At 72.4% G+C, this 57671-nt stretch carries 49 protein-coding genes and 3 pseudogenes; 32 read left to right on the top strand and 20 right to left on the bottom strand.

Annotation, left to right across the window (positions count from 1 at the left end):
- The first annotated feature begins 504 nt into the window (after positions 1–504).
- The 6 genes from V2S66_RS28965 (at position 505) to V2S66_RS28940 (ending at position 5988) form a co-directional block, all read left to right on the top strand.
- Positions 505–903 carry a hypothetical protein gene (locus tag V2S66_RS28965; protein ID WP_330799689.1) on the top strand — a complete coding sequence of 133 codons (399 nt, stop codon included), beginning with the start codon at positions 505–507 and terminating at the stop codon, positions 901–903.
- Between the two features lie 1273 nt (positions 904–2176).
- Complete coding sequence (locus V2S66_RS28960; RefSeq protein ID WP_330799688.1) at positions 2177–2632, top strand: hypothetical protein; 456 nt, start codon at positions 2177–2179, stop codon at positions 2630–2632.
- Entirely contained in the window at positions 2633–3568 is a 936-nt protein-coding gene (locus tag V2S66_RS28955) for a tyrosine-type recombinase/integrase (protein WP_330799687.1), read from the top strand.
- Between the two features lie 440 nt (positions 3569–4008).
- Positions 4009–4134 carry a hypothetical protein gene (locus V2S66_RS28950; RefSeq protein WP_330799686.1) on the top strand — a complete coding sequence of 42 codons (126 nt, stop codon included), beginning with the start codon at positions 4009–4011 and terminating at the stop codon, positions 4132–4134.
- Between the two features lie 544 nt (positions 4135–4678).
- Positions 4679–5257, top strand: coding sequence for a SigE family RNA polymerase sigma factor (locus V2S66_RS28945; protein ID WP_330799685.1), 579 nt, complete (start codon positions 4679–4681; stop codon positions 5255–5257).
- Positions 5254–5988 carry a hypothetical protein gene (locus V2S66_RS28940; protein WP_330799684.1) on the top strand — a complete coding sequence of 245 codons (735 nt, stop codon included), beginning with the start codon at positions 5254–5256 and terminating at the stop codon, positions 5986–5988. Before V2S66_RS28945 ends, V2S66_RS28940 begins: the two co-directional genes overlap by 4 nt.
- A gap of 71 nt (positions 5989–6059) precedes the next feature.
- On the opposite strand, the gene V2S66_RS28935 is transcribed toward V2S66_RS28940, so the two are convergent.
- Complete coding sequence (locus tag V2S66_RS28935) at positions 6060–6824, bottom strand: transposase family protein (protein WP_330799683.1); 765 nt, start codon at positions 6822–6824, stop codon at positions 6060–6062.
- A gap of 238 nt (positions 6825–7062) precedes the next feature.
- Between V2S66_RS28935 and V2S66_RS28930 the strand changes: the two genes are divergently transcribed.
- The 4 genes from V2S66_RS28930 to V2S66_RS28915 all read left to right on the top strand — a co-directional run bounded on the left by V2S66_RS28930 (position 7063) and on the right by V2S66_RS28915 (position 12087).
- Positions 7063–8511: a DUF4331 domain-containing protein gene (locus V2S66_RS28930; RefSeq protein WP_330799682.1), complete on the top strand. Its 1449-nt coding sequence runs from the start codon at positions 7063–7065 to the stop codon at positions 8509–8511.
- Positions 8512–8762: 251 nt separating this feature from the next.
- Positions 8763–9923 (top strand): tetratricopeptide repeat protein, encoded by a 1161-nt coding sequence (locus V2S66_RS28925; protein ID WP_330799681.1) that lies wholly within the window; start codon positions 8763–8765, stop codon positions 9921–9923.
- Entirely contained in the window at positions 9920–11710 is a 1791-nt protein-coding gene (locus V2S66_RS28920) for a hypothetical protein (RefSeq protein WP_330799680.1), read from the top strand. The genes V2S66_RS28925 and V2S66_RS28920 overlap by 4 nt, the downstream gene beginning before the upstream one ends.
- Positions 11711–11769: 59 nt before the next feature.
- Entirely contained in the window at positions 11770–12087 is a 318-nt protein-coding gene (locus V2S66_RS28915; protein ID WP_330799679.1) for a hypothetical protein, read from the top strand.
- 52 nt (positions 12088–12139) lie between these two features.
- Here V2S66_RS28915 and V2S66_RS28910 read toward each other — a convergent pair.
- A pseudogene (locus V2S66_RS28910) lies at positions 12140–12307 on the bottom strand (IS3 family transposase); the annotation flags it as partial.
- Positions 12308–12341: 34 nt separating this feature from the next.
- Here V2S66_RS28910 and V2S66_RS28905 point away from each other — a divergent pair.
- The 5 genes and pseudogenes from V2S66_RS28905 (at position 12342) to V2S66_RS28885 (ending at position 16640) form a co-directional block, all read left to right on the top strand.
- Positions 12342–12875, top strand: coding sequence for a hypothetical protein (locus tag V2S66_RS28905; protein WP_330799678.1), 534 nt, complete (start codon positions 12342–12344; stop codon positions 12873–12875).
- Positions 12876–13305: 430 nt separating this feature from the next.
- Positions 13306–13837: pseudogene (locus V2S66_RS28900) on the top strand (IS5 family transposase); the annotation flags it as partial.
- A 505-nt stretch (positions 13838–14342) separates the two neighbouring features.
- Entirely contained in the window at positions 14343–14468 is a 126-nt protein-coding gene (locus V2S66_RS28895; protein WP_330799677.1) for a hypothetical protein, read from the top strand.
- A gap of 521 nt (positions 14469–14989) precedes the next feature.
- Positions 14990–15268 carry a helix-turn-helix domain-containing protein gene (locus tag V2S66_RS28890; protein ID WP_330799676.1) on the top strand — a complete coding sequence of 93 codons (279 nt, stop codon included), beginning with the start codon at positions 14990–14992 and terminating at the stop codon, positions 15266–15268.
- A 256-nt stretch (positions 15269–15524) separates the two neighbouring features.
- Entirely contained in the window at positions 15525–16640 is a 1116-nt protein-coding gene (locus tag V2S66_RS28885) for a tyrosine-type recombinase/integrase (RefSeq protein ID WP_330799675.1), read from the top strand.
- Between the two features lie 148 nt (positions 16641–16788).
- On the opposite strand, the gene V2S66_RS28880 is transcribed toward V2S66_RS28885, so the two are convergent.
- Both V2S66_RS28880 and V2S66_RS28875 read right to left on the bottom strand, forming a co-directional pair.
- The gene (locus V2S66_RS28880; RefSeq protein ID WP_330799674.1) at positions 16789–17169 is read right to left on the bottom strand and encodes a hypothetical protein; all 381 of its coding nucleotides are present in this window, start codon (positions 17167–17169) and stop codon (positions 16789–16791) included.
- A 203-nt stretch (positions 17170–17372) separates the two neighbouring features.
- Positions 17373–18473 carry an alpha/beta hydrolase family protein gene (locus V2S66_RS28875; protein WP_330799673.1) on the bottom strand — a complete coding sequence of 367 codons (1101 nt, stop codon included), beginning with the start codon at positions 18471–18473 and terminating at the stop codon, positions 17373–17375.
- Between the two features lie 741 nt (positions 18474–19214).
- Here V2S66_RS28875 and V2S66_RS28870 point away from each other — a divergent pair.
- The 7 genes from V2S66_RS28870 to V2S66_RS28840 all read left to right on the top strand — a co-directional run bounded on the left by V2S66_RS28870 (position 19215) and on the right by V2S66_RS28840 (position 28601).
- Positions 19215–21584 carry a HAMP domain-containing protein gene (locus V2S66_RS28870; RefSeq protein ID WP_330799672.1) on the top strand — a complete coding sequence of 790 codons (2370 nt, stop codon included), beginning with the start codon at positions 19215–19217 and terminating at the stop codon, positions 21582–21584.
- 15 nt (positions 21585–21599) lie between these two features.
- A complete protein-coding gene (pgsB, locus tag V2S66_RS28865; RefSeq protein WP_330799671.1) occupies positions 21600–23045 on the top strand; it encodes a poly-gamma-glutamate synthase PgsB in 1446 nt (481 codons plus the stop codon).
- The gene (locus V2S66_RS28860; RefSeq protein ID WP_330799670.1) at positions 23042–23524 is read left to right on the top strand and encodes a poly-gamma-glutamate biosynthesis protein PgsC/CapC; all 483 of its coding nucleotides are present in this window, start codon (positions 23042–23044) and stop codon (positions 23522–23524) included. Before pgsB ends, V2S66_RS28860 begins: the two co-directional genes overlap by 4 nt.
- Positions 23525–23564: 40 nt before the next feature.
- Positions 23565–24659 (top strand): NlpC/P60 family protein, encoded by a 1095-nt coding sequence (locus V2S66_RS28855; RefSeq protein WP_330799669.1) that lies wholly within the window; start codon positions 23565–23567, stop codon positions 24657–24659.
- A gap of 288 nt (positions 24660–24947) precedes the next feature.
- Complete coding sequence (locus V2S66_RS28850) at positions 24948–26726, top strand: ArnT family glycosyltransferase (protein ID WP_330799668.1); 1779 nt, start codon at positions 24948–24950, stop codon at positions 26724–26726.
- Between the two features lie 370 nt (positions 26727–27096).
- A complete protein-coding gene (locus V2S66_RS28845) occupies positions 27097–27819 on the top strand; it encodes a GAF and ANTAR domain-containing protein (protein ID WP_330799667.1) in 723 nt (240 codons plus the stop codon).
- A 5-nt stretch (positions 27820–27824) separates the two neighbouring features.
- Positions 27825–28601, top strand: coding sequence for a GAF and ANTAR domain-containing protein (locus V2S66_RS28840; protein WP_330799666.1), 777 nt, complete (start codon positions 27825–27827; stop codon positions 28599–28601).
- Between the two features lie 61 nt (positions 28602–28662).
- Here V2S66_RS28840 and V2S66_RS28835 read toward each other — a convergent pair whose 3' ends face one another.
- Positions 28663–29637 carry an acyl-CoA desaturase gene (locus V2S66_RS28835; protein WP_330799665.1) on the bottom strand — a complete coding sequence of 325 codons (975 nt, stop codon included), beginning with the start codon at positions 29635–29637 and terminating at the stop codon, positions 28663–28665.
- 223 nt (positions 29638–29860) lie between these two features.
- Complete coding sequence (gene eno / locus V2S66_RS28830) at positions 29861–31144, bottom strand: phosphopyruvate hydratase (RefSeq protein WP_330799664.1); 1284 nt, start codon at positions 31142–31144, stop codon at positions 29861–29863.
- A gap of 93 nt (positions 31145–31237) precedes the next feature.
- Between eno and V2S66_RS28825 the strand changes: the two genes are divergently transcribed.
- Both V2S66_RS28825 and eda read left to right on the top strand, forming a co-directional pair.
- A complete protein-coding gene (locus tag V2S66_RS28825) occupies positions 31238–32107 on the top strand; it encodes a winged helix-turn-helix transcriptional regulator (RefSeq protein ID WP_330799663.1) in 870 nt (289 codons plus the stop codon).
- Positions 32108–32214: 107 nt separating this feature from the next.
- Entirely contained in the window at positions 32215–32838 is a 624-nt protein-coding gene (eda, locus tag V2S66_RS28820; RefSeq protein WP_330799662.1) for a bifunctional 4-hydroxy-2-oxoglutarate aldolase/2-dehydro-3-deoxy-phosphogluconate aldolase, read from the top strand.
- A 102-nt stretch (positions 32839–32940) separates the two neighbouring features.
- Here eda and V2S66_RS28815 read toward each other — a convergent pair whose 3' ends face one another.
- The 3 genes from V2S66_RS28815 to V2S66_RS34655 all read right to left on the bottom strand — a co-directional run bounded on the left by V2S66_RS28815 (position 32941) and on the right by V2S66_RS34655 (position 36657).
- Entirely contained in the window at positions 32941–35184 is a 2244-nt protein-coding gene (locus V2S66_RS28815) for a glycosyl hydrolase 2 galactose-binding domain-containing protein (protein WP_330799661.1), read from the bottom strand.
- Between the two features lie 172 nt (positions 35185–35356).
- The gene (locus V2S66_RS28810) at positions 35357–36235 is read right to left on the bottom strand and encodes a PhzF family phenazine biosynthesis protein (RefSeq protein WP_330799660.1); all 879 of its coding nucleotides are present in this window, start codon (positions 36233–36235) and stop codon (positions 35357–35359) included.
- Positions 36236–36348: 113 nt separating this feature from the next.
- Positions 36349–36657, bottom strand: a complete 309-nt coding sequence (locus V2S66_RS34655) for a hypothetical protein (protein WP_413966509.1) — start codon at positions 36655–36657, stop codon at positions 36349–36351.
- Positions 36658–36709: 52 nt separating this feature from the next.
- On the opposite strand from V2S66_RS34655, the gene V2S66_RS28800 reads away from it, so the two are divergent.
- On the top strand, positions 36710–37021 hold the full coding sequence (locus V2S66_RS28800) for a 4a-hydroxytetrahydrobiopterin dehydratase (protein ID WP_330799659.1): 312 nt from the start codon (positions 36710–36712) through the stop codon (positions 37019–37021).
- A gap of 51 nt (positions 37022–37072) precedes the next feature.
- Here V2S66_RS28800 and V2S66_RS28795 read toward each other — a convergent pair whose 3' ends face one another.
- Positions 37073–38086 carry a Gfo/Idh/MocA family protein gene (locus tag V2S66_RS28795; protein ID WP_330799658.1) on the bottom strand — a complete coding sequence of 338 codons (1014 nt, stop codon included), beginning with the start codon at positions 38084–38086 and terminating at the stop codon, positions 37073–37075.
- Between the two features lie 74 nt (positions 38087–38160).
- On the opposite strand from V2S66_RS28795, the gene V2S66_RS28790 reads away from it, so the two are divergent.
- Genes V2S66_RS28790 through V2S66_RS28780 form a run of 3 tightly spaced genes read left to right on the top strand, consistent with a single transcriptional unit; the run spans position 38161 to position 40847 of the window.
- Complete coding sequence (locus V2S66_RS28790) at positions 38161–39501, top strand: multidrug effflux MFS transporter (RefSeq protein WP_330799657.1); 1341 nt, start codon at positions 38161–38163, stop codon at positions 39499–39501.
- 22 nt (positions 39502–39523) lie between these two features.
- A complete protein-coding gene (locus V2S66_RS28785; RefSeq protein WP_330799656.1) occupies positions 39524–39721 on the top strand; it encodes a hypothetical protein in 198 nt (65 codons plus the stop codon).
- Positions 39687–40847: a serine hydrolase domain-containing protein gene (locus V2S66_RS28780; RefSeq protein ID WP_330799655.1), complete on the top strand. Its 1161-nt coding sequence runs from the start codon at positions 39687–39689 to the stop codon at positions 40845–40847. Before V2S66_RS28785 ends, V2S66_RS28780 begins: the two co-directional genes overlap by 35 nt.
- A 38-nt stretch (positions 40848–40885) precedes the next feature.
- On the opposite strand, the gene V2S66_RS28775 is transcribed toward V2S66_RS28780, so the two are convergent.
- Positions 40886–42070, bottom strand: coding sequence for a YVTN family beta-propeller repeat protein (locus V2S66_RS28775; RefSeq protein WP_330799654.1), 1185 nt, complete (start codon positions 42068–42070; stop codon positions 40886–40888).
- On the bottom strand, positions 42070–42876 hold the full coding sequence (locus V2S66_RS28770; RefSeq protein WP_330799653.1) for a polysaccharide deacetylase family protein: 807 nt from the start codon (positions 42874–42876) through the stop codon (positions 42070–42072). The genes V2S66_RS28775 and V2S66_RS28770 overlap by 1 nt, the downstream gene beginning before the upstream one ends.
- Before the next feature lie 169 nt (positions 42877–43045).
- On the opposite strand from V2S66_RS28770, the pseudogene V2S66_RS28765 reads away from it, so the two are divergent.
- Positions 43046–44188: pseudogene (locus V2S66_RS28765) on the top strand (glycosyltransferase family 4 protein); the annotation flags it as partial.
- Between the two features lie 1016 nt (positions 44189–45204).
- Here V2S66_RS28765 and V2S66_RS28760 read toward each other — a convergent pair.
- Both V2S66_RS28760 and V2S66_RS28755 read right to left on the bottom strand, forming a co-directional pair.
- On the bottom strand, positions 45205–46749 hold the full coding sequence (locus V2S66_RS28760; protein ID WP_330799652.1) for an MFS transporter: 1545 nt from the start codon (positions 46747–46749) through the stop codon (positions 45205–45207).
- Positions 46750–46864: 115 nt separating this feature from the next.
- Positions 46865–48250, bottom strand: coding sequence for a sugar transferase (locus V2S66_RS28755; RefSeq protein WP_413966511.1), 1386 nt, complete (start codon positions 48248–48250; stop codon positions 46865–46867).
- Between the two features lie 655 nt (positions 48251–48905).
- Here V2S66_RS28755 and V2S66_RS28750 point away from each other — a divergent pair.
- A complete protein-coding gene (locus V2S66_RS28750) occupies positions 48906–49958 on the top strand; it encodes a small ribosomal subunit Rsm22 family protein (protein WP_413966508.1) in 1053 nt (350 codons plus the stop codon).
- Here V2S66_RS28750 and corA read toward each other — a convergent pair.
- From corA to V2S66_RS28730, 4 genes are all read right to left on the bottom strand, one after another.
- Positions 49943–51100, bottom strand: a complete 1158-nt coding sequence (gene corA, locus V2S66_RS28745) for a magnesium/cobalt transporter CorA (protein ID WP_330799651.1) — start codon at positions 51098–51100, stop codon at positions 49943–49945. The genes V2S66_RS28750 and corA overlap by 16 nt on opposite strands.
- Entirely contained in the window at positions 51097–52665 is a 1569-nt protein-coding gene (locus tag V2S66_RS28740; protein ID WP_330799650.1) for a phytoene desaturase family protein, read from the bottom strand. Before V2S66_RS28740 ends, corA begins: the two co-directional genes overlap by 4 nt.
- Before the next feature lie 9 nt (positions 52666–52674).
- Positions 52675–53496 (bottom strand): dimethylargininase, encoded by an 822-nt coding sequence (gene ddaH / locus V2S66_RS28735; RefSeq protein WP_413966507.1) that lies wholly within the window; start codon positions 53494–53496, stop codon positions 52675–52677.
- A gap of 198 nt (positions 53497–53694) precedes the next feature.
- Positions 53695–54351, bottom strand: coding sequence for a biliverdin-producing heme oxygenase (locus V2S66_RS28730; protein WP_330799649.1), 657 nt, complete (start codon positions 54349–54351; stop codon positions 53695–53697).
- Between the two features lie 173 nt (positions 54352–54524).
- On the opposite strand from V2S66_RS28730, the gene V2S66_RS28725 reads away from it, so the two are divergent.
- Positions 54525–55232, top strand: coding sequence for a bifunctional DNA primase/polymerase (locus tag V2S66_RS28725; protein WP_330799648.1), 708 nt, complete (start codon positions 54525–54527; stop codon positions 55230–55232).
- A gap of 55 nt (positions 55233–55287) precedes the next feature.
- Here the strand turns inward: V2S66_RS28725 and V2S66_RS28720 are convergent, their stop codons facing one another.
- Positions 55288–56268, bottom strand: coding sequence for an SCO2278 family lipoprotein (locus tag V2S66_RS28720; protein ID WP_330799647.1), 981 nt, complete (start codon positions 56266–56268; stop codon positions 55288–55290).
- 86 nt (positions 56269–56354) lie between these two features.
- Complete coding sequence (gene map, locus V2S66_RS28715) at positions 56355–57212, bottom strand: type I methionyl aminopeptidase (protein ID WP_330799646.1); 858 nt, start codon at positions 57210–57212, stop codon at positions 56355–56357.
- A gap of 82 nt (positions 57213–57294) precedes the next feature.
- On the opposite strand from map, the gene V2S66_RS28710 reads away from it, so the two are divergent.
- Positions 57295–57489 carry a hypothetical protein gene (locus V2S66_RS28710; protein ID WP_330799645.1) on the top strand — a complete coding sequence of 65 codons (195 nt, stop codon included), beginning with the start codon at positions 57295–57297 and terminating at the stop codon, positions 57487–57489.
- Positions 57490–57671: the final 182 nt, after the last annotated feature.

Raw genomic sequence — 57671 nt, 5'->3', positions numbered from 1 at the left:
CTGACCATCCCGGAGATCCGCCACTTGTTCGGTTCCCTCCTCAAGCGGCCGGCCTCATCCGTGAAATCGCTGCTGGCCTGGTCAATCTGGCGCAGATGCCACCAAGCGCACGCCAGAAGCTGCCACTACCGGCGGCGCCTCGCGACGAGCTCGCCCATCTAGATCACGAAGTCGAACTGGAGTACTAGGCGGGGAGAGCTGCGGGCGAGGAGAACAGTGAAGCCAGTGTCGCCGGGGTGCCGGGCGGGTGGCCTTGTGCCGGCCGGCGCGGGCCTGGAGGCGCGGCGTCTCCGGGCCTGGGGCCATGCGGCCCGAATCAGCGCTGCGAGCTCCGGCGCTTGCGCGGCTTCCCAGGGCAGGCCGGCTCGGGACGGCGGCAGTCCTGTCGGGATGAGCCCGGCAGGCCGGGGTACGCATACCAGCGCTGCGGGAGCGTAAGCGTCCGGCACCGATGCCGAGTGAGCGCGCTCCAAACCCCTCGGCGGAAGCGACCGGCGCCCCGGGGTGCTGCCCGCGTGGCTCGGCCGCACCAACCGCCAGTACACCCCGTACTGGTCGGTGCTGGTCTACCTCGCAGCCGCTGCCGTCATCATCCTGGCAGCCGCCGGAAAGGAGCAGAAACTCGTCCTGTTCTATGCCGTCTCGGTCTTCGTCAGCTTCCTCATCGGACTCATCGCCATGACCCACTTTGCCCGCACCGAACACCACCGTGCGCTGGCCGCCCTCAACGCCATCGCCGCAACCGCCGTCGCTTTCACCCTGGTCGTCAACCTCGCCCGCGGCTGGCCGCTGCTGTCCCTGGCCGCCACCTTCCTGATCGCCGCAGCCCTCCGCCTGCGCTGGACCCGCGCCGGACGCCCCAGCGGCCTCGAAGACATCGAAACCCACGCCGAAACCGACTGACACCCCCGGGCGCGCGCCGACCCTGACAGCCCATCCGGAGGCCCCGGTTGAACATCAGTGGAAACGGCCAGGAAGCAGTGGTAGAGGACAACCATGAGCGGCGGCGGTCCACAGCGGCTTGCTGCTAACGGCTGCCTGATTGATCCCCGAGGCCGGAGTCGGACAGCATTCGCTCAAATGGATCATTCGTCGCCGACTCGCCCGAGATGCGGGCGGTGAGTGGATGCTCCATGAGAAGAGGGGAGTTAGCAGCCTCAGACGTCACCGGGATCTCGACGGATCCCTTTGCTCAGGGGCGGCCAACGAATCCTGGGCTCACTCCGCCCGGATCCCAATGTTGCCGCAGCAACCAGTCCTCACGAAGCCACGGACCCTCAACGACGCAGAGCGGTCTGGATCAGCCATGTCCCGGGGAACTAAGGTCACTCGATCACAGACTCCTGCCAGGACCGAGGGCCTCCACGTGCCGGGCCGCGATATGGCGAGCTCTTGTCGTGACCCTACGAAATTTCGTCCGGCGCGAAGCCAGTTGTCCAGGAGTAACGACCCTCGTGGCCTTGTGTGTTTGCGGCGTTCATCGCAGGTCGCGGGGTTGCTCATGAGGACCGCAGCCGGCGGGTGAATACCGTCCCGGAGCTTCCTGGGCGAAGAGGAACGCCGGTCGTCACTCAACGACCGGTGCTTGACCTGCGGAATTGGCTGTGCCGAGTGCGCTCGCCGTTGGTTTGTATGGTTCTCTCGCCGAAAAGAGCAAAGGTGATAAGACCGTGTGCGTTTTCGCAGGAACAAACAAGGCTCTGACCGGCATTTCTGCTGGTAAGAGCCTTGTTTCCGGAGTGCCCCCGGCGGGATTCGAACCTGCGCACACGGCTCCGGAGCGTGGCTTTTGCATGAGTTTCCGCAGGTCAGAGCGTTCTCTGACGCTTTGTCATGCATTCCGCGCCACAAATACGCCACGTGCTCCGACGTTGAACCTGATCTTCCGTCAGGTAGCTCTCTTCCGATGGTCCCGGGTCATGTATACCCGGCCGCCGCCCTGGAAGTCTCGCCTTTGCAGTCGATGTGAGGCAACGCGGAGCGGCCCCCAGGCAAGGGCGATCACACGGTGTGACGTCCCTGGCCTCCCGTGGAGCGTCTACCTGGGCTGATGCATGCCTGAGGCCCCTGCGAAGGGAGTGCGGTTGGCGCTTTCGCGCCGGTGTGTGCTTCTGCGCGCCCGAGGGAGCGGGGGCGTGGGTGGGCAGTCCTTTCTTCTCGACGTGAGGGGAATGGCATGGTGCAGCAGCTGGTGCAGGGTGGGATATCGGCGACGGGTGGCGGTCTGGTGATCGGCCGGCAGCGGGGGCGGGAGTTCCGGCATGACGCCCCGGTGGAGCGGGGCCGGGGTGTGGCGTCGGTGGCGGGGGAGTTCGGTGCGGAGCTGGCGCGGGCGCTGCGGGCGAGCCTGTTGCCGGCCGGTCAGGGTGTGTACGGGTTGCGGGGGCCGTCGGACCTGACGTGGTATGCGTTCGCCACCGCTTACGCCCGGGATCGGTGGGTGGGGCGGGCGGCGACCACGCGGAACAGCACGAGTGAGGCGTTGACGCTGGTGACCCGGTCGATGCTGTGGGGCATTCCCGGTCGGCCGGGCGAGACAGTGCTGCACCGTGCGCTGCGCTCGTGGGCGTTCGTGGTGCCTGGGGCGGAGGCGCGGGAGATACCGGCGCAGGACCGGCTGGTGCTGGCGTGAGTGGCGAAGGCGTCCCGGCCGCTGATCGACCTGTATGACCCGGCCGTCGCCCGCGGTGTGCTCGAGGCGCTGTCGCTGAAGCGCGACGGAGGTCCCGCGGCGCCGGACACGGTGAGCCGCAAGCGCCGGATACTGGTGAACGCCCTGTATCACGCGATCGAGCAGTGGGAGCTGGGCAGCAACCCGCTGGACCGGACCCGGTGGCGGGTACCGAAGCAGGCCAGTGCGGTCGACCCGCGGGTGGTGGTCAATCCCCAGCAGGCCCGGGATCTGCTGGCCGCACTGTCCTACGTCGGCGGGTTCAAGCGGGCCCGGGGGCGCCGACTGGTCGGACTGTTCGCCGGCATGTACTACGCGGGGCTGCGACCGGAGGAAGCCGTCGCGGTGACCCTGGCGGACTGCACCTTGCCCGTCAGCGGCTGGGGTCGTCTGGTTCTGCACCGTACCCGTCCGCAGGCGGGCAAAAGGTGGACCGACAGCGGCGAGATGCACGACGACCGCGGCCTGAAGAGCCGCCCGCCCGGAGAGGTTCGCATCGTCCCCCTGCCACCCCACCTGGTCGCCATCTGGCGCGACAGCGTCCGGACGTTCGGCACCGCACCCGACGGGCGGCTGTTCTTCACCGAACGCGGGACCATCCTGGGCTACACCACCATCCACCGCGCCTGGAAAGACGCCCGCGCCCTCGCCCTGTCACCCGAACTCGCCGCCACCCCGCTCGGCGAACGCCCCTACGACCTGCGCCACTCCGCCCTGTCGACCTGGCTCGCAGCAGGCGCCGACCCCGCCGAAGTCGCCCAACGCGCCCGCAACAGCGTCGAATTCCTCCTCACCCGCTACGCCAAATGCCTCTACGACCGCCAGTCCCTCACCAACCAGCGCATCGAAGATCTTCTCGAGGCTTATGACTCGCGCCCGGATCGTGCCGCAGGGTAAACGAGGTGGATGAGTTCCCCCGCTGAGCTGTGTCTTCGACAAATTGGTCTGCTCAATGCGCAGTGGCTCGACGCTTAGAGCGGCTGCTTTGGAGCGCGGGAGTCGGCCTCGGCCCAGGAGGGGACCGGCCAGGTGTGGACGTCGCCGAGGAAGAGCTGCAGGGGGCCGAGGAGCCGTCGAGCCAAGTTGGGTGGTAGCTCTTCGATAGCCAGGGCAGCGGCTGCGAAGACTGCCGTCTTCTGCTCGTCGGAGAAGGCTTCGATCCTTTTGCGTGGGACCGCACGGCTCGGCCAAAGGCTCCTTCGGCGTGTCCGATCAGCGCGGACCTCAATGCGGCTCTCGACGTGCTGCGACCGGCGGTCGTTGCGAGATCCTGGGCCTCGTACCAGGCGCGGTCCTGGTGGCCGGGTGGCCACCACGCCTGGTCGTAGGAACGGCGCATGGCAAGGATGTCCTGCTACGCGGACGACTCGTTGCGGGCGATGAGCGCAGCTGCTGCGCGGTCCTGCGGACCCAGCGCCCACCAGGCCGGCACCCGGCACCAGTTCTTCTGGTGCCGGTTCTGACCCTTGCGGTTCTCGTCGCGGGCGGAAACGAGGGTGAGGGTCCACAGTCCGAAGGGAACCTCCGTGACGAACGGCAAATAGGACGAGCCGGTAGCTTGAGGTGCGGCTCGATGCCACGGCTGCATGCGGCGGCGCAGTAGAACACCCGGCTCTTCCTCGATCGGGACCGTGAGCCTTTTCCAACCTGCTGAGGTGGGCGGCCGGTTGGCCTGGCGGGCCTTCTCGCCACGTCAGCCTGAGAGTGGAAAACCCTCAGTGCATCTCAGCGCGCTTTGTGTTCCCGGCGGTTCCATGCGCAGGTGCGTCCCGTCCCGGGCATCGTGGCGGGGTCGGCCTGCGAGGGGCTGAAGGGGCCCGTAGCCCCTGTGGTGGTACCGGGTTGCGCACCACGCCAGCTCGGTTTGCGGGGCTGCTCCTGGGGAGGAAGTGCGGGGTGGCCCCCCTTCCTCCTCGCTTCACCTCCACCCCGGCGGCCCGCCCGGGCTTGCGCCTCATGCAACGGTCTGCGGGGGCCGTGGACTCTTACGGTGTGAGGAGGTAAGCCATGAGAGGCACAGCAGGAGCGGCAGCAGGCACCGACGGGAATTCGGAGGATTTCCAGGCGTTCGTCGTAGGGCGGTGGTCCCGACTCATGCGGACCTCGTATCTCCTGACCGGAGAGCAGTACGCAGCGGAGGACCTCGTACAAGCATGCCTGGAGCGGACCTTCGTGGCGTGGCGGAAGGTGTCGCTGGCCCAGGACCCGGACGCCTACGTGCGACGCATCATGGTCAACGCACACGCGCGCAGGCACCGCATGGGAATCAAGGAGTACCTGTCCCTCAGCGGTGACCCCGATCACGAGCACGACCTGCCCGTGCTCGGCGACAGCATGGCACAGGCCGTCGAGCGCGCCGACTTGCTCGCGGCGCTGGCCCAACTCCCCCTGCGGCAGCGGCAAGCCGTCGTCCTGCGCTACTGGGAGGACCTGAGCGAGACGCAGGCCGCCGCCGCGATGGGGTGCTCCGTCGGCACCGTGAAGAGCAACGCAGCCAGAGGAATCACCCGGCTCCGGTCCGCCATCGGACTGACCCGCGCCGGCACGGACACCAGTCTCCCCCTACACGAAGGGCTCAGGTCATGACGGACACAGGAACCGACATCTCCGAGCTGCTCGCCGACGCCGCCCAGGGCGTGCATATCAAGCACGCGCCCGTCGAGGCGATCGTTGCGGGCGGCACGCGACGCAGAACCAGGCGCCGGGCCGCTGGGGCGGCCGTCGTCGCACTGGCCGTCGCCTGCACGGCCGGGATCCTGACGTCCGTCTCCCCGCACGCGGACTCCCGGACAGCATCCGTCGCCGCAGCGCCGGACGCGACGATCCGACCCCTCACGCAGACCATCGCCACCGGGGTGGTCGACGGGAAGCCCTGGACCCTCAGCATCGACATCTGGCAGCGCGCCGCCAATGCCGACGCAGCTGCCCGCGAGTGGAGCGCGACGCAGCAGGCCGAATACTCGGACCCCCAGCGCGCCGGCGGCAAGGGCGGCCAGCAACTCCTGCACACAGGCTGGTTCTTCGCCAACCTGCACATCGGCGACGGGCATGTGGACGTGACCGACGACGCATTGACCGCAACCGGAGACCGTGGCGTCGAGACCAGCTGGGGCAAGTTCACCTCGACCGGCACCCGCTGGTACGTCGTCGGAATGGCCGGACCCGCAGTCCAGACCGTCACCTGCACCTGGGACGACGGCCACAAAGCCACACCCACCCTGCAGACGGTCGCCGGCACCGACAACCGGTTCTTCGCGATCGACGCCCCCACCCCGAAGCCAAACGACGGCGTCCCCAACTGCACGGCGACCGGCTGACACCTCCACCCCCGCGTTACCGCCGCAGGACGTCACTGCGGCCGGGCAGACGGCACGGCGGGAAGAGACTCTCAGGCTGACGTGGCGAGATGGAGGGCGAGGACCGCCTGCACGATGGTGGTGATGCGGGTGGTGCCGCAGCGGAGTTTGCGTAGGAGCCGCCACTGCGTGAGGGTGGCCATGGCCTGTTCTCCGACGGCGCGGATGCGGGCGTGGGCGATGTTGACGGCCTTCTGGCCTGCGGAGAGCTTGTCCCAGCGCCCGCGGTAGGGGACGCGGACGGTGCCGCCCGCTCCTTGGTAGCCCTTGTCGGCGAAGCAGCGGATACCGGCTGTGGTCAGGGCGTCGACGATGCCGTGGGTGCGGGCGGCTTTGACGTCGTGGACGGCTCCGGGCAAGGCCGGTGAGGCCCACAGGAGCCGGCCGAACGGGTCCGTAATGACCTGCACGTTCATGCCGTGCTTCTTGTGCTTGCCGCTGTAGTAGGGGCGGTCGGCGGCGATCCGGTCGATCGGCAGGAGTGTGCCGTCCAGGATCGTGAACGCCTTGCGCGAGGCCGTGGCGACCGCCTGCTCGAGGGTCGGGGCGGTGGCCGCCAGGACGTCGACGGCCTCGGTGACGTAGCGGTGCGCGGTGGCCACGCCGACGTTGAAGGCGGCCGCCAGTCGGGTGTAGGTGTCGCCGCAGCGCAGATGGGCCAGGGCGAGCAGAGCCTGACGGCCCGTCGGCAACCGCCGCCACCTCGTCCCCAACCGCAGCCTGCGGGCCGCGAGCTGCCGCGAGAGGTAGCGCAGGGCCGAACTGGAGAGGTCGATCGCAGACCGGTAGACAATCATGCTGAAGCTCCTGGTGGATGACGGTGATCTTGGTCGTGAACCCGTCTACCAGGAGCTTCACTACGTTGTACAGGCCCGCCAGGCCAACCGGCCGCCCACCTCAGCAGGTTGGAAAAGGCTCCGTGCTTCCTCGTTCGGGTGAACGCGGCACCCTGAACCCATACGGACCGCAGAGAGGCACGAATAGGGGAGCGAGCAAGGTCTCTGAGGTCCTTGCCCCTTCACAGGAAGACCCTTCATGACGACAAGCACAACGCCGCCGCCCCGGACGAGCCGGTGGAAGTCGGCAGCCCTGCTCCTCACGCTGAGTACAGCGGTCGCCAGCACGGCGCTGGCCGGCCCCGGGTCGAGCGTCAGCCAGGCGTCCAGTCACCGTGAGGCGCCGCTGATCGCCTCCGACCCGCAGGTCGACAACACCGACCTGTACGCGTTCGCCAGCCCCGACAGGTCCGACACGGTCACGCTGGTCGCGAACTGGTACCCGTTCCAGGAGCCCAACGGCGGGCCGAACTTCTACCCGTTCGCCACCGACGCGCACTACGACATCAACATCGACAGCCAGGGCACCGGCAAGCCGGACCTGACCTACCGGTGGACGTTCCGCAACGAGGACCGCCGCGGCGAGAAGACGTTCCTGTACAACAACGGGGTCGTCAAGAACCTGCGGGACAAGACACTCCTCTTCCGCCAGCACTACACGCTGCAGGAGCTCCGTCCGGGCAAGCGCCCGGTCACGCTGGTCAAGGACGCGATCGCCGCGCCGTCCGACGTCGGCAAGGCGTCGATGCCCGACTATGGCAAACTGCGTGCGCAGGCCACCAGGAAGCTGGCGGGTGGCGGTCAGACCGTCGCCTCGCAGGCCGCCGACCCGTTCTTCCTCGACCTGCGGGTCTTCGACCTGCTCTACGGCGGGAATCTTAAGGAGAGCGGGCACAACACGCTCAACGGCTACAACGTCAACACCCTGGCCATCCAGATCCCGAAATCGAAACTGGCGTTCAAGGGCAATGCCAAGCGCAATCCGGTGATCGGAGTGTGGAGCACCACCGAGCGGCGCACCATGCAGCTCAGCCCCGGCAAGGCAAAGGCGACCGGCCCGTACGTCCAGGTGTCCCGTCTGGGCAACCCGCTGGTCAACGAGGCCGTGGTGCCCGCGGGTCTGAAGAACGCCTTCAACGCGCTGCCGCCGTCGGCCGACCACAAGCAGCCCAAGGTCGTCGCGAAGGTCCTCAACCCCGAGCTTCCCAAGCTCATCCAGTCGATCTACGGCATCAAGGCCCCCGCCACCCCGCGCAAGGACCTCCAGGAGATCTTCCTGACCGGCATCACGAAGGCCGCCGAGGGCCCGCTGGCCGTCGACCTGAACTCGCAGCTGATGAACCGTGACATCAACAAGAAGCGATTCGTCCCGGCCGAAGAACTGCGGCTGAACATGTCCACCCCCCTCACCGCCAAGCCCGACCGGCTCGGCGTCCTCAACGGCGACTTCCAAGGCTTCCCCAACGGCCGCCGCATGAGCGACGACGTGGTCGACATCGCCATCCAGGCACTGGAGGGCGCAACCCCTGGCCACCTGGTGCAGGCCCTGGCCGCCGGGGACGGCGTCAACGGTCCCGGCCGCGCCTACCTGGCCCACTTCCCCTACATCGCGCTGCCCTACACCGGGTCGGTGAACCAGGCCGGCTGAACGGACCGCCGGCGCGGGCGGATCCCCTGCGGTCCGCGCCGGCCCCCAGGCACTGCCCCGTTCGTGATGTCCTCCACGCCACCAGAAAGTCGCCGATGCGCCGTCTTGCGCTGATCGCCGCCGCAGCCGTTCTGTGCGCCGGCCTCACCGGGTTCGCCACCCTGGAACACACCGGCAGCCCGGCATCCGCGCCCACCCCAGCCACAGGACCACACCAAGGCCAGGGATCCTCGTCGCCGAGCATCAACGCCGTGGTCGACAAACTTCAGGCCACACTGCGGCAACAGCCCTCCGACGCAGCCTCCTGGGCCCAGCTCGGATCCGCATACGTGGAACAGGCGCGGCTGAACGTCGATCCCGCCCTTTACCCCAAAGCGGAGCGGGCACTGCGCCGCTCGCTGTCACTGCAGCCGCAGGCGAACACCGCCGCACAGACCGGCATGGCCGGACTGGCCAACGCCCGCCACCAGTTCGCCCTCGCCCGGACCTGGGCACGCAGGGCCGTCGCAGACGATCCCTACGCGTGGGCCGCCTATGGTGCGCTCAACGACGCGCTCACCCAGCTCGGGGACGACCAGGGCGCGCAGGACGCCGTGCAGAGGATGCTCGACCTGCACCCCTCCACCGCCTCCTTCACCCGCGCCTCCTACACCCTCGAACTCCACGGCCGCACCACCGAGGCCGCCGCGGCCCTCCGGCACGCGCTGGAGGACGCCTCCAACCCCGCCGACGAAGCCTTCTGCCAGCACTACCTGGGCGAACTCGCCTTCAACACCGGCCATCCGCGGCAGGCGCTGGACCACTACCGCGCAGCACTCACGCTCGACCCCGGCTACACCGCGTCCCTGGCCGGAGCCGCCCGCGCCGAAGCCGCGCTCGGTCAGACCCGCCAGGCCGCCACCGACTACCAGAAGGCCATCGACCGCGTGCCCCAGCCCCAGTACGTGCTGGAGTTCGGGGAACTGCTCGAATCGCTCGGCCGTCAGTCCGAGGCACGATCGCAGTACGCCGTCCTCCAAGCGGAGCAGAAGCTCTTCGCCGCCAACGGGGTCGTCGACGACCTGAACCTCGGGCAGTACCAGGCCGACCACGGAAGTCCGGCGCTCGCGGTGACGCTGCTGACCGCCGAATGGCACCGCCGTCACAGCGTCCTGGTCGCCGACGCCCTCAGCTGGGCCCTACACCGCGCGGGCCGCGACACCGAGGCACTCCCGCTGGCGCGCCAGGCCGACCGGCTCGGCTGGCGTGACGCCCTGCTGCGCTACCACCGCGGCGTGATCGAACAGTCCCTCGGTGAGACAGACGCCGCCCGCACCGACCTGACCGGAGCCCTGACGGCCAATCCGGGCTTCTCCCCGCTGTACGCACCCGACGCCCGTAAACGTCTGGCCGACCTCCGAGGACAGGGATGATCTTTTTCGGACACCGCCCCGGGGCCCGGCTGTTGCGCCGGGGAGCCCCCGTCCTCATCGGCGTCTGGGCGGCCCTGGTCCTGGCGGTTCCGGCCGCGAGTGCACATCCGCTGGGGAACTTCACCGTCAACCGCTACGACGGCCTCACGCTGTACCGCGACCGTGTGGAGGACCTGGTCGTGGTGGACACCGCGGAAATTCCCACGCTGCAGGCCAAACCGGCGCTGGACACCGATCATGACGGCGAGCTCAGCCCGGCAGAGACCGCCTCCTACGCCAAGGCCGCGTGCGGCGCCCTCGCCAGCCGCGTGACGGCGTCCGCCACACCGGGCACCAGCCCGACCGCGGCACCATCCCGCCTGCACCTGCGAGCACACAGCAGCGCCTACCGTCTCGTGAGCGGCCAGGCCGGTCTGGACACCGGGCGCCTGGAATGCGGGCTGTCTGCGCCCGCGGATCTCGGAGCCCACGGAACACTCCACCTGACCACCGGCGTCGACACCAGCCGTATCGGCTGGCACGAGATCACGGCCCGCGCGGACGGGATCACCATCGGAACCTCGGACGTGCCGTCGGCGTCGGTATCCCGGGAACTGCGAGCCTATCCCGCCGACCTGCTGGCCGATCCCCTCGACGCCCGCCACACCACCGTCATCCTCGGCGCGGGCAGCGGCTCCGCGGCCGTCACCGCGCCCGGCAGCAACTGGCCGGCCTCCTGGTACGCCGCACTGGACCGCCACCTGGGTGCCCTGACCGACCACCAGCGGCTCACCGTACCCGTAGGCCTGCTCGCCATCGCCATGGCACTCGTCCTTGGCGCCGGCCACGCCATGCTCCCCGGACACGGCAAGACCATCATGGCCGCCTATCTCGCAGGACGCCGAGGCCGCCCCCGTGACGCCGTCACCGTCGCGGGCACCGTCACCCTCACACACACCGCCTCCGTCCTTATGCTGGGCATCGCGCTGAGCGTGTCCTCCGCGCTCGTCGGCGAAGACGTACTGACCTGGCTCGGCACAGCCAGCGGCATCATGATCTCCGCAGCAGGGCTGTGGCTCCTGCCCGCCGCGCTGCGCACCGTGCGCGCCCACCCCGGAACGGCCCCTGCACACGAACACGGCCATCACGATCACAGCCACGGTCCCGTCCCGCGGGGCCATACGCACCACGGGCACGGGCACGACCTCGGCGCCGGACACCCACACGATCATGAACCGTCGGCAGCACCCGCGCACCCGGTCGGCCAGGCAGCCGTGCACCACGGCGCACCTTCGCCGCACACCTCCGTCGGTCTCGTCGCCGGCCCCGTACCCGCTGACCTGTTGTCGGCCGCGGGCACCGTCCTGGCCGTCCCGTCCCGTCCCGCGCTCCCGCACGCCGGATCCGCCCCGGACCACCACCACGACAGACCAGGCCACACCCACGGACTCCTCGGCCACCACCGGCACGGCCCCGCGAAGACGCCGGGCAGGAGCGGCCTGATCGGCATCGGCATCGCGGGCGGTCTCGTCCCCAGCCCCTCCGCCCTCGTGGTCCTCCTGGGATCCATCGCACTCGGGCGCACCGGCTTCGGCGTCATGCTCGTGGTCTGCTACGGGCTCGGCATGGCCGCCACCCTCGCCGCCGCGGGCCTGCTGCTCCTCAAACTCCGCAACAACCTCCCCTCCCTCAAAGGCACCCGCGCAGCCGCTCTCCCGGCCTGGGGTGCCAGGATCACGCCCCTGGGAACGGCACTTCTCATCCTGAGCGTAGGAGTCGGAACAGTGCTGCGCGCCATGCCCCTGTAAGCCGCCTGCCCTGGCGAGCCCTGGCCCGCACGGGCAGCCCCGAAGATACAGGACACCACATGAATTCACTCACCCGCAGCCTGAGCGCCCTGGCTCTCGTGGTAACCGCCCAAACGCTCACCGCGTGTTCGGCCTCCGGTCCAGCGACCGGAGCGCTCAACACCACCCACGACCGCGGACAAACACATTGCCGCACGCACCAACACCTCATGCCCGGCCACGACTACACCGCAGGCAAGAACGGCAAAACCCTCGCCGTACTCGAAATGATGAAGTACTACACCGCCGAGGCCGACTTCCCCTTCTGCGACGGGAAACCCGCAACAACGCAGGACGCTGCCTGGTCCCACCTCTACAATGACCTCGCACGCCCCTGACCTCTGCGCACACCACGGTATGCCTTGAACCGCCCCGGGTTCGGTAGAGATCTCAGTTTGTGGTTGTGAACTGGGGTTTCGTGGTGGTGAGGTAGTAGTTGGTCTCGTATTCGGCGGGTGGGATGTGCCCTATTTCACCGTGGAGACGGCGGTGGCAGTACCAGTCAACCCATTCAGCGGTGGCCAGCTCGACCTGGGAGATCGTCCTCCAGGGGCGGCCCGGTTTGATCAGCTCTGTATAGAGGCTCCATCGTATGGGCACTGGTGAGTCCGTGCATGGCGGAGAGGAAGATCTTGCCGAATATGTGGGCCAGGAAAGCGGATCAAGCTCTGTGGGGGCTATGGGCGGGACAGTAATTTTTGCGACGGCTGTGGGCGCTATCATCGGCGTAGCAAGCACGCTCGTTGTCGACTGTATTCGGTGGCATCGCGAAAGATCCGAGCGGAATCGCACTGAACTGCGTGTGGCGTTCACGCAATATTTGACGGCCCTCACGTCAGCCCGGGATGCCTTCTCCCGTATTGAACTTTCCCCCGAACGCGTCGGCAGAGGGCACATCTCGGTCGGTGAGTACGGTGTGTATGGCGCGCAGCAGCAGTTGGAGTTGGTTGCATCGCAAGCGGTCGTAGACTTGGCTGGCCGGGCCACCCTCGCGCTACTCGACTTCCACGATGCCGTGGCCGCGGGGAACGCGCCGGAAACAACGGAATACCTCCAGGCATGGCGTGCGGTTCGCGAGACCCGCCGCGCATTGCTTGACTCGATGCGCACGCGTCTGCGTACTTGAGGACCGTAGTGGGGCCCATCCGCGCTTTTCTTTGGGCGCAATAACTCGCCGAACAGCCAAGCTTGGCTGCATGGCGTTATAGTGCCCGCTTGTATGGCGTGCATCCTCCCTTCCTCGTGCCTGGACCAGGCGAGGGTGTCGAGATCTGTCGGTCCTGGACTGGCACAATATGTCGGCACATGCCATGGAGTTTCGTGTGTGGTCCGAACCTCGACTCGACTGCACGACCCTTGGGCACCCCACCAGGCTGCTCTCGCCATGGCCGCTGCGCGGAATGCCACCTACCCTCACCAGTCGGCTGGTGCGGCTCGCGGGCGGTCGAGAAGAAGGCGCCGCAATTCGAAAATCGCTACGCCTTCGCCTGCGAGTCCTTCATGCTGGCAGGCATGCACCCTCGTGACCAAGAGATATGGCTGGCGATTGACCAGGGCAACTCGGTGCCCGCGGTGAGCTGGACTGGTCCCGATGTGCGATCGACTCCGTAAGCCTCAGGGCCACAAAGGGGGCCTCTGACGGGACCGAATCCGACCGATCGCGGCAAACTCGGATCGAAGATTCATCTGATCACCGACCGCAACGGATTGCCCCTGTCGCTCGGGATCTCAGGCGCCAACCTGCATGACAGCCAGGGTCTGCAGCCGTTCGTTCGCGGCATCCCGCCCATCCGTTCCCATCGCGGGCCGCGTCGCAGGCGGCCTGGAAAGCTGCACGGTGACAAGGGATACGACTACGACCACCTGCGCCGATGGCTTCGCACCCGCGGCATACGCCACCGCATTGCTCGTAAGGGCATCGAGTCCTCCCAGCGGCTCGGCCGTCACCGCTGGGTGGTTGAGAGAAGCGTCTCCTGGCTGGCCGGCTGCCGTCGGCTTCACCGCCGCTACGAACGCAAAGCCGAGCACTTCCTCGCCTTCGTGGGCATCGCGGCGTTACTCATCAACTACCGGCGCCTGGCTCGCTGAGCGGTGTCGTCCAGTGCCGTCAGTAGTAGAGATTGTCCAGCTCGTCAACGAAGCGGCGCAGTTCGGAGCGTCGTTGTCGAGACATGCCACGGATCATGGCTTCCAAGAAGTAGCGAGCCTCGAAGGGACTGCCACAGCACTCCCAGATGTCGCAGTTGGACTCAGCGTCCTGAGCCCAAAATCGTCGGTTCGGATTGCGTACGAACCGGCTCCAGACAATCGCTGCTGCGTACGTGGCACCCGGCCACAGGTACTTACGGCTGAGTTCGATCCTGACGACCTCAGCTGTGGCCATCGAGGACAAGCCCGGGAAAACGGGTCGCGGGATCGACGGCTGGCGCCGAAGTCGATGCTCGGCACGTAGACGCCCAGGCCGCCTACGCGGCACGAGCCTTTCGGTTGATGTCCATGGCCCAAATGCTCCTACATACCCCTGCCAGGAGGAACACGAACTGCAGCCCACCATAAGAAACGGCGTCTTAGGACCGGAAACACTCCCCGCGCGATGGCGACCTGGCGCAACCTCACCATCGGCACCCTCCGGCTGAAAGGCACAAAGAACATCGCAGCCGGACTCCGCCGCAACGCGCGCGACGCCCGCCGCCCCCTCGAACTTCTCGGCCTCGCGTGATCACAAACCGGACGCTCGCCGACTACGCCGAAGCCCTGGGTCCGCAAGCAGCCTGGGCGGCGGTACCAGGGAATGGCGAGGGCTAGCAGAATGCGTGAGCGGTGCGTGAGCGGACGGCATGGCAGAGCCTGGACCCAGCGGCACACCTGTCGGTGCGCCGAGCCCCTCACCAGGGCAGATAGGACCTGCCCCTACCAGGCAGCACACTCCGCCACGATCCTGCCGGCCCTCGTAATGCGTAGGTCTCAAGTCTGAGTTCGGACATCCTGCAGCTCGAGCCCGGCGGTCAGTTTCGAGGGCCGGTGCCTCAGAATTCGGATGACGTGACGGAACCCGGTTTGATGTTGCTCAGCGTCCCGGGAGGACGCGCTCCTATATCACGGATCGACGGTCTCGCCAAACCTGGCGATCTGCGGATGCTGAGTCTTCCCCGCCAGTAGTGGGCCCTACTGGGCCACTTGTAGGGAGGCGGGGGCTCGACATGCCTGCCGTTCAGGCAGCGATCACCTCGGAGACGTGCGATGGGTAATCAGAAAATGTCCGTCATCGAAGCTGCGTTCTTGAATGTTCAGGACGCGGCGAAGTACATGGGAATCTCAGCAAACACGCTCTACGTTTGGCGGCACCGGCGGCAAGGTCCTCCGAGTTTCCGGATGGGACCGGGAGGGCGGGTCATGTACCGCCGGGACCTCCTCGATGCCTGGTTGGACCGGCAGCAGCAGGACGATTCGCGTTCGAACCCTGTGCTCAGTCCCCTTGCCAGGGCCCCTCAGCCGCGTACTTCCCGCCGGTCGCGGTGAGCAGAGAAATAGATCGGGTATCTCGCTTGCATCCGGAATTTCGTGCGCACGAGAGTCGTCTGTGTGCTTGCACCTGGCGCAGGTTGCACCGACAGGACAGGGGAGGGCCGGGATGGCTGGATATATCGAGGACCGTTGGCTCAAGAAGCGGCCCAACAAGGAGACAGGGAAGCGGGACCGCACTTCCTTGTGGGGCAAGTGCACTCGCTATCGGGTGAAGGGAATACCCGGCGTCCGGGACCGGTCCTTCGAGACCGTGGCCGACGCCAAGGCATGGCTGGCGGAGACTCAGACCGACAAGCGCCGAGGGGACTTCGTTGACGCCCGGGATGGCGAGATCACCATGCGCGAGTACGTCGAGCGCCACTGGTGGCCGTCCCAGAGCCACCCTGCTCAGACACTGGAGAGCATGGAGTACCGGATCTGGGGCCATGTGCTGCCGCATCTCGGCGAATTGGCGCTCCGGGACATCGGCGTCGCCGAACTCCGTAAGTGGTCCGCGGATGTGCAGCGCGAGATCGGATCGGGAACGGCGTACACGGCATGGGTGTACCTGAAGGCGATCATGCAGGCGGCGGTCGAGGACAAGCGGCTCTTCCGCAATCCCTGCAAGGGCAACACCACCATCAGGCCGCCGAAGAAGCCCGAGCGCAAGGCACGTGCTTGGCAGCAGGACCGTGTCGACTCCGTTCGGCAGCACCTCGGCGCGCGGTACCGGATCGCGCTCGACCTCGGTGTCGGGTGCGGACTGCGGCAGGGGGAGACGTTCGCGTTCAGCCCCTGGGATGTCCACGAAGGTTACGTACACGTCGAGCGCCAGGTACTGATGCTCAAGTCACAGCTGTACTTCGGCCCGCCGAAGGGGCGGAAGGAGCGGGACGTACCGCTCACCCCCGCACTCGCGAAGCGGCTGCAAGCCCACCAGGAACGCTTCGTGCCGGTAGAGGTCACTCTGCCGTGGCTGGACCCGGAAGAGCCGGACCTTGCAAGGGATGCGCGTCGCAAGGTCACTGTTCCGTTGCTCGTCTCCACAACGCGCGGCGGCGCGGTCAACCGCACCACATGGAACACCAAGGCATGGAAACCGGCGCTTGCCGGCGCCGGGGTGATCGCGCCGCTGCCGAAGCGGGCGGAGGGCACCAGGCCGTCGCGGATCTGGGAGCCGAGCCGGGAGCACGGCTTCCACGTCCTGCGCCACACGTACGCCTCGGTGATGCTCGAAGCCGGTGAGTCGATCGTGTCGCTGGCGAACTGGCTGGGGCACTCCGACCCGGCGTTCACCCTCCGGACCTACACTCACTTCATGCCGCAGGCCGGCGCGCGAGGGCTGTCCGCCATCGAAGCCTGGCTGTCGGCTCCGACCCAGGACTGACCGGGCACCGAAGTCCCTGAGAAGTCCCAGGGACGTGAATCCGGCCGGAAAGCCGCGCAAAACAGCAGGTCAGGGCTTGATCAGCCCGGTAGCAGACGCATACCCGGCGTACAGCCCGACTCGTCTGCCGCCACCGCTCCGGCCCTGGTCAGAGCGGCGGTCCGCCTTGGCCCGCACCAGCGGGGTCGGCGGGCGGTGGTGATCCACTGGGTGCACTTGCCGTTGTTGGCGAGGGCCGGGTCAGGAGCGCGGCGAACGCGCTGGTGGGGCAGGCGAGCGCAGTCATCTCCGGGCAGGCCGCGGTGAGGAGGCTGAGCAGGGCGGCGACCTTGGTCCGCAGGTGCTCGGGGTGGGTGAGCAGGAGCCGGGCGAGGCGGCGTGGGGTCGTCACGGGACGGTCGCCTTCGGCACCGCCCTGGTCGAGGTAGCGGACCAGCAGGTTGGCACTGCCGGCGCAGCCGAGTTCCCTGATCTCGTGCAGGAGGCGGGTGACGGGCCCGCCGGGCTCGGCTGTGCGACGCGTGCGCACAGCACGGCCACAAAGGAGTCGACGCCACTCATGAAACATCAACGGCGCCCGTCACCTGCCGTCACCACCGACTGGGGACAGAGCCGCTCGTCGTACAGCCCCTGACAGAACCCGTAGGTGGCACCCCCACCCACGGACACGCCGAAGGCGCGTCCGAGATCGCTGCCGTCGGACGGCCGAGCAGACGTACCGCCGATGTCCGGTCAGCGGATGAAGGAGATCTCCGGATAGCTCTTGGACGGTCCGTCCAGCAGCGCGCTGTGCTTGCCGCGCAACTCCTGGTCGAAGAAGGCGGCGAGGTAGGCCGACTGGACCTTGACCGCTCGTTCGGGATCGATCGTCCCGAACTGCTTCTGCCGGTAGGCCTGGGAGAGCCCGAGCAGCCCCGCCTCCTGCGGCACCATCCACTCGTTGTCGCTGAACGACTGGTGCGCCGCCCCGTGGAGCTGGATGTCGACCCGATGTCCCTTCAGATGCGACCACAGCGTGCGCCACGACTCGTCGTTGTTCCGGTTGTGGGTGCCGGAGCTGAAGAGCATGAAGGGGCGGTCCAGGTCCTTGCTCGGCGCCGTCCCGAAGAACTGGCCGTCCAGGTCGGCGCCGGCGGCGATGCGGTGGTCGAGCTGCATGGAGGTGTCAACCGCGGCGCCCCCCAGCGACCAGCCGAACATCCCGATGCGGGACATGTCCACGGCCTTCGACAGCCCGGTGGGGAGTGTGGGGTGGCCGGGGTCCGGGTTGCCGCCCTTGCTGATCGTGCCGAGCTCGTCGATGACGAACCGGATGTCGGCCGCGCGCACCTTGAGCGTGTCGGAGGAGTGGGCGTCCGCCGGCATCTTGTTGACCTCGAGCCTGTTCCCCGGGAACTGCACCTCGTTGGCATCGTGGGTGTGGTCGACGGTGACGACGAGGTAGCCGCGGCTGGCGAGATCCTGGGCGAGCGCGGTGCCCATCGCACGGTCGGAGTGCAGCCCGGTCGAGTACAGCAGCACGGGCAGCCTGCCGAGCGTGGCGTTCACCGGGGCGAGCACGTGGCCCGCGGTCGTCGGCAGGGTGACCCGCTGCGGCGACAGTCCTCGCGTGGCGAGGAAGTGCGCGCCGGAGATCGAGGGCATCCACGGTGCCTGGTAGTGCCCGGACGTGCCGGTGGCCGGATACCAGAGCGACACCATCACCTCACGCGGCGTGCTGCGGGAGAGGTATGGATCCGTACGGGACTTGTCGACGAGGTGCAGACCGACCATGCCCACGCTGTGCTGCCCGGTCGGCGCGGGCATGGCGAGGTGCAGAAGGGGGGTGCCCATGGGGCCTGACGTGAATGCTTGAGGGCGGACGGCCTTGTGGTCCAGCGGTGCCTCGTCGTTCTCGGGCGCCCAAGGCGTCTTCGGGTCGGGCTGGTCCGGCGAGAACCCGGTTGCCGCAGGCTCGCCGGAGGTCTTCCCTGCGGCCATCGCCGGCGTCATCCCTGCACCCAGGGCGACGGCCAGCGCGCCCGCCGTGCCGACCGCTCTGGCGAGCCCTCTGCGACGGTGGCGCGGGCGGCGGTGTTTCATGGAACCCCCTCGTTTGTTCGGCGGTCGCGGAACAGGCGATCGAAACGCAGCCACCGTACCGCTGCGGCGTCCGATGGGCTGCGCGGAGGGCCAACCCGCCGGCAGCGCCTCGGGCGCGCTCCAGCCCCTGAGCCCCGACGCGGCACACGGCCGTCAGGTGGGCGGCCGACGTGACCGCTCCATCGAAGACGGGCCGCCGGCTATGTGACGCGCGCCATGTCCGACCGGGCTCCCGCGCCAGCCGGCAGCCGCCGCGCTCCGTCGGCCTGGGCTTTTTCTCTCACCACGCAGTACCGGCCTCTCCACAGGTCCCTTGTCGACAGGTTCAAACCCACCGGGCGAGATCGGGACGCTAATGTGATCATGGTTTAATCCTTATGCGCGTATAGTGCGGTGGTTGTCGCACCGCCCGGTCGCCACACCCCGAGAGGACCAGCCCTGGACACGGTCGACCGCGCGCCGCGCCGCCATCGCACGCGGCGACGCGCAGACATGCCTTTGCTCGGAGGTATCCGCCCTCCGATCGCCGCACTGCTCTGCCTGTTGATGGCCGTCGCCGGCGTCACCGTGCTCGCGTTGGAAACCACCGGCGGGCACGACGTGCCGCAGGCGACCCGAGAGGCGGAGCGGCAGATCGCCGCCGACGCCGCCGCCTCGGTCCGCACCTCCGTGGAGTCCGACGCCGACACGCTGCGTCGATCTGCACGGGCGTACACCCCGACAGCTCGCACCACCCCCGCGGACGCGCTCAAGGCGCTGTTCCCGGCCGACGGTCGTGCGCGCGGCGCCGGCCTGCTGGACCCGCGCGGCGGACACCAGCTGGCGGGCTTCGGCGAGCCACTGCCGCTCGCCGGCGTGGACGTGGTGTCCCAGGCCCGGGACAGCGACGGCGGCCCGATCGCCGCCCGGCTGACACGCGGGGCGAGCGCCGCGCCGCGGCTGCTGCTCTTCGCCCGGATCGAACTGCCCGTGCCCGCCGACCCGCAGGACGCGAACCAGGACCAGGGCCAGGACCTCAAGGACAGCGCTCCCACGACGCCGCGTCAGTGGCTGCTGGTGGTCTCCGAGACGCTCACCGTTCCCCCGGTGTACGGCGAGGGACGCGGCGTCAGCCTCATGGACGTCGACGGCCGCATCCTCGGCGGCACCCCCGGTGTCCCGGGAACTCCCGGCGCTGCGGGCACGACGGCCGGGTCCACCGGCGGATCCGGAGCCCGCGACCGGGCTCTGCCCGGCGTCGCGGTCGGCGCGGCGAACGCCGCCTCCCACCTGACCGAGGCGTCCGGCAGCCTGCTCGGCGACCGCGTCGGCCACCGGCGCACCGTGGCCGGCTGGGCCTCGGTCGCCCCGGCCGGCGGCAAGGGCGACACCTCCGACCTGGGCCTGACGGTGCTGACCCGACAGCAGGTCGCGGTGACCGCAGGCGAGTCCGACCCCCTGAAGGTCTCCCTGGAGGCCGCGGGCACCCTCGCGATCATCGCGCTGCTCATCCACCTGCTGCTGACCTTCGCCCTGCAGCGGCCGGTGCTGCGCCTGCACCTGTCCGCGACCCGGCTGGCCCGTGCTGTCTCCGACGGCCCGGACGGCCACCCCGCGGCCGACGACGACCTGCTGCGCCCGGTCCCCGTACCGGCCTTCGGCGAGACCGCCAGGATCGGGCGGGCGTTGGAGTCGATCCGCTGTCAGTTGCTCGGCGAGCGCGGCCCGGACAAGGCGCCCGGCAGGCTCGGCCTCGGCGGTCGCGCTCTGGTCGCGGTCTGCGCGCTGATGATCGCCGGCTGGTCGCTGCCGCTGCTCTTCCTGGCCAACCGGGCACACGCCTCCACCGTGATACCGCCCGCCATCGTCACTGACCAGCAGTCCCGTACGCTGGCCGCCGCCGACCGGGTCCGGCAGTCGCTCGGCCAGCGCTACAGCGACCTGACCTCGCTCGCGGCGAGCATCTCCGACCGCACCGCCGGGCGCGATCAGAAACCGCTGCGGCGGGCGCTGGACGAACACGACCAGTTCCGCTCCCTGTACGTGCTCAACCGTGACGGCGACATTCTGCTGCGGGTGGGCAGCAAGCCGCTGCGCACTATCACGCACACCCCGACGGGCAGCGGCATCACCAACGTCAACACCTCGGGGCGAATCCCCTCCATCGCCGCGTACGCGCAGATCCCACGGACCGCCGCCGCGGCGGTCACCGCGGACACACCGGTGGTGCTCTTCGGCGAGATAGACGTGCACGCGCTGGACCGCACCCTGTCCCGACCTGCCCTGGGGAAGGTATGGCTCACCGACCAGGAGCACAAGGTGCTCGCGGCGAACGTCGGCTTCCGCGCGTTCCAGGCGCTGCCCGAATCCCGCCTGACCGAGCTGGCCGCGCACACCGAGGGCACGGTGGGCACCTCGGGCAGCGCCCGCTCCGCGGTGCTGACCGCCAGCAGCGCACCAGTCGGCAGTTCCTCGGTGGCCTCGGCCGCGCCGCTCGCGCAGACCGGCCCGGCGGCAGGACTGGGCTGGCGGGTGGTCTCGGCGCGGCCCGCGGAGTCCTTGAGGCTGACCGCGTACGAGGTCCAGTGGCGCACCATGCTGGCCGGGCTGCTCGGTCTGACGGTGGGTGTCGCCTGCCTGGGCTGGCTGCACATCCTGGCGGTCAGGCCGCTGCGGGCGCTGGCCGACCTGGCCGAGCGGCTCGCGGCCGGCGATCGGCGGACCGTGCTCTACCCCGTCAACCACGACGAGGCGGGCTCGGTGACCCGCAGCCTCGAACTGCTGCGGCAGGCCCTGGTGGCGCGCGAACGCGCCGCTGCCGCCGCGCCTTTGGCCACCGCCCCCGCCCGAACCAGGACGCGCGAGTCCGCGCCGCGAACGTAGAAGAAGCGAATCGACGTGCTGTTCCTCTATCTGGTGCTGCTCATGAGCTGCTCCGTGCTGCTGGTCGCCGGGGTGCTCGAGCAGCGTCGCCACAACGCCTCGCTCGACCAGATACCCGCGCGGGTGCTGGTCAACGGCATCCGTGGCAAGAGCTCCATCACCCGGCTGTGCGCAGGCGCGCTGCGCGGCGGCGGACTGGTCACCGTCGCCAAGACCACCGGCACCGCGGCGCGGTTCATCCACCCGGACGCCACCGAGGAGCCGGTGTACCGGAAGTTCGGGCTGGCCAACGTCGTCGAGCAGATCGGCATCGTGCGGCGGGCGGCGACCTACCGGCCGGATGCCCTGGTCATCGAGTGCATGGCGGTGATGCCCGCGCTGCAGGAGATCAACCAGGAGAAGCTGATCCGCTCGACGATCGGCGTGCTGTGCAACGTCCGCGAAGACCACCTCGCCGAGATGGGGCCGACACTGGACGACGTGGCGCGCTCGCTGTCGCGTTCCATGCCGGTCGGGGGGATCTGCGTGACCGCCGAGCGGGACCGGCTGCACATCCTCCAGCAGGAGGCGGACAAGCGGAACTGCCGTCTGATCGCCGTCGATCCTGAGACGGTGAGCGACGCGGAGCTGCGCGGCTTCAGCTGGTTCACCTTCAAGGAGAACGTCGCCATCGCGCTGGCGGTCGCCGACCTGCTCGGCGTCGACCGGGACACCGCGCTTCGCGGCATGTGGGACGCGCCGCCCGATCCCGGTGTGCTCTCGGTGGAGCGCTACGTCACCCCCGACGGCAAGCACCTGCGGTTCGCCAACGTCTTCGCCGCCAACGACCCCGAGTCGACGCTCATGAACGTCCGTCAACTGGAGGACCTCGGCGCCATCCGGCGTCCGCTGAACGTGGTGATCAACTGCCGGCCCGACCGCGTGGAGCGCAACGCGCAGATGGGCGCGATCATCGCCGACCTCGACCCCCGTACGGTCTTCCTCATCGGTCACCCGACCAAGAGCGCCCGCGACGGGATAGCCGCCGGCTGGGCGGGGGAGGTGGTCGACCTCGGCGGCGACAGGCGCGACCCGCAGGAGCTGACCCGCGACCTGCTCGCCGCACTCGACCCCGACTCCTCGCTGGTGGCGGTCGGCAACATCCACGGCCAGGGCGAGCTGTTCCTGGAGTGCCTGTCGGAACTGCCCCTGGACGACACCGCCGAGCCGTTCGCCACCGTCCCGGGCGAGCGCCTCGGCCCCGAGGACACCCTGCAGATCGCGGTGGCCCGCCCGCCCGAGGCGGAACCGTACAGCTGGGTGGCGCCGCTCGACGGCCCGGCCATGCACAGCGGCAACACCGGTCAGATCCCGCGCATCACCCTGCAGCACCTCCCGGCGCAGCACGTCCCGGCGCCCCACGTCCCCGCCCAGCGTCCCTCCGACGATCCGCCCGAGCACCCGATGAGGAAGCCACAGTGATCCCCGCCGACGTCACCCCCCAGGTCGCCGCCCTGGGGATCGCCCTCGGGCTGGTCTTCTCGCTCGTCTGCTACCTCACGACGAACCTCTCGCCCGGTGGGATGATCACTCCGGGCTGGCTGGCTCTGACCCTGGTCACCGACGTGGGCCGGGCCGGGCTCATGATCGGGGTGACCGTGCTGACCCTGGCCGCGACCAAGGTGCTGCAGCGCAATGTGATCCTCTACGGTAAGCGGCTGTTCGCCGCCGTCGTCCTGTGCGCGGTGCTGCTGCAGGCCACCGTCATGCTGGCGCTGCAGCACGAGTTCCCGCTGCTGTACACCACCCAGACGCTGGGCTTCATCGTCCCCGGCCTGATCGCGTACCAGATGGTCCGCCAGCCGATGGCGGCCACCGCCATCTCCACCACGGCGGTGACCCTGGCCGCCTATGTCGTCCTGGTCGCCGGGCTGCTGCTCGGCGCGCTGCCCACCGCCTGACCCGTATCCTGTCCCGTCCGCTCGCCAAGGAGGCCACGCCGTGAATCCCCAGTCGTCCCATCGTGGCGGGAACCGCCAGGGATCGAGCCGTCGCGGGCTGTTGGGCGCCATCGCGGGCGGTGCCGCGGCCATCGCCATCGGCGGTTACGCTGTCGAGCGGTCGCACAGCGGCGGCGGTCACGACGACGCCGCACCCTCCGGCAGCGCATCGCCGGACGGCGCGACCTCCAGCGCCGCGCCGACCGGCGGCTACCGCTTCGAGCGGCTGTCCTCGCCCGGCCGCACACTGGTCCGCGGCGCCGACAACAACGTGCTGGCCACCTTCACCGACGGCGCCCGCACGGCTGTGCTGACCGGTCCCGCCAGGACCTGGCGCGAACCGCGCACCACCAGCGCGGTCGTGGGCCATAACGCCTGGGTCCGGCTGATGCCGGCCGAGTGGCACCAGGGCAAGGAGACCGGCGACTGGTTCCGCGGCTGGTTCCCCAAGGCGCTGGCCGACACCAGCCCCGACGTACTCGCCATCGCGTTCCAGTACGGCGACGGTTCTCCCGACCACACCAGGGCCAACGGCCTGCGCTACGCGGGCGACGCCGCGTTCGGCCCGAAGGTGCCGGGGGAGTCGCAGACCTCCTTCCACTACCGGGACGAGAAGTCCGACTTCTACGACTACCTCGGCATCCCCTGGACGTTCTCCGACGGCACCCGCAAGACGCCGGAGACCGCGCGCTACGGCGACGTGGACTGCTCGGGGTTCATGCGACTGGTCTGGGGCTACCGCAGCGGATACCCGATGCACGCCACCAACGCCCCCGGAGCCGGCCTGCCCCGCCGCGCCTATGCCATCGCCGCGTACGCGCCCGGCGTCCTGCTGATCCCGGACACCAAGCAGCAGCCGACCGACTTGAGCGTGCTCCAGCCGGGCGACCTGGTCTTCTTCGCCATCAACATAGGCAAACCGCTCGCGATTGACCACTGCGGCATGTACCTGGGCCTGGACGACCGCGGCCACCCGCGCTTCTACTCCAGCCGATCGCAGGCCAACGGGCCCACGATGGGAGACCTGGCGGGCGTCGCGCGACTGGACGGGACAGGCTTCTACGCGGAAGGGCTCCGGGTGGCCCGCCGGCTGTGACCCCTTCCGCGGCCCGGTGACGGATGGACGTCCGCCGCCCCGGCCCCCGTTTCGCGCCGTATCCCCCGCATCCGTTCTGCCCGCGCCGACGGCGCCGGGGCCCCGTCCCGTCCGCACCTCGCCACGAGAGCCGCCGCCATGGTCACCACGTCCGACGCCCCAGACTCCGCCGGGCACCGCCGCCGCGCGCAGCCACGCCCGCGCCTCCGGTGGCCCTCGCAGGCGGAACCCGGGGCCACCGGTCCTGCGCCGGTCTGGGAGGCGCCCGCAGTCGCGCTGGTCCTCCTCGTGGCCGCTGTGCTCTACGGCTGGGGAATCGGTCACGCCGCGGTGCACCCCTACTACAGCGCCGCGGTCCGCTCGATGGGCACGAGTTGGCACGCCTTCGTCTACGGCGGGCTCGACCCCAGCGGTTCGATCACCGTGGACAAGATCCCCGGCGCACTGTGGCCGCAGGCGCTGTCCGTGCGGGTCTTCGGCGCGCACGCCTGGGCGGTCGCCCTGCCGCAGGTCGTCCAGGGCGTGCTCACCGTCGCTGTGCTGCACCGCACCGTGCGCAGCTGGGCGGGGCCGGTGGCCGCGCTGATCGCCGCGGCGACGCTGACGGTCACCCCCGTCGCGGTGGTACTCGACCGGCACTCGATCCCGGACACGCTGCTCACGCTGCTGCTCGTGTGCGCGGCCGGAGCACTGCACAAGGCTGTGCGGACCGGCCGGCTGCTGCCACTGCTGACCTGCGCCCTGTGGGTGGGTCTTGCCTTCCAGGCCAAGATGCTGCAGGCGTGGCTGCTGCTGCCGGTGTTCGCCGCGGTGTACCAACTGGCCGCCCCCGGAACCTGGGTGCGACGCGCAAGGCGGCTGGCGCTGGCCGGTGCGGTGTCTTTCGCGGTCTCGGTCACGTGGCTGCTGCTGGTCTGGGCGACCCCGGCTGCGCACCGCCCGTACGTCGACGGCAGCACCGACAACAGCCCCTGGAGCATGGTCTTCGGCTACAACGGGGTGAGCCGCTTCGGCGGCTCCCAGCACGCGCTGGGAGCCGTCGCGGGGACCGCGGCGAGCCGCACCACAGGCAACACCGGCTGGACGATGCTGGTCAACCACACCGTCGGCCCGCAGATCGCCTGGTTCCTGCCGCTCGCAGCGCTGGCCGCGGTGACCGGTGTGCTGTGGCGCGCGGGAATGCCGCGCACCGACCCGCTGCGCGCCGGGTTCCTGCTGTGGGGCGGCTGGGTGCTCCTGCACGTGCTGGTGTTCTCCTTGTCCAGCGGCAACCACGGCTACTACACCGTGGTGCTCGCACCCGCCCTGGCCGCGCTGGCCGGCGGCGGGGTCGCCGGGTTCTGGGTCGAGTACCGGGCAGGCGGTCCACGCAGGGCGGCGCTGCCCGTCGCCCTCGGCGTGACCGTGCTGTGGTCGGCCGTCCTGCACGCACCGCATCGCGCCTTCGCTCCGTGGTTGCTGCCCACCGTGCTGATGCTCGGCCTGTGCGGGGTGCTGGGACTGTGGGCCGCGGGACCGCGCTCGACGCGGCGCTCGGTCAAGGGCGCCCTCGTGGCCGGCATCGTCGCGACCCTGCTGGCGCCCGCCACCTGGGCCGTGGCATCCCTCGACCCGTCGTACGCGGGCTCGGCCATGTCGCCGCTCGCCGGTCCCGTCGGCACCGCCTACACAACCATGCGTGAGGGCGGGACGACCGCCGCCGTAGGCCTGAACCAGCCCAGCGCGCGGGACACCGCACTGCTGGGATACCTGACCGCCCACCGCGGGGGCGCGAAGTACCTCCTCGCCACCCAGGCGGCCTACTCCGCCGAGCCGCTGCTGCGGGCGCGCGCGCAACCCGTGCTGGTGATGGGCGGCTTCACCGGCCTCACCCCCTTCCCGACCGCCTCGGGGCTGTCCGCGCTCGTCACGTCCCACGAGCTGCGCTTCGCCCTGCTCACCTCCAAACGCCCCGCCACGCCCGCAACCGCGTGGATCAAATCCCACTGCGCCCACGTCCTGCCCCGGGTCTACGGTCGCACCAGTGAGGGCAACTTCCGCCTCTACGACTGTGCGACCGCCCGATGACCGGCCCGACCGCTGCCACTCGTCGACGAGCGCGACCCCCCCACCCTCCCCTTCGCGCCCGCCAGTCGGCCCGCGCGCGTGCGTCCGGCCGAACAAGGCGTGCCGATCGGCGAACCGTGTAAGCCATTGGCTGCGAAAGCCCCCGCGCGTGGACCGCAGGGCGCATCATGGAACCTGAGTGCCCCCGACCCCGGCACGCCCGGCTTTGTACGAGCGCGGCGAACCCCCTGGGGGTGGGCACAGTTGACGGCCATCAGCAGCACTGCGAACGCGTTCACCTGCTCGCACCATGCCGGCTGACCTGTTCGCGGGTCCGGCGCGACCGGTCCGCACCTTCACGCGCGGCCGACGCGCCCGGCGGGCTCGCGCCGTGATCTCCGACACGCTGGCCGCGGTCCTGACCCGGTTGTACCTGGGCGCGCACGAGGGTCTGGCGGCGGCGTGCACGAAGGCCCTGCAGGTCGACGGGTTGGCGCTGTCTCTCGTGGTGGACGGCTGGGAACCGGAGCCGTTGTGGCACTTCGGCACGGCCAGCGCTCTGCTGGAGGAGCTGCAGTTCACACTGGGTGAGGGGCCGGCGCCGGACTGCGTCCGCGCCGGCGTCGCCGTCACGGTCCCGGACTTCCCCGCGACACCGTCGGTCCGCTGGCCGGCGCTTTCCACCGCCGCCGCGGAACTGCACCTGCCCGTGCGCGCCCTCTTCTGCTTTCCCCTGCGTCTGGGCGCGGTCCGCGTGGGGGTACTGACGATGACGACCGACACGCCGGGGCCGTTGACAGCGACGCAGACCAGCGACGCCCTCGCGCTGACCGCGGCGCTGACGGCCTGGTACCTGGGCGGCCACGAGGCCGATCTGCTCGGCGCGCCGGGGACCGGGCCGGCGGAGCTGAACCGGGCCGAGACCCACCAGGCCACCGGCATGGTCAGCGTCCAACTGGGGGTGCCGCTGGCCGAGGCGCTCCTGCGGCTGCGCGCCCGCGCCTACTCCCAGAACCGTCCACTGCACGAGGTGGCCGGCGAGGTGACGGCCCGCCGCCTGCGTTTCTTCCCGGATCCGGACGCACCGTCCGCGCCAGACAATCGAGAGGGATGATCGGCATGGCCCGCCCGTTGCGCCTGATGGAGATATTCGTGGAGCTCGCCGATTCCCTCATCGACGACTTCGACGTCATCGACTTCCTGCAGAGGCTGTCCACCAGATGCGTGGAGCTGCTGGACATCTCAGCAGCCGGAATTCTCCTGGTCGACCAGCACGGCGAGCTTCAGGCCGTCGCCGCCTCCGACGAGCACACCCGCCTGCTGGAACTCTTCGCCCTGCAGCACTCCGAGGGTCCTTGCGTGGACTGCTACCACTCCGGCGAGGCCCGCGTGAACATCGATCTGACCGACCTCGACACCACGGAGCCCTGGGCGCGCTTCGCGGTCCGGGCCAGACAAGCCGGCTTCCGCACCACCCACGCGGTTCCGCTGCGCCTGCGCGACCGCGTCGTGGGAGCCCTCAACCTGTTCCACACCGCCGACGTCCCTCTCAGCGACGAGGACGTCGCCCTGGCCCAGGCCATGGCCGACATCGCCACCATCGCCATCCTCCAGCAACGCACCCTGGACCGCTCTTCCCTGGAGAACTCCCAGCTCCAGAACGCGCTCAACACCCGCATCGTGATCGAGCAGGCCAAGGGAATCCTGGCCGAGCGCTGGAACGCCGGCGTCGATTCCGCCTTCAGCTCGCTGAGGGCCTACGCCCGCGCGCACCAGTTGAGGATCACCGATCTCGCCTACGCGGTCATCGACGGCCGCCTGGACACCACCCTCATCCCCGCGCCCTCCGCCGTCGACACCTCCCCCGCCGCCCGCCGCCGGCGCCTCCCCCGCTGATCCGCCACGGGAGCCGGACCGGCGGCTGCGGCGTGGGCCGGGCGCCGGGCCGGCCGCGGGGTCAGCGGACGGCGCCGGTCAGGCGGCGCGCGGCGAGGCGGTCGGGGGCGGGCCAGCGCACGTCCTGGACCCAGCCGAGGCGTTCGAAGAGGCGGATGACCGCGGCCGACGGGTCGAGTTGGCCGCGATCCACCCCGTGGCGGGCGCAGGTCGGGTCGGCGTGGTGGAGGTTGTGCCAGCTCTCGCCGAAGGACAGCAGGGCCAGTGGCCACAGGTTGGTGGCCCGGTCGTGGCGCCGGGTGGCGAAGGGGCGGGTACCGACCACGTGGCACAGCGAGTTGACGCTCCACGTCACATGGTGCAGGAGCGCGATCCGGATCAGCCCGGCCCACAGCAGCGCGCTGAGTCCGGCCTGCCAGGCCCCGCCGCCGAGCGCGTACCCGATGCCGAAGGGCAGGGCGAGCGTCACCGCGCACAGCACCGGGAACAGCCGGGAGACGGTACGGATGCCGCGGTCGGCGAGCAGGTCGGGGGCGTAGCGCTCGACCGGGGTGGCGTCGGCGCGGAAGAGCCAGCCGACGTGGGAGTCGAGCAGACCGTGCAACTGCCCGGAGACACCGGTGCCGTAGCGGTACGGCGAGTGCGGGTCACCGGGCCGGTCGGTGAAGGCGTGGTGCCGGCGGTGGGTGGCCACCCAGCCGATCACGTCGCCCTGGAAACTGAGCGAGCCGGCCGTGGCCAGGGCGATCCGCAGCACGGGCCCGGCGCGGAAGCCGCCGTGGGTCAGCCCGCGGTGGAAGCCCACGGTCACGCCGAGGCCGGTGAGCACGTAGAGGACCGAGGCGAGGACGAGATCGGCCGGGCGCACCACGGCGCTGCCCCACCACAGCCACAGGGCCAGGCCCAGCCCGGCGAACGGCGCGCCGACGATCAGTCCCGTCACCGTCACCGCGACCCGCCTGCCGGTGGTCCATCCTGCGGGCTCGGCCGGGGCCGCGGCAGCCGTGAACGGCTGGGTGCCGTCGTACGCGGGCACCGCGGGCAGTCCTGTGCGGGGAGTTCCGGGGGTTCGGGGAGTCCCGGGAGCCCGGGGCGGAGAATCGGTCATCACACTGCTCCTGAACGCGGTGTGCGGCCGGGGTCCGGGGCAGCGGAGGGCAAAAGGTCGTATGGGACACGGTACTCCGGGCATCGGCGAGGCGAGGCGCGTCCCCGCGCGCCGGGAACCTCTCTCCGGCCGCGGCCGCCGGCGCGGCGGGTCAGCGGCGCAGGGCGAGGGCCGCTCGGCCGGCGTAGCGGGCCTGGGTGCCCAACTCCTCCTCGATGCGGACGAGCTGGTTGTACTTCGCGGTGCGGTCGGAGCGGGAGAGTGAGCCCGTCTTGATCTGGCCGCAGCCGGTGGCGACGGCGAGGTCGGCGATGGTGGTGTCCTCGGTCTCGCCGGAGCGGTGGGACATCACGACGGTGTAGCCGGCGCGGTGGGCGGTGGCGACCGTGGCGAGCGTCTCGGTGAGGGTGCCGATCTGGTTGACCTTCACCAGGACGGAGTTGGCGATGCCGTCGCGGATGCCGGCGCGCAGCAGCGCCTCGTTGGTGCAGAAGACGTCGTCGCCGGTGAGCTGGCAGCGCTCGCCCAGCCGGGCGGTCAGCGCCTGCCAGCCCTCGTGGTCGTCCTCGGCCATCGGGTCCTCGATGGAGGCGACGGGGTAGCGCTCGACCAGTCCCGCGAGGTAGTCGGCGTGCTCGGCGGGGGTGCGGCGGACGCCCTCGCCGGTGTAGTCGTAGACGCCGTCGCGGAAGAACTCCGAGGTGGCCGGGTCCATCACGACGGTGATGTCGTCGCCGGCCTGGTAGCCGGTCTGCTCGATGGCGCGGACGACGAAGTCCAGGGCCTCCTCCGCGGTGCGCAGGTCGGGCGCGAAGCCGCCCTCGTCGCCGACGTTCACGCTGTGCCCGGCGGCGACCAGGTCGGCGCGCAGGGTGTGGAAGACCTCCGAGCCCATCCGGACGGCCTCGGCGAAGGTCGCCGCGCCGATCGGGGCGATCATGAACTCCTGGAAGTCCAGCGGATTGTCGGCGTGCGCGCCGCCGTTGACGATGTTCATCATCGGCACCGGCAGCACCCGGGCGTCGACGCCGCCGACATACCGGTACAGCGGCAGCCGATGGGCGGCCGCGGCGGCCTTGGCGGCGGCCAGCGAGACGCCGAGCAGCGCGTTGGCGCCCAGCCGCTCCTTGGTGCTCGTGCCGTCGAGTTCGATCATCGTACGGTCCACGGTCGCCTGGTCCTCGGCGTCGAGGCCGATGACCGCGTCGGCGATGCGCTCGTTGACGGCGTCCACCGCACGGCGTACGCCCTTGCCGTGGAACCGCGCGGGGTCGCCGTCGCGCAGCTCGACCGCCTCCCGGGCGCCGGTCGAAGCGCCCGACGGCACGGCCGCCCGGCCGAGCGAGCCGTCCTTGAGCTCGACGTCCACCTCGACGGTCGGGTTGCCCCGGCTGTCGATGATCTCCCGTGCGACGACCCGGCTGACAGCGGTCACGATGCAACTCCCCACGCAGGGCCCGCGCGGCGGCGGGCGTTAAGTTCCTTCTAGAAACAAAGTGAGTGCCGAAAAGGAACTTACTATGGGCGGATGAGGATGCACAACGCTGACGAGACCTGCGGCATCGCCCAGGCCGCCGTCGTCCTGGGGGACTGGTGGAACGTGCTGGTGCTGCGGGAGGTCGCCCGCGGCCAGGTCCGCTTCGACGCGCTGGCCGCCGAGATCGGGCTGTCCCGCAAGGTCCTGACCGAGCGCCTCGGCGGGCTCGTCGCCCACGGCGTCCTGCGCCGCAGCCTCTACCAGCGGCGCCCGACCCGCTACGAGTACCTGCTCACCGACGCCGGGCTCGCGCTGCTCCCGGTGCTCGTCGCCATGCAGGACTGGGGCGACCGCTGGGTCCTGGGCGACGGGAGCCTCACCGCGACCGCGGCGCAGGACGGCGCCGAGCACGCCCGGGTGCACGCGCTGGCCGGCGCCCGCCTGCCCGGCGGCCTCGAACTGCCCGGCGCGCGGGGCGGCGTGCTGCCGGTCGTGGCGCCGGACGCCGCCGCGACCGTGCTGTTCACCTACCCCGGCACCGGCGTCGCCTGGGACGAACCGCTGCCCGGCGCCGCCGGCTGCACGCTGGAGCACCGGCTCTTCCGCGACGCCTGGCCCGACTTCCGCCGGGCGAACCTGGAGATACGCGGCGTCAGCACGCAACTCCCGCACGAGCAGGCGGAGTTCGCCGACGCCGAGCAGGTGCCGTACCCGCTGCTCTCCGACGCCCGCCACCGGCTCGCCGCGGCGCTGCGGCTGCCGACCTTCCGCGGCGCGGGCCGGCTGCGCCACAAGCGGCTGATCCTGGTCGTCGACGCCGACCGGACCGTACGGCACGCGCTGTTCCCGGTCGACGACATCGCGCACGCCGTCGACCGGAGCCTGCGGCTGGCCGCGGACTGCGCGTCCGGCCGGGCGTGACCGGGACGCCGGCAGCCCGGCAGGCCGGCGGGCGGGCCTGTGGGTCGCGTTGCGCAGGGCGCAACGTGCGTTGCAGAGGGTGGGGCGGCCGGGATAAGGATGGCCCTATGGAAACCGTGTTCGACCTCGCGCCCGCCGTCGTGCCCGTCGTGGTCCTCGACCACGTCGAGGACGCCGTACCGCTGGCGCGGGCGCTGGTGGACGGCGGCCTGACCGCGATCGAGATCACGCTGCGCACGCCCGCCGCGCTGGAGGCGATCCAGTCGGTGGCGCTCGGCGTGCCCGGCGCGGTGGTCGGCGCCGGGACGGTGCTCACGCCCGACCACGTGGCCGCCGCGGCCGCGGCGGGCGCGCGGTTCCTGGTGAGCCCCGGCTGGACGGACCGGCTGCTGGACGCGATGCGCGGCTCCGGGCTGCCCTTCCTGCCCGGCGTCTCCACCGCGACCGAGGCGCTCGGTCTGCTGGAACGCGGCGTCACCGACATGAAGTTCTTCCCCGCGGAGGCGGCCGGCGGCCCCGCCTACCTGCGCTCACTGGCCTCCCCGCTGCCGCGGGCCCGCTTCTGCCCCACCGGCGGCATCGACGCCGACCGCGCCCCCGGGTACCTGCGGCTGCCCAACGTCCCCTGCGTGGGCGGCAGCTGGATGCTGCCGCAGGACCTGCTGCGGGCCCGCAGATGGGACGAGGTGACCGCCCTGGCCGCGAAGGCCGCGGCGCTGGGCGGCAGTTGATCCCCGTACGCGCTCCCCGCCGCCGCGCACCCGGCCGCCCCCGCACCGCTCCCTGCGCACATCGGATGTCCTACGGCCGCGGTGTCGCGGTCACGCCCTCCCTCAGGCGGTCACCCGGGCCGCGTTGTACGCCTCGGCCGCCACCGGCGGAGGCGGCACGCCGTCGTCGCCCGCCCACGACAGGGTGACCGTGCGCGCCTCCCCCGGCAGCAGCCACAGGAAGTTGTCGGCGGCGCACGCCGTGTCCTGGCCGCCCAGCGACAGCCGGACCAACGCGGCAGGCGCACCACCGCGGTTGGCGACCTCGGCGGTGACCGCGGACGGGCCCGCGGCCGTGGTGCGCAGCGAGAGCGGCACCTGCGGCAGGCCGTTGAGCGCGCGCAGGTCGGTGGGCGTGCGGTACCGCCAGTAGTCGTTGGCCGACAGCGTCCGGCCGTCGGCGCCGGCGAGGGTCAGCCGCAGCAGGTGGGTCGCGGGCAGCGACCGGGTGAACGGCACGGTGAACGCGCGCCCGACGGCCGACGCGCCGACGTCCATCGTCCGGGTCACCGGTGGGCCGATCGGCCGGCCGCCGAGGTCGTGCAGCTGCGCGGTCACCACGGCCCCGCGCACCGGGTGCGGCGTGCGGTTGACGACCGCCACCGCACCGTCCGCGGGACTCGCCTGCACGTGCAGCGGCTCGGCGGCCTTCCGCGCGCCGAACCGGCCCGCGTCGGTCCACCCCACCGGCCCCCGGCCCGTCCCGCCCCCGCCGCCGCCCCCGGCTGAGAGCCCGTAGCCGCCCGGCCCGCTCCCGTACCCTCCGCCCGGCCGGAACCGCGACGCCTGCGCCTCGGCCTCGACGACCGCGCGCAGGCACTCGTAGTCCACGAACCGGGCCCTGCGGGCGAACGCCGCCTGTGAGGTCGACACGCCGAGCCGCTCCTCCACCGCCCGCACGAACGCCGCGGGCAGCCCCTCGCACGACGGCTCGGCGCGCACGTCCCGCCGGGTCTCCGCAGGCCACCACGCCCGCCCTGACCCCGCGCCGAACCCGCCGCGCCCGGCGGAGAACGGCGCCACCACAGGACGCCGCGCGGTCGCACCCGCCGGCGCGGCCGGCCCGGCGCCGACCCGGGCCGGCGTGGCGAACAGCGCGCGCCGGCTGAGCACGAAGCGCACCGGCGCGGCCTCGCCGGCGGCCGCGCGCAGCCGCACCCGCGAGCCGAGTTCCGCGGCCAGGCCGCGCGCCGAGGGCGCGGTGTGCTGCGGCGCGAGCCGGGCATCGGGGCAGCGCGGCGCCCTGGCGGCGGCCGCCGTGTCCGGGCCGGCCGGCTGGGGCGCGGGCGTCAGCCGTACGGCCAGCGCGTGCGGCCCGCGGCGCCCGCCCGCCTCGCGCACCGCCTCGGAGACGTCGAACTCGGCGCGGGCGAACGGGTGCGGCAGCGCGCCGATCCGGCGGCCGTCCAGCCACACCTCCGCGGCGTGGCCGAGCCCCTCGACCTCCAGCCACAGCCGGCCGTCCCCGCCCGCGCCGGGCGCGGAGCCGGCGAACGCCGCGGCCGGCAGCACGAACTGCCGCCGGTACCACCAGGAGCGCCGCTCCCGCGCACCTCGGGGCCGCGCGGCGAACGCCCCCTGCGGCAAGAGGCGTTCGCCGCGCCGCACGCCCACCTCCGTGCCCGGTGCGGCAGCCGGCAGCCGGCCGTCGCGCGCCGCGCCCACCGCCGACGCGACCGCGCCGGTGACCGCCCCGGCCCGGTCGTCCAGCACCAGGTCCCAGCCCGCCGCCATCGACCACCACCCGCCGTCCGCCGGTTCGCCGGGCGCGGCGCCGATGTCCGGCACGGGCACGGCGTACGGATCGCCGTCCGGCTCCGGCGCGAGCCCCGCCGCCGGTTCCGTCCGTCGCAGCGGCTGCGCCGCCCAGGCCGCCCAGCCGACCGCGGGCGACCGCCCGGCCGCGGCGCGGGTGCCGTGCACCCGGAGGCCGGCCAGCCGGGCCGGACCGGAACCGCCGCCGGGGAGCGGCGTCAGCCGGAGCCAGCGGGCGGCGACCGGATCGTCGAACCGCACGGCGGGCCCGGCGCCCGGCCCGGCCGCCGTCTCGCCGGCCGGGCGCCAGACCGCGCCGTCGGTCGAGGTCTCGACCCGGACCGCCGGGTACGCCGAACCGGTCCGGCCGAGCGGCGCGGCCTCGTACACCGCCTCGAACACGGCCTCCACGGAGGCCACCTCGCACACCGCCCGCAGGTCGAGCGCGATCCACCGGGGCCTCCTGCCCGTGCCCGTTCCGAAGGCCGCGAGCAGAGTCCCCGGCGGGGAGACGGCACGGCGGCTCGACACGTGCGGAGGGTTCTTCGGCATGTACACCGCTCCGTTCAGGAAGGCTGACGGTGGGAGGTCCGATGGCTCTGACAACGTTGCCATACTGCCGATGACAACGTTGCCAAGGAGTTTCCCCCGTGCTGTCACGCCTTTCAATACGGACGATGGACACATTCTGGGAACAGAACGACCGCAGCGCGTCAGCGGCGCCTCATTCCGGGATGGGCGCCGCCTCGCCGCTCACCCGCACCCGCGAGTCGCCCGTGCGCAGTTCGACGGTGAGCACGCCGGGGCGGCCGAGGTCGTCGCCCTGACGCAGCGTGAGGACCTCCGGCACCGGGCCCAGCGTGCGCAGGTACGCCCCGAAGGCGAGCGCCGCCGCGCCGGTCGCCGGGTCCTCGACGACACCGCCCACCGGGAACGGGTCGCGTACGTGGTACACCGTCGCGCTCTCCCGCCACACCAGTTGCAGCGTCGTCAGGTCCTGCGAGGTCATCAGCGCGGCCAGCCGGTCGAAGTCGTAGTCCAGCGCGGCCAGCCGGGCGCGGGTCGCCGCGGCGAGCACGAGGTGGCGGGCGCCGGCGTAGGCGATGCGCGGCGGCAGCGCGGGGTCCAGTTCGGCGGCGTCCCAGCGCAGCGCGGCCAGCGCCTCGGCGACCACCGCGCCGTTCGGCTCCGCCACGGACGGCTCGACGGACGTCAGGGTGGCCCGCAAGGCGCCGTCGGGGCCGGCCGCCACCCGTACCGGCACCTCGCCTGCGGGGGTGCGGAAGAGGAGGTCGCCCGCGCCGATGCGTTCGGCCAGGGCCACGGCGGTGGCCACGGTGGCGTGGCCGCAGAAGGGCACCTCGGCCTTGGGGCTGAAGTAGCGGACGTCCAGGGTGCGTCCGTCGGTGGCGGCGCCGCCGTCGGCGGCGCTCCGCGCGGTCACGAACGCGGTCTCCGAGTAGCCGACCTCCGCGGCGATCGCCAGCATGCCTGCGTCGTCGAGCCCGGAGGCGTCGAGCACGACCCCGGCGGGGTTGCCTCCGGCGGGGTCGGAGGAGAAGGCGGTGTAGCGCAACACGCCGGTGCTGTCGGAGGAGGTCATGATCGCGCCAACCGGCCGAGGCGGGCGGGTATTCCGCCCTCTGGGCGTGGCCTGCGTCGCATCCGGCCGGCCGCCCTGGCGTCAGCCGCGGCCCGCGTACGGCATGGCCGTGGTCATGACCGGGGCGAACCGGACGTTCGCGTCGAGGGGAGGGCGGCCGGCTCGTCCGGGCGGGTGACGTCGGCGGGGTCCGCGAACGAGCCGGGGGCCGGCGCGGCGGTCTCCTCCAGCGTGCGGGCCTTGCGGCCGGCCAGGGCCACCGGCCAGCCGGCGGCGGCGAGTTCGACCGCCACGGCGCGGTCGATGCCGGCGCCGGCGCCGGTGACCGGGGCGACCCCGGCGCCGCCGGTAGCCGTGCCGGTGTGCGTGTCGGTCTCTTCGTTCGCGGCACCGCAGGGTATGCGGTGCGACGATGGCCGCACCGCACCGCAATCCACCGCACCGCACGCACCCTGCCACCGAAAGGCGCCGCAGATGCCGTACGCCGACCCGCTGTCACCGCAGGAGATCGAGCAGCGCCTGGCCGACCTGCCGGGGTGGGAACTGTCCGACGAGGGCACGACGTTGCGCCGGACGTACCGGCTCGCGCACCTCCGGGCGGCGATCCTGGCGCTGCACATCGCCGGCATCCAGGCGGAGCTGGACCACCACTCCGACCTGACGCTCGGCTACGACACGCTGGCCGTGGCCATCACCACCCACGCGGCCGGCTCCCGCCTGACCGGCAAGGACTTCGGGCTGGCCGAGCGCATCGCGGCGGCCGCGCTGGCGCACCAGGCCGGCTGACCACCGCCGCCGCCCCGGCCGTCATGCCCGCCGCCGCGCCCGCCCCGGCGGTCAGTCGACGCCCGGGTAGGTGACGCCGATCTCCTGCCGCACCCGGTCGAGGGTGCGCATGACGGACAGCGAGCCGTCCAGCGGCACCAGCGGCGACTCGGTGGCGCCCTCCCGCAGGCAGCGCATCACCTCGGCGGCCTCGTGGCGCATCGTGCTGCGGTCGTGGTCGTCGCTGACGTCCGCGAGGTGGACGGTGCGGGTCGGCAGCCCGTCGCGGTGGACGGTGAAGCGGTCGGCGTGGAAGAAGCCGTCCGGGATCTCGATCCGTCCGGCGGTGCCGCCGATGAGCGCGGGCGCCCCGGTGTCCGCCGCGAAGGTGCAGGACAGGGTGGCGACCGCGCCGTCGTTCCAGCCGAGGACGATGCCGGTGGTGTCGTCGACCCGTTCGGGCGTCAGGTGCGCCCACGCGCGGACCGCGTCCGGCTCACCGAGCAGCATCTGCGCGAAGGACACCGGGTAGACGCCGAGGTCGAGCACCGCGCCGCCGCCCAGCTCCGGATCGCGCATCCGGTGCTCGGGCGGGAAGTCGGCGGGGAAGCCGAAGTGCGCGGCCACCTGCCGCACCTCGCCGATCGCGCCGTCGGCGACGGTCGCCAGCAGGTGCCGTACGAGCGGGTTGCAGTAGGTCCACATGGCCTCCATGAGGAACAGGCCGCGCTCGCGGGCGAGGCCCGCCAGCTCCTGCGCCTCGCGCTCGTTGAGGGTGAACGCCTTCTCGCACAGCACTGCCTTTCCGGCCTCCAGGCAGAGCCCGGCCGCCTCGCGGTGCGCGGAGTGCGGGGTGGCGACGTACACCACGTCGACGCCGTCGTCGGCGGCCAGTTCGGCCCAGCTGCCGTGCGCGCGGGGGATGCCGTACCGCTCGGCGAAGGTCTTCGCGCCCTGCGGGCTGCGGGAGCCGACGGCCACGACCTCCGCGTCCGGCATCGACTGCAGCGCCTCGGTGAAGGTGGCGGCGATGCCGCCGGTCGCGAGGATGCCCCAGCGAATCGTCCTCGGTGTGTTCTGCGTCATCGCCAGCAGCCCTCGTATTCGGTCTCGGTGGTCCCCGCCGACTGAAAGAATAAGGAACGGTTCAACTACTTCCGATGGAGCGTGCCGCCGTGCAGGACGCCGGGCCGACGACCCCAGCGCAGAAAGCCGCCTTTCCCGCCACCGCCTTCCCCGTTCCCGCCTCCTCCACCACCTCCACCACCACGGCGGCCGGGCCGGCCGCCGGGGCCCGCCGCACCGGCATGCTCGTCACCCTGGTGCTCGGCGGCCTGACCGCGCTGCCGCCGCTGTCCATGGACATGTACCTGCCGGCGCTGCCGCAGGTCAGCGACGCCCTGCACGCGCCCGCCGCGACCGTCCAGCTGACGCTGACCGCGTGCCTGGCCGGCATGGCGCTCGGGCAGCTGGTGGTCGGCCCGCTCAGCGACCGCTGGGGGCGCCGCCGTCCGCTGCTCGCCGGCATGGTGGTCTACGTGCTGGCCACGGCGGTCTGCGCGTTCGCCCCCTCGGCCGGCCTGCTGATCGGCTTCCGGCTGGTCCAAGGCCTGGCCGGCGCCGCGGGCATCGTGATCTCGCGCGCGGTGGTCCGCGACCTGTACGACGGCGTGGAGATGGCCCGCTTCTACTCCACGCTGCTGCTGATATCCGGGGTCGCCCCGATCGTCGCTCCGCTCATCGGCGGCCAGATCCTGCGGCTGACCGACTGGCGCGGGGTGTTCGTGGTCTGCACCGCGATCGGCGTGCTGCTGACCGCGGTGGCGTGGCGGCGGCTGGACGAGACGCTGCCGCCCGAGGACCGGCACGCGGGCGAGCTGTCCGGCACCTTCGGCGCGATGCGCCGGCTGCTCGCCGACCGGGTGTTCACCGGCTACGTGGTGGCGGGCAGCTTCGGCTTCGCGGCGCTGTTCACCTACGTCTCCGCCTCGGCCTTCGTCGTGCAGGACATCTACGGCGCCTCCCCGCAGACGTTCAGCCTGCTCTTCGGCCTGAACTCGGTCGGCATCGTCGGCATCGGCCAGCTCAACGGCAAGGTGCTGGTCGGCCGGGTCGACATGGACCGGGTGCTGGCGGTCGGCCTGGCGCTGATCACCGCGGCCTCGGTGGCGCTGGTGCTGCTCACCACGGGGGTCTTCGGCCGGGCCTCGCTGCCCGAGATCGCCGCCGCGCTGTTCGTGCTGATGGCGTCGATGGGCCTGGTGCTGCCCACCACCAACACCCAGGCGCTGCTGCGCACCAAGCGCTCGGCCGGCTCGGCGTCCGCGCTGATCGGCACCTCCTCCTTCCTGATCGCCGCGCTGATCGCGCCGCTCGGCGGGGTGGCCGGAGACGGCACCGCGGTGCCGATGGCGATCACGCAGCTGACCTGCGTCCTCATCGCCTCCGCGGCCTTCGTCGGGCTCTGCCTGCGGGGGCGGCGTACGGTGGAGGGACCGTAGGGTCACCCCTCTGGAGGTAGCGATGTCCGACGTTCCGGACGAACGCACCTGGGCGTTCAAGGCGGCAGACAGCACACTGCACACGGGGTCCGAGCAGCCCGTGGACCCGGAGGACCTGGTCATGGCCTCCGGCCGGGACTGCACCCCGGAGCTGATCGAGAAGGCCCGCAGGGCACTGGAGGAACATGGTCCCGCCGCTGTCGAGAGGTTCCTGCCCTGAGGCGGGCCTCGACACCGACGAGCTGAACCGGCTCGTCCCCGAGCTGGCCGGGTTCCTGGACCCGGCGCCGCACCACCCGTGGTGCGCAGGCGCCGTCGTCCTGGCCGGCCGGGGGCGGACCGTCGCGCTGCACGAGGCCCTCGGCTGGGCGGTGCGCTACGCCGGCTACGACGAGCGGGCCGACCGCGGCCTGGAACTGCCGGCCGCCGAGCGCGTCCCGATGCGCCGGGACACCGTCTTCGACCTGGCCTCGCTGACCAAGCTCTTCACCGCCGTCGCCGCGGTCCGCGAGATCGAACGCGGCACGCTCGCCCTGGACGCCCCGGTCGCGGGGTACGTGCCCGCCCTGACGGCCGCCGCCGCGCACGGCATCACGCTGCGCCACCTGCTCACCCACACCTCGGGGCTGCGGCCCGAACTGCCGCTGTACGAGCTGCCGGACGCGCCCGCCCGCGCGGCCCGGCTGGCCGCGGAGGAGCCGCTGACCGCGCCCGGCGCCGAGCGGTGCTACTCGGATCTGAACCTGCTCCTGCTGCAGACCGTCCTGGAGCAGGTCACCGGCCGGCCGCTGGACCGGCTGATCGCCGACGGCGTGACCGGGCCGCTCGGCATGACCGACACCCGCTTCGCGCCGCCCGCCGCGCTGCGCCCGCGGATCGCCGCGACCGAGGACCAGCGCAGGCCGTGGGGCAAGCTCGACCGCGGTCCGGTGCACGGCGAGGTGCACGACGAGAACGCCTTCGCGATGGGCGGCGTCGCCGGGCACGCGGGCCTGTTCTCCACCGCCTGGGATTTGGCGCTGTTCGCGCGGGCGCTGCTGGACGGCGGCGCGGGCGTCCTAGCGCCGGCGTCCGTACGGCTGCTGCTCGGCGGGGTGGACGGTCCGGACGGGCGCCGCGGGCCGCTGGGGTTCGAGGTCGACCAGCCGTGGTTCATGGGCGGGCTGGCCGGCCGCGGCGCGGTCGGCCACACCGGTTTCACCGGGACGAGCCTGGTGCTCGACCCGGCGACCGACACCTTCCTGGTGCTGCTCGCGAACTCCGTCCACCCCTCGCGCACCTGGCGCGACGGCAGCCTGCCGCGGGCGGCCGCGGCGACCCGGCTGGCCCGCGCGGCGAAGGGGTAGGCGGGCCGGGCCGGGTCGAGTCGGGTCGGGGTCGCGGGTCAGCGGAAGATGCCGGTGTGCCCGAGGGAGTAGCGGCCGGGCTGCGGGTACACGCACAGGCCGTGCGGGCCGGCGCCGACCGGGATCTTGGCCAGGGTGCGGCCGGTGGCGGTGTCGAGCGCGTACACCTCCGAGTCGTACCGCCCGGACAGCCACAGCACCTTGCCGTCGGCGGAGACCCCGCCCATGTCGGGGCTGCCGCCGCCGTCGATGTGCCACTTGGCGGTCAGCTTGCCGGTGGCGAAGTCGAGGAGGGAGATCGAGCCCTCCTCGCGGTTGGAGATGTACATCGACCGGGAGTCCCGCGACACGTACAGGCCGTGCGCGCCCTGGCCGGTGTGCAGCAGCGTCGGCTTGGAGAAGGTGTCGCCGTTCATCACCCACACGCCGTCGGCGGCCATGTCCGCGATGTACCAGGTCCTGCCGTCGGGGGAGATCTTGACGTCCTGCGGCATCGCGCCGTCGTACGGCAGCTGCTGCTGGCCGATCACCTCCATCTTCGCGGTGTCGACCTTGAGCAGTTCGCCGGAGAACTCGCAGGAGACGATGAAGTAGCGGCCGTCGGGGGAGAAGTCGGCGTGGTTGACGCCGTAGCAGCTCACCGGGACGGCCTTCTTCACCGCCATGGTGTGCGCGTCGCGGAAGACCAGCTGACGGTCGAGCGACGCCATCACGATCGCGTACTTGCCGTCCGGCGTGAAGTACAGGTTGTACGGGTCGTGCACGTCGACGGTCCGGCCCGCCTTGCCGGTGGCCGGGTCGATCGGGGTGAGGGTGTTGCCGACGTCGTTGTTGACCCACAGCGTCTTCAGGTCCCACGACGGCACGACGTGCTGGGGTTGCCGGCCCACCGGGATGGTCTCGACGACCTTGTACGTCCTCGGGTCGATCACCGTGACCGTGTTGGACTCGGTGTTGGGCACGTAGACCCGCGAGGGGAAGTCCCGCACCACCGGGGAGAGCCGGCCGGGCCGGTCGGCGGCGTAGAGGTCGTGCGCGTTCAGCGGCGGCGGCATGCCGGGCAGGCCCAGCGGGGCGGCCGGCCGCGCGGCGGCCGTGACGGCCCGCTTCTGCGAGGGCGCCGCCGCGTGCGAGGGAGTGCCGCCGTTTCCGCAGCCGGAGGCGAGGACGGCGAGGGCCGCGGCGGCGACCAGCGCGCAGGCGGGAGTCGGGTGACGGCGCATCAGGTCAGCAGCTCCGAGGTCGTGACCGCGCGCAGGCCGCGGCGGTGCAGGTCGTCGAGGATCCCGGGCAGCGCGGCGACGGTGCCGCGGTGCCCGAAGTGCAGGGAGACCACCGAGCCGGGGCCGGCCTGCCGGGCCACCGCGGCCCGTACCGGCTCGGCGCCGGGATCGGTGTAGTCGAGCGGGTCCACGCCGTACGACAGCAGGTGCGGATAGCCGGCCTGCCGCGCCAGCCGGACCACCAGCGGCGTGGTCAGCCGGGCCTGCGAGGGCCGGAACCAGCGGCCGCGCGAGCCGGTCAGCCGCCGCAGCCGCTGCGCGCAGCCCTCGATCTCGGCGGTGGCCGCGGCCGCGCCCATCGCGCCGATGTCCGCGTGGGTCTGGGTGTGGTTGCCCAGCTCGTGCCCGCCGTCGAGCACCCGCCGGGCCAGCTGCGGATACGTGTCGAGCCAGCTGCCGACCGCCAGCACGGTCAGTCGCGCGCCGGCCCTCTCCGCCTCCGTCAGCAGGGCCTCGGCGAGGTCGGGTTCGCCCTGGCCGTGGAAGGTGAGGGCGACCAGCGGGCGGTCGGCCGGGCCGTGCTCGATCTGGTCGGGCAGCCCGGGGGGCAGCGGCCTGGCCGCGGCCGCCGCGGCGGCGGAGGGGGTGGCCGGGGCCGGGACGGGGGAGGTGGCGGCGCGGGAGGGCGCGGAGCGGGCGGAGGGCGCCGCGGCGCCCGGCGTGCGGGCCCCGTCCGCGCATCCGGCGAGCAGCGCGCCCGAAGCGGTGACCTGGAAGAGGTCGCGGCGGGAGATCGAAGGGGACACCGTCGACACTTTAGGGCTTGATGTCCGATATGACGGTTATCTCGGCGGCGGCATCGCGCGGATGGCTCGCACGGCTGAACGCTAGGGTGGGCGCGTGTTCGTCTCAGGGGGATCACCGGGGGAAAGGGAACGCACCGTGGCCGGAACCGTCACGCACCGGCGCCTGCTGTTGGTGTCGACCAACTACGCGCCAGAGCAGGCCGGTACGAGCAGGTACGCGACGCAGATCGCCGAGCACTGGGCCGCCGCCGGCGCCGAGGTGCACGTCCTGACCGGCCTGCCGCACTATCCCGCCTGGCGGCTCGACCCGGCGTACGCGGGGGTGCGGGCCACCCGCGAGGAGCGCTGCGGGGTCAGCGTGCACCGCCGCCGGCACACGGTGCCGAGCCGTCAGACCGCGCCGCGCCGGGCCCTGTTCGAGCTGTCGCTGCTGCGCGGCGCGCTGTCCGGCGCCCCGGAGATCGGCCGGCCGGACGCGGTGGCCGCGCAGATGCCCAGCCTGGCCGCGGGGGTCGTCGGCGCCCGCCTCGCCGCGCGCCACGGCGTGCCGTTCGTGCCGGTGGTGCGGAACCTGCTCGGCGTCCGGGCGGCCGCCGCACGCGCCGTCGAGCGGTACGCGCTGCGGCGCGCCGCACTCGTCGGCGTCACCCACGAGACGCTCGTCGCGGGCGTCGCGGCCCTGGGCGTGCCCGAGCAGCGCATACGGCTGGTGCCCAACTGGTCCCTGATACCCGGGCCCACCCGCCCCCGCGAGCAGATGCGCGCGCTGCTGGGCTGGCGGCCGGGCCAGACCGTGCTGCTGTACACCGGCGACATGGGGGCCGGCCGCGGGCTCGACGTGCTCGTCGAGGCGGCCAGGCTCGACCCGACGCTGCGGGTCGTCCTGATGGGCGAGGGCGCCCGGCGCGACGCGCTGCGCGCGCTGGCCGGCGGGCTGCCCAACCTGGACTTCGCGCCGCTCGCGGCGGAGTCGGAGTTCCCCGACGTGCTCGGCGCCGCCGACGTGCTGGCCGCGGCGGACGCGGCGGTCCCGCCGGAGCTGACGTCGTACTTCGCCGCCGGGCGGCCCGTGGTGGCGGCGGTGCCCGCGGACAGCGGCACCGCCCGGGAGATCGCCCGCGCGGGCGCCGGCACGGTGGTGCCTCCGGCGGACCCCGCCGCCCTGCTCGCCGCCGTCCGCGTCCTCGCCGCCGATGTCGCTGCCGCGACCCAGGCCCGTGCCTACGCCACCACCCACCTCACCCCCACCGCCGGCCTCGCCCGCATCGACGCGCTTCTCGCGGAGGCCCTCACGCTGGCGCCTCCGGCGCCGCTCCCCCCGAGACCCGCAGCACCCCCGGCTGCCCCGGGGTCCGAGCCGCCCCCGGCCGCCGCCGGTGAGCCGGCCGCTCCGGCCGTGCGTCCGGCTGGCGCCGGGGCCGAGTTGCCGCCGGTTCCGGCGGGGCCGCCGGTTGGTGCCGTGCGCCCGGCCGCTCCGGCCGTGCGTCCGGCTGGTGCCGGGGCTGAGTTGCCGCCGGTTCCGGCGGGGCCGCCGGTTGGTGCCGGGGGGCTGGCCGCTCCGGCCGTGCGTCCGGCTGGCGCCGGGGCCGAGTTGCCGCCGGTTCCGGCGGGGCCGCCGGTTGGTGCCGGGGGGCTGGCTGCTCCGGCCGTGGGTCCGGTTGGTGCCGGGGCCGAGTTGCCGCCGGTTCCGGCGGGGCCGCCGGTTGCCGCCGAGTCGGCTGGCGCTGAGCCCGAGCAGCCGCCGGTTGGCTCGCTCGTCCCGGCGGAGCCCGCCGCTGCTGCGGACGCGTAGCGAAAGCTGCCCACCGGCGGTGCGGGGTCGCCCTCGCGGGGGGTCCGGCTGGTGCCGGGGCTGAGTTGCCGCCGGTTCCGGCGGGGCCGCCGGTTGGTGCCGGGGGGCTGGCCGCTCCGGCCGTGCGTCCGGCTGGCGCCGGGGCCGAGTTGCCGCCGGTTCCGGCGGGGCAGCCGGTTGCCGCCGAGTCGGCTGGTGCCGAGCCCGAGCAGCCGCCGGTTGGCTCGCTCGTCCCGGCGGAGCCCGCCGCTGCTGCGGACGCGTAGCGAAAGCTGCCCACCGGCGGCCCGGGGTCGCCCTCGCGGGGGGTCAGGCTGGTGCCGGGGCCGAGTTGCCGCCGGTGCCCGCGGAGCCGCCGGTTGCAGCCGGGGAGCTGGCCGCCCCGGCCGCGGGTCCGGCTGGCGCCGAGCATGGGTTGCCGCGGTGCCGGCGGAGCCGACGGTTGCGTCGCCCGCCGGGGAGGCGGACACGTTCCGCGGAGCCGCCGGTCGGCTCGCCCGTGGCGGCGGAGCCCTCCGCTGCCGGGGGGTGACCGCTCAAGGGTCGGCCGCCGTGCGGCCGTCCTCGGGGGTGGCGGGTTGGAGGCCGGGGCGGAGGCCGGCGTAGGCGACGAGGGCGGCGGCGGCCATGATCGCGGCCATCACGGAGAAGACGGTCCTGGTGGCGTCGCCGAAAGCGACGCGGACGAAGGCGGGGATGGTGCCGCCTCCCGCGGGGGCCGAGTGGGACTGGGCGATCGCGTGGGCCTGCGAGGCGGCCTGGCCGGCGGGCTCGCCCTGGGCCAGGAGGGAGCCCCGCAGCCGGGACTCGAACCGGGCGACCGAGATCGTGCCGAGAACGGCCAGCCCGAGGCTCGCGGCATAGTTCCGCACGGTCTGCGTGATGCCGGTCGCCTCCCCGTACGACATCCGCGACGCGCGGTTCACCGCGTCCGTGCTCGCCGGGGTGAGCATCATCCCCATTCCGGCGCCGGCCAGCACCACGTACCACTGCTGGCTGCCGAAATCGAGGTCGGTGACCTTGCCGGCGAGCAGGAAGAAGCCGATCGCGCCGAGCACGCACCCGATGACCACCGGGCGTCTCGCGCCGCCGCTGTCGAGCATCCGGCCGCCGATCTGGGAGGCGACCACGAAGCCGACGAAGAACCAGAGCAGGTAGACCCCGGCGCCGGACGACGACTTGGCCAGGCCGATCTGGGCGTACTCGCTGGCGAAGAAGAAGAACGGCACGAAGACCAGCATGGTGATGCCGAGCACCAGGTTCTCCGTCAGGAACGCCCGGTCGCGGAAGATCCGCACCTGCATCAGCGGTGCGGGGGTGCGCAGCTCGGTGGCGTGGAAGACCACGAGCAGCAGCAGGCCGGCGGCGACGCACAGCGCGATGGCGGGGTTCGACCAGTGCCAGATCTGGGCCTGCTGGAAGCCGAAGACGCTCAGTCCGACGCCGAAGGCGATGAGCGCGAGGCCGCGGTAGTCCATCGGGGCCGGGCGGTGGTCGGTGACCGGCCGGGAGACCGCGATGAGCACCAGGGCGATCACCGCGACGGGCACGTTCACCCAGAAGATCGCCCGCCACGTCCACTCGGTGAGGTACCCGCCGAGGATCGGGCCGATCGCGGTGAGGCCGCCCGCGACGCCGAAGAACGTCGCCAGCGCCTTTCCGCGCTCGCGCAGCGCGAAGGTCTGCACGACGATGCCGAGCGCCGCGGGGAAGAGGATCGCGCCGCCGACGCCCTGCACCGCGCGGAAGGCGACGATCCACGCCTGCGCCGCGTCGCCCTTGGGCGTCGCCCCGCACAGCGCGGAGGCGGTGGCGAAGACGACCACGCCGGCCACCACGACCTTGCGGTGGCCGACGGTGTCGGCGAGCCGGCCGCCGTAGGCGAAGAAGGCGGCGAGGGTGAGCAGGTACGCGTTGACCGCCCACTGCAGCCCGGTGCTCGACAGCTTCAGCTCGGCCTGGATCTGGGGCGCGGCGATCGACACGATGGTCTGGTCGATGAAGGTCATGGCGACGGCGAAGATCATCGCCGCGAGCACGAGGTTCCTCGACCGGCCGCCGCCGCCCGCCGTCCCGCTCATCCGCGCTCCTCACCGTGGCCCGCCGCCGGTCCTCACCACGGTGCGGCACGCCGCCGCGTCCCGCGACCGAACAGGGTCCTGTCGGGGTACGCGGGCGGCGCGCCGCGGGGAGGCGCTAGTACGCCCCCCGGCCGTCGACCACCGCCCGCAGGGTGCGGGCCATGACGTCCACGTCGCCGGTGAACGACCAGTTGTCGACGTACTGCAGGTCGAGCGCGACCGTCTCGTCCCAGGACAGGTCGCTGCGCCCGCTGACCTGCCACAGCCCGGTGATGCCGGGTTTGACGGCGAGCCGGCGCAGCTCCACGTCGTCGTAGCGGGCGACCTCGTCGGGCAGCGGCGGCCGCGGGCCGACCAGCGACATCTCGCCGCGGACCACGTTGACCAGCTGCGGCAGCTCGTCGAGGGAGCAGCGGCGCAGCAGCCGGCCGACGCGGGTGACCCGCGGATCGCGCCGCATCTTGAACATCAGCCCGTCGTTCTCGTTGGCGCCGTCGCGCTCCAGTTCGGCCTTGCGGGCCTCGGCGTCGACCACCATCGTGCGGAACTTCCACATGGTGAACGGCGTGCTGTCCTGCCCGTACCGCGTCTGGCGGTGGAAGACCGGGCCGGGCGAGGTGCTCTTGATGGCCAGCGCCACCAGGCCGAACAGCGGTGCGAGCAGCAGCAGTCCGAGGGCCGCGCCCGCCCTGTCGAGCGCCGACTTCAGGCCCACCTGGAGGCCCCTGGTGATCGGCGGCGCTATGTGCAGGACCGTCAGCCCCGCGGGCGCGTCCAGCTGCACCCGGCGGACCGCCACGTCCACCAGGCCCGGGAGCACCGCCAGCGGAAGGCCGGCGTCGTACAGCGCCCAGGACAGCCGCTTGAGGCGCGCCGCGGACAGCCGTGGCCCGGGGGCCACCAGGACCAGCTCGGCGTGCTGTGCGGCCGCCGAGCGCAGCACGGCCGCCGCGTCCTCGGAGCGGTCGTGCGGGTCGACCCCGTCGAGCCGGGCCGCCACCGGCACGCCGCACTCCAGCCGGGCGTTGCCGACCGGGACGACGCCGACGACCACGTACGCGTGGTCGGTCCTGGCGGCCAGGTGCTCCACCACCTCGTCGACGGCGTTCGGCTCGCCGGCCACCAGGACCCGGCGGACCGCCTGGGCGGAGCGGCGGTCCGCGATCAGATGACGGTGGGTCGCCTTGCGGGCGGCCAGCGTCAGCACCGGTCCCGCGGCGAGCCCGGCCAGCGCCAGCGAGGGCCGGGCGATCTCGCCGAACGCGGTGCGCAGCATGGCCAGCACCCCGAGCAGCACGAGCCAGTCGCCGAGCACGGGCAGCGCCGAACGGTGCTCGCCGAGGACGTCGGCGGCGTAGCGGCGGCGCGCCGCACGGACCGCGAGCCAGCCGGCCGCGGCGACGAACGCGCACTCCAGCGGGTGCGGCTGGTCGCGGTCCCCGAGCAGGAGCAGCAGCGGGAGGCCGACGCCGAGGGCGTCCGCCGACAGCGCGAGCGGCAGGTACCAGGCCGCCTTGTCGCCGTACGTGCTGTGCGCCCGGTGGACGCTGTGCCGGCCGTGCCTGCGGGCGGCCCTGACCCGCCGGCGATGCCCGGGCACGGTGAGGGCATCGGCGGTCGCCGATGCCCTGCGGTCGGGGTGGCCGGGGTGGTGCGGGTGGCCCTGGTGTGCGGTGTGGTGCGGGTCGCTCTGGACGTCCGGGCTGCTCAGGCCCTGGCTCCGAGCGGACGCGGTCCGGGTGGACGTGGTCCGGGCGGACGGTGTCTGAGTGGGGTGGGTGGGGAGGGGGTGGATCTGGGTGGGGTGGGTGCTGTCCGGGGAGACGGGGGTGCTGGTCGTGCTGAAGGCGTGCGGAGACGTGCTCCGCACGGGTCTTGGCTCGCTCTCCACGGACATGACCGGCATGGCCGGGTTTGTTCCGATACGCCGCATGAACCCCCCTGGCACATCGCGACCGACGGACGTTCCAGCACTTCCCCAAGTGCTGGCTTCGTCCTGATACGGGGGGAACGCTAGGCCAATCGAGTGATCGCTCGCTGCGGATTGCACATATTCGAGCCGATGTTATGACCGAGTTAACCCGGCTATGGCGCTTCCCCCCGCACGCACGGTAAGGGGTCCGTCACAGGGTTTCCGCCCCTTACAGTGGTCGCTTGTGTCCACCGTGCACCTGCCAGACGATCTTCGCGACGCCCTGACCCGACAGCTCCACGCCACCGCGCCAGGACAGGCGTCCGCGCAGGTCGAGCGGCTGATCCAGAGCTATCGCGGCGCGGCCCCGACCGCCGCCCCGTCCGCGCCCATCCTCCGCGACGCCGCCGACGTGGCCGCCTACGCGGCCTACCGGATGCCCGCCACCTACGCCGCGGTCCGCTCCGCCCTCGGCGCGCTGCGCGAGCAGGCGGCGGACTGGGCCCCGCGCACCCACCTCGACCTCGGCGGCGGCACCGGCGCGGCCACCTGGGCGGTCGCCGACGCCTGGCCGGACGGCGGCCACACCAGCAGCGTCCTGGACTGGTCGCAGGCCGCCCTCGCGCTCGGCTCGGAGCTGGCCCGCGACGCCGCGCAGCAGGCCGTGCGGGACGCCGAGTGGACCCGCGCCCCGCTGGCCGGCGCGCCCCGGCTGCCCGCCCGCGACCTGGTCACCGTCTCCTACGTGATCGGCGAACTCGCCCCCGCCGACCGGGCGTCGCTGATCGACGCGGCGGCCGGGGCGGCGCTCGGCGCGGTGGTGGTCGCCGAGCCCGGCACCCCCGAGGGCTACGCCCGGATCATCGAGGCCCGGCAGCGGCTGATCGCGGCCGGCCTCACCGTGCTCGCGCCCTGCCCGCACGACGGGACCTGCCCGGTGACCGGCGACGACTGGTGCCACTTCGCCGCCCGGGTGCCGCGCACCTCGCTGCACCGTCAGGTCAAGGGCGGCACCCTGCCGTACGAGGACGAGAAGTTCAGCTACGTGGCGGCCGTCCGCCCGGCCGCGGTGCCCGGCGCGCCCGCGGGCAACCGGATCGTGCGCCACCCGCAGATCCGCAAGGGCCAGGTGCTGCTCGACCTGTGCACCCGCGACGACGCCCTCACCCGCACCACCGTCGCCAAGCGCCACGGCGCCGCCTACCGCCTGGCCCGCGACGCCCGCTGGGGCGAGACCTGGCCGCCCGACCCGGCCGCCGGCGCAGACGCCGGCCAGGACGGCTACAGCCAGCCGTAACGGCGGAAGGCGCGATAGCACAACGCCGAGAGGACGGCGGTGACGCCGAGCATCAGCGGATAGCCGAAGGTCCAGCCGAGCTCCGGCATGTGCCGGAAGTTCATGCCGTAGAAGCCGGCGATCATCGTCGGGACCGCCAGGATCGCCGCGCCCGCGCTGATCCTGCGCATGTCGACGTTCTGCTGCACCGCGAGCTGGCTGAGATTCGCCGCCAGCAGGCCGTCCACCAGTTCGCCGTACGCCGCCAGGCGCTCGCGGACGTGCGAGAGGTGGTCGGCCACGTCGCGGAAGTACCGGCCCATCTCGGCGTTGATCAGACCCTCGGCGCCCTCGGTGAGCCGGTCCAGCGGGCGGGCCGTCGGGTACACCGCGTGCTTGAACTCGATCAGCTCCCGCTTGAGCTGGTAGATCCGCTCGGCGTCGTCGCCGTGGGCGGCCGAGAAAACGTCCGATTCCAGCTCGTCCACATCGAGTTCGACCGCGTCGGCGACGTCCAGGTAGTCGTCCACCACCTGGTCGGTGATCGCGTGCAGCACCGAGGCGGGGCCGTGCGCCAGCATGTCGGGGCGGCACTCCAGAGCCCGCCGTACCCTCGACAGACCCGGCGCGCTGCCGTGCCGGACCACCACCACGAAGTCCGCGCCCAGGAAGATCATCACCTCGCCGGTGTCGACGACCTCGCTGGTCGCGGTGAGCTTCTCGTGCTCCACGAAGACGATGGTCTTCAGCACCACGAAGAGCGTGTCGCCGTAGCGCTCCAGCTTCGGCCGCTGATGCGCCTGCACGGCGTCCTCCACCGCCAGCGGGTGCAGCCCGAACACCTCGGCGATCTCCGCGAGGTGCTCCGCGTCCGGCTCGTGCAGGCCGATCCAGGCGAAGCCGCCCTTGCGCCTGCGGGCCTCCCGCAGCACCTCCTGCGGCGGCAGCGACGCCGCCCGGCAGCCGTCCTCGTACACCGCGCAGTCCACCACCACGTCCGCGGTGCTGCGCGGCTCCGGCACGCCGCCGTCCTCGGTGAGGCTGTGCCAGCGGCCGCCGCGCCGCCACTGGCGGCCGGTCGTACGGCGGCCGCCGTCGCCCTCGCGGCCCGGCAGGGACCGGCCGGGGACGGCGGGCCGGGGTATCGGGAGCCTGTGCGTCATCGTGCCTTCTCCAGTACCGCCATCGCCGCGTTGTGCCCGGGGACTCCGCTGACCCCGCCGCCGCGGACCGCGCCCGCGCCGCAGAGGTAGACGTTCGCATGCGCGGTGCCGACTCCCCAAACGCCTGTGGCGCTCGTCACGCCGTCCGCCGGGTCGTCCGCCGCACCGCCGGGCCGGTAGGGCCACGACAGGTCGCGGTGGAAGATGTGGCCGCCGGGCAGCCCCACCTCCCGCTCCAGGTCGAGCGGCGACTTGGCCTCCAGGCACGGCCTGCCGTCCGCGTCCAGCGCCAGGCAGTCGGCCAGCGGCTCCGCGAGGACCGCGTCGAGCTGCGCCAGCGTCGCCTTCAGCAGCGCCTCCCTGGCGCCCGCCGGGTCCTGCGCGAACAGCCGGGCCGGCGCGTGCAGCCCGAACAGGGTGAGCGTGTGCATCCCCTGCGCGGCCAGCTCGGGCGCCAGGATCGACGGGTCGGTCAGGCTGTGGCAGTAGATCTCCGACGGCGGCGCGTCCGGCAGCCGGCCCGCGGCGGCCTGCTCGTACGCGGTCTGCAACTGCCGGTAGGACTCCGCGATGTGGAAGGTCCCGGCGAACGCCTCGCGCGGGTCGACCGCGGTGTCCCGCAGCCGCGGCAGCCGGCGCAGCAGCATGTTCACCTTCAGCTGCGCGCCCTCCGGCCGCTCCGGCCGCTCCTCGCCGAGCAGCCCGGCCAGCGTGTACGGCGCGGCGTTGACCAGGACGTCCCGCGCGCCCACGGCCCGGCCGTCGGCGAGCGTCACCTCCGCCCGTACGCCGTCCGTCGCCAGCCCGGTGACCTCCGCGCGGGTGACGATCTCCGCGCCCGCCGCGCGGGCCGCGTCGGCCAGCGCGTCGGTGAACGCGCCCATCCCGCCGATCGGCACGTCCCAGTCGCCGGTGCCGCCGCCGATCACGTGGTAGAGGAAGCACCGGTTCTGCCGCAGCGACGGATCGTGCGCGTGGCTGAAGGTGCCGATCAGCGCGTCGGTGAGGACCACGCCGCGCACCGTGTCGTCCGCGAACGACGCCTCCACCGCCTCCCCGACCGGCCGCTCGAACAGCGCCTCCCACGCGGCCCGGTCGTCGATCCTGCGCTCCAGCTCGGCGCGGCCGGGCAACGGCTCGGTGAGCGTCGGGAAGACCCGCTCGGCGACCCGCTGCGTCATCGCGTAGAACCGCTGCCACGCCTCGAAGTCCCGGTCGGAGCCGGTCAGCCGGACGAACTGCTCCCGGGTGCGGCCCGCGTCCTGCGCGTCCACCAGCAGCCCGCCGGCGCCGCTCGGCGTGTACGACGAGATCCGCCGCCTGCGCACCGCGAACCGCAGGCCCAGCTCCTCGGTGATCTTCCGGGGCAGCAGGCTCACCAGGTAGGAGTAGCGCGACAGCCGGGCGTCCACGCCGGTGAAGGCGCGGGTGGACACCGCGGCGCCGCCGGTCGACGCGAGCCGTTCCAGCACCAGCACCCGGCGGCCCGCGCGGGCCAGGTAGGCGGCGGCGACCAGACCGTTGTGGCCGCCGCCGACGATCACCACGTCGTACGAAGCATGCATGCGCGCACCCTACGACGCGGGCGGCCGCAGCTCCATCGTGCAGCACTTCACGCTGCCGCCCGCCTTGTGCAGCTCCGACATGTCCACCGCCACCGGCTCGAAGCCGCGCTCGCGCAGCGGAGCGTGCAGGCCCGTCGCGGGGCGCGGCAGCAGCACATGGCGGCCGTCGCTCACCGCGTTCAGGCCCAGCGCCGCCGCGTCCTGCGCGGTGGCCAGCAGCGCGCCGGGGAAGAGCCTGGCCAGCACCGCGCGGCTGCCCGGCGAGAACGCGCCGGGGAAGTACATGATCTCGTCGCGCGTCTCGTCCAGCACCGCCAGCGCGGTGTCCAGGTGGTAGTAGCGCGGATCGGTCAGCTCCAGGCTGATCACCGGGCGGCCGAAGAACTCCTGTGCCTCGTCGTGCGCCAGCGGGCTGCTGCGGAAGCCCTGCCCGGCCAGGATCCAGCCGGCCGTCACGGCCAGGTCGCCCTCCGCCTCGTTGACGTGCTCCGGCTCGCGCACCTCGGCGAAGCCGTGCGCCCGGAACCAGGCGAGGTGCGCGGGCGCCTCCTCGGTCCGCTCCGGGTTCGCGAACTTCGCGCCCAGCACCCGCCCGTCCACGACGGTGGCGCCGTTCGCCGCGAAGACCATGTCGGGCAGGCCGGGCAGCGGGTCGAGGATCTCCACGGTGTGGCCCAGCGCCCGGTAGCGGTCGCGCAGGTCCTCCCACTGGAACATGGCGAGCGCCGCGTCCACCGGCTTGCTCGGGTCCATCCACGGATTGATCGAGTAGGAGACGCGGAAGTGGGCCGGTGGGCACATCAGGTACCGGCGGGGTGTGGCGATGCGCAAGGCGGGCTCCTCGAGGGGTGGTTGAAGATGCCAGTGCCTCCGGCGGACGGGTGGTCCGCTGTCGGCGTCACGCGTACGCCGATTGTGCGCCCTCATCCGCTCCGCGCGCCTCGGCCCCGGCCCCTTTTCTCCGCCGCCCCACTTTCTCCCCCGCCTGACGCAGAGCCGTCCGCCGTAGCGGCGGTCCGCGGTCCGCCGCTACAGGCGCGCCCGCGCCGTGCCCGTCGCGAGATCGGCGAAGACGGCGCTGTTGTGGGCGAAGGCGTCACCGCACTCGGTGAGGAAGCGGGCGCGCTCGGCGGGACCGAAGGGGAGGGCGTCGAGGAGCAGGCGGTAGTCGCGCTTGAAGGCGGCCGGATTGGCGATCGCGTCGAAGACGTAGAAGCGGACGCCGTCACCGCCGGGCGCGAAGCCCCAGGTGCGCTCGGCGAGGGAACGGATGACCTGCCCGCCGGAGAGGTCGCCGAGGTAGCGGGTGTAGTGGTGTGCGACATAGCCGCCCGGCCAGCCGCGGGCCACCTCGGCGACCCGCGCGGCGTACCGCTCGGTGGCCGGCAGCGGCACCGCCCGCTCGCGCCACCCCGCGCCGCGCAGGTGGTCCAGGTCGCGTTCGAGCGCGGGCACCCGCCACAGCTCGGGCCGGACGAACGGACCGGCCACCGGATCGCCGGCCAGCGCCCGGCCGCCGTCCTCCAGCGCGCGGTAGACGAACCACAGCTGCTCGGTGTAGTCGGCGTACGCCCGCACGCCGAGTCCGCCGCCGAGCAGGTCGGTCATGAAGGCGGACTCCTCCGCCTCGGTGTGCTGCTCCCGGACGGCGGCGCGGACCACCGCGGAGAAGGGGTGCGAAGCCACGCGGAGCCTCCGGTCGGATCGGATGCGCGGTCCCTTCCGGCCCTTTGCCGGAAAAGTCCCGCCCGGGAAGAGTTCCACCCCGAGTGGGTGTTCATTCCTGCCAAGAGGCAGGATGGCCTCCACCACCCGCGTACCGTGTACCGCAACGGGCCGGGGGAGAGGGAAGGAGCTCGATGGCAGGCAAGAGCAGGATGTCCGGCTGGCTGCGACGCCGTACGGACGGAGCACCGGGTTCTGCCGCCCCCGTCGAGCGAGACGAACTGACGCTGGCCGCGGCGCGGGCCGGCTTCCCGGTCGCCCCGGCGGCCCACCCGGAGAACTACGGCTGTTCGTGCGGCCGGATCGGCTGCCCGATCCCCGGCCTGCACCCGCTGTCCCTGGCCTGGCAGACGCAGGCGAGCACCGATCCGCAGAAGGTCGAGGGCTGGCTGCGCACCCAGCCGCTGGCCGGCTTCGTCACCGCCACCGGCCTCAACCACGACGTGCTCGACGTGCCCGCCGAGGCGGGCCGCGTCGCGCTGGAGCGGCTCACCGCGGACGCCGCGGCCTTCGGCCCGGTGGCCCTGCACGGCGACGAGCGGATGCTCTTCTTCACCGCCACCCGCGGCACGCCGGTCGACGAGGACGAGTGGTGGCCGTGCGAGCTGGACTGCCATCCCGAGACCGCCGACGAGCACCCCGGCATCCGCTGGCACTGCCGCGGCAGCTACGTCCTGCTGCCGCCGGCCCGGCTCGCCTCCGGCGCCGACGTCAGCTGGCTGCCCGGACACGGCCCCGACCTGCCGCTGCCGGAACCGCTGCTGGTGCTCGACATCCTCAGCGACGCGTGCGCCCGGTTCGGCTATGAGCCGGAGGCCGAGCCGGTCGGCTGGGGCCGCTGACCCGGCTGACCCGCCCCACGCGACCCTGCTGCTCCCGCCGGCCGCAGGCGGGGCGTCACGCACCCTGCGCGCCCACCAGCCCGACCAGCCGGCTGACGAACTCCACCCGGCCCGCCGCCGCGCCGCCGGCCGCCGTGCGCGGCACCGTCACCAGCTGCTGGCCCACGTGTGAGAGCGTCACCGACGTCTTCGGCGCGCCCGTCATCAGCGCCCGCGTGCCCGCGTCGATCGTCAGGTCGTAGCCCGCCCGGTAGGTGGACCTCGACTGGTGGCGGGTGCCGAAGAAGACCAGCGCCCCGCCGTCCTTCGTGCGCAGCGCCGCGGGCGCGAAGTCGCCCGCGGTGTCGGCCTGGTCGGCGTACTGCGTCACCGAGTTCGCGGTCCGCGCGCGGGCGGCGCGATCGGCCCGCAGCTGCGTGGTCGAGCCGCCCGGCGCGAAGTCCCGGGCGTCCGTGCCCGACTGGAGGTACGCGCTGTAGGCCGCGCTCAGCTGTCCGGGCGGCACCAGCAGACCGGTCTGCGCGGCGGGCACCGGCAGCAGGTAGCCGTCCTGGTCGGTGGCCAGGCGCGGCAGCGCCTGCGGTGAGATCACCGCCAGGTAGTCCGCCATCCACGGCTGGGCCGCCGAGTCGCGGCGGAACAGCAGCAGCCACCGCGAGCCGTTGGCGCGGTTGGTCGCCGAGTCCGCCACGAAGAACTTCGGCCAGCCCACCTGCCGCGGTATCAGGAACCTGGTGTCGCTGAGCACCAGCGGCGAGGACGAGCGGGCGCCCTCGGGGTGCTGGCTGTGCGCCGACCTGATCCCGGCGCTGTCGATGGCGCCCAGCGGCCCCGCCTCGATCTGCCGGATGTACCGCTCGCCGTACGTCCGCGTCGCCTGGTTGTTCACCGCGGTGAAGTGCGCCACGACCCGGGCCGCCTCCGCGGGCCGCACCGACGGGACGTTCTCCCGCTCGCCGTGCACGGTGACGCAGCCGGCCAGCGGCACGGCCAGTGCGACGGCTGCGGCCCCCAGGCACAACCTGCGGCGGATCATGGTGCGTCGGCCCCCTCGGCGCTTGCGTACGCCTGTGCGTACCCGGCGAATCGCGGCCACCCTATCGGGCGGCCGCGGGCACCGGGTCAGGGGAGCGTGAGGACCTCGGCGCCGTCCCCGGTGACCACCAGCGTGTGCTCGAACTGCGCGGTGCGCCTGCGGTCCTTGGTCACCACGGTCCAGCCGTCGTCCCAGATGTCGTACTCGTGCGTGCCCAGCGTCAGCATCGGCTCGATGGTGAACGTCATGCCCGGCCGCATCACCGTGGTCGCCCGCGGGTCGTCGTAGTGCGGGATCACCAGGCCCGAGTGGAAGGAGGTGTTGATGCCGTGCCCGGTGAAGTCCCGCACCACGCCGTACCCGAAGCGCTTGGCGTACGACTCGATGACCCGGCCGATCACGTTGATCTGCCGCCCGGGGCGCACCGCCTTGATCGCCCGGTCCAGCGACTCGCGGGTCCGCTCGACCAGCAGCCGCGACTCCTCGTCGACGTCGCCGACGAAGTACGTGGCGTTGCAGTCGCCGTGCACACCGTGGATGTACGCGGTGACGTCGAGGTTCACGATGTCGCCGTCGCGCAGCACCGTGGAGTCCGGGATGCCGTGGCAGATCACCTCGTTGACCGAGGTGCACAGCGACTTGGGGAAGCCGCGGTAGCCCAGGTCCGACGGGTAGGCCCGGTGGTCGACCATGTACGCGTGCGCGATCCGGTCCAGCTCGTCCGTCGTCACGCCCGGCGCCACCGCCTTCGCGGCCTCCTCCATCGCCTGCGCCGCGATCCGCGACGCGATCCGCATCCGCTCGACGGTCTCCTCGTCCTGCACCTCGGGCCCGGTGTACGGGGTGGGCCCCGGCCGGCCCACGTACTCGGGGCGCGGAATGGACGCCGGCACCTGCCGGGCGGGGGAGAGCGTGCCGGGGACGAGCAGCGACTGACCAGACATGCCGACGAGTGTATCGGCGCGTCACCGGGCACGATGGCCAAGGCGGACGCCGCGCACGCGGCCTCCAGGGAGGTGGTCGGTCATGGCGCTGTTCAAGGCGAACAAGCCCGCGGGCAAGCCCGGCGAGTGGTTCTACTGCATCAAGCACAAGAAGGTCGAGGAGGGGCCCGAGTGCCCCGCCAAGGACCGCTTCGGCCCGTACCCCACCCGGGGGGAGGCGGAGCACGCGATGGAGCGGGTCGCGGAGCGCAACCAGGACTGGGACGCCCAGGACTAGCTCTCCTGGGCTCCCCCCGGACGCCCCACCGCGCGGGCCGGGCGCGGCCCGGGTTTTCCGGGTGCGCGGGGAACGGCGCGGCCGGGCGTGACGAGGGCTGGACGTCGTCACCGGCCCGGTGGGGCTGTTGCGGTCGTTGCCGGGCCGCCGGCCGGTGGTGGGTTGCTCGCGCCGTTCCCCGC

It is taken from the genome of Actinacidiphila polyblastidii (assembly GCF_036353415.1).
Classification (GTDB): Bacteria; Actinomycetota; Actinomycetes; order Streptomycetales; family Streptomycetaceae; genus Actinacidiphila; species Actinacidiphila polyblastidii.
This window is presented reverse-complemented; position numbering and strand designations above follow the sequence as displayed.

Excerpts from the sequence above, each read along its gene's own strand:
- V2S66_RS28950 (WP_330799686.1), top strand. The coding sequence starts at position 4,009 with ATGGCAAGGATGTCCTGCTACGCGGACGACTCGTTGCGGGCGATGAGC.
- V2S66_RS28740 (WP_330799650.1), bottom strand. The coding sequence starts at position 52,665 with ATGCATGCTTCGTACGACGTGGTGATCGTCGGCGGCGGCCACAACGGT.
- V2S66_RS28840 (WP_330799666.1), top strand. The coding sequence starts at position 27,825 with ATGGCCCGCCCGTTGCGCCTGATGGAGATATTCGTGGAGCTCGCCGAT.
- eda (WP_330799662.1), top strand. The coding sequence starts at position 32,215 with ATGGAAACCGTGTTCGACCTCGCGCCCGCCGTCGTGCCCGTCGTGGTC.
- V2S66_RS28905 (WP_330799678.1), top strand. The coding sequence starts at position 12,342 with ATGGGCACTGGTGAGTCCGTGCATGGCGGAGAGGAAGATCTTGCCGAA.
- V2S66_RS28895 (WP_330799677.1), top strand. The coding sequence starts at position 14,343 with ATGGCGACCTGGCGCAACCTCACCATCGGCACCCTCCGGCTGAAAGGC.
- V2S66_RS28795 (WP_330799658.1), bottom strand. The coding sequence starts at position 38,086 with ATGACGCAGAACACACCGAGGACGATTCGCTGGGGCATCCTCGCGACC.
- V2S66_RS28825 (WP_330799663.1), top strand. The coding sequence starts at position 31,238 with ATGAGGATGCACAACGCTGACGAGACCTGCGGCATCGCCCAGGCCGCC.
- V2S66_RS28945 (WP_330799685.1), top strand. The coding sequence starts at position 4,679 with ATGAGAGGCACAGCAGGAGCGGCAGCAGGCACCGACGGGAATTCGGAG.
- map (WP_330799646.1), bottom strand. The coding sequence starts at position 57,212 with ATGTCTGGTCAGTCGCTGCTCGTCCCCGGCACGCTCTCCCCCGCCCGG.
- V2S66_RS28920 (WP_330799680.1), top strand. The coding sequence starts at position 9,920 with ATGATCTTTTTCGGACACCGCCCCGGGGCCCGGCTGTTGCGCCGGGGA.
- V2S66_RS28890 (WP_330799676.1), top strand. The coding sequence starts at position 14,990 with ATGGGTAATCAGAAAATGTCCGTCATCGAAGCTGCGTTCTTGAATGTT.
- V2S66_RS28760 (WP_330799652.1), bottom strand. The coding sequence starts at position 46,749 with ATGAGCGGGACGGCGGGCGGCGGCGGCCGGTCGAGGAACCTCGTGCTC.
- V2S66_RS28915 (WP_330799679.1), top strand. The coding sequence starts at position 11,770 with ATGAATTCACTCACCCGCAGCCTGAGCGCCCTGGCTCTCGTGGTAACC.
- V2S66_RS28935 (WP_330799683.1), bottom strand. The coding sequence starts at position 6,824 with ATGATTGTCTACCGGTCTGCGATCGACCTCTCCAGTTCGGCCCTGCGC.
- V2S66_RS28775 (WP_330799654.1), bottom strand. The coding sequence starts at position 42,070 with ATGCGCCGTCACCCGACTCCCGCCTGCGCGCTGGTCGCCGCCGCGGCC.
- V2S66_RS28720 (WP_330799647.1), bottom strand. The coding sequence starts at position 56,268 with ATGATCCGCCGCAGGTTGTGCCTGGGGGCCGCAGCCGTCGCACTGGCC.
- V2S66_RS28800 (WP_330799659.1), top strand. The coding sequence starts at position 36,710 with ATGCCGTACGCCGACCCGCTGTCACCGCAGGAGATCGAGCAGCGCCTG.
- V2S66_RS28875 (WP_330799673.1), bottom strand. The coding sequence starts at position 18,473 with ATGGGCACCCCCCTTCTGCACCTCGCCATGCCCGCGCCGACCGGGCAG.
- V2S66_RS28710 (WP_330799645.1), top strand. The coding sequence starts at position 57,295 with ATGGCGCTGTTCAAGGCGAACAAGCCCGCGGGCAAGCCCGGCGAGTGG.
- V2S66_RS28790 (WP_330799657.1), top strand. The coding sequence starts at position 38,161 with ATGGAGCGTGCCGCCGTGCAGGACGCCGGGCCGACGACCCCAGCGCAG.
- V2S66_RS28930 (WP_330799682.1), top strand. The coding sequence starts at position 7,063 with ATGACGACAAGCACAACGCCGCCGCCCCGGACGAGCCGGTGGAAGTCG.
- V2S66_RS28785 (WP_330799656.1), top strand. The coding sequence starts at position 39,524 with ATGTCCGACGTTCCGGACGAACGCACCTGGGCGTTCAAGGCGGCAGAC.
- V2S66_RS28725 (WP_330799648.1), top strand. The coding sequence starts at position 54,525 with ATGGCAGGCAAGAGCAGGATGTCCGGCTGGCTGCGACGCCGTACGGAC.
- V2S66_RS28780 (WP_330799655.1), top strand. The coding sequence starts at position 39,687 with ATGGTCCCGCCGCTGTCGAGAGGTTCCTGCCCTGAGGCGGGCCTCGAC.
- V2S66_RS28960 (WP_330799688.1), top strand. The coding sequence starts at position 2,177 with ATGGTGCAGCAGCTGGTGCAGGGTGGGATATCGGCGACGGGTGGCGGT.
- V2S66_RS28810 (WP_330799660.1), bottom strand. The coding sequence starts at position 36,235 with ATGACCTCCTCCGACAGCACCGGCGTGTTGCGCTACACCGCCTTCTCC.
- V2S66_RS28815 (WP_330799661.1), bottom strand. The coding sequence starts at position 35,184 with ATGCCGAAGAACCCTCCGCACGTGTCGAGCCGCCGTGCCGTCTCCCCG.
- V2S66_RS28940 (WP_330799684.1), top strand. The coding sequence starts at position 5,254 with ATGACGGACACAGGAACCGACATCTCCGAGCTGCTCGCCGACGCCGCC.
- V2S66_RS28870 (WP_330799672.1), top strand. The coding sequence starts at position 19,215 with ATGCCTTTGCTCGGAGGTATCCGCCCTCCGATCGCCGCACTGCTCTGC.
- corA (WP_330799651.1), bottom strand. The coding sequence starts at position 51,100 with ATGACGCACAGGCTCCCGATACCCCGGCCCGCCGTCCCCGGCCGGTCC.